We start from the raw sequence: 54,716 nt of genomic DNA on the forward strand, positions 1-54,716 counted from the left end.
CGGCGGCGCGCCGCTGCGCGCGGGGGGCTTCCCGCTCTGCGGGGCCCTCCGGCGGCCCCCCGCCCGCTCCCCCGGGGCGGCCCCCCCGGTGCGCGGGGGGCCACGGCCGTGGTGTCGTTGTGGGCTCCGACGCCGGTCGGTGCGGTCACGGCGGGGGCGCTCCTCGTTGTGTACGCCCGTACGCAACGCTGTGTACGCTCGTCCGCATGGCCTACCTGACGCTCGCCGGCGCGATCCTCTCCGAGATCCTCGCCACCACCTTGATGAAGTACAGCCACGGCTTCAGCAAGCTGTGGCCCTCGCTCGGCACCGCCCTCGGGTACGTGCTGGCCTTCACGCTGCTCGCCCAGACCCTGAAGACGATGAGCGTCGGGACCGCGTACGCGATCTGGGCCGGGGCCGGCACCGCGCTGATCGCCGCCATCGGCATGGTGTTCCTGGGCGAGAGCACCAGCGCGCTCAAGATCCTCGGGGTACTGCTGGTGATAGCCGGGGTCGTGGTGCTCAACCTCGACGGGGCGCACTGATGGCCCGCCGCTACGACCCGGACCGGCGACAGCGGATCATCGACGCGGCGATCGCGGTGGTCCGGGAGCGGGGCATCGCCGGGCTCAGCCACCGCGCGGTGGCCACCGCGGCGGACGTCCCGCTGGGTTCCACGACGTACCACTTCGCGACCCTCGACGACCTGCTGGTCGCCGCGCTGCGGCAGGCCAACGGCTGGTGGCTGGCGGACTTCGCGCGCTGGGTGGACGGGATCGACCCGTCCGTGCCGCTCGCCGACGAGGCGGCCCGCCTGGTCGCCGAGACCCTCGCCGGGGACCGGGCGCGGGTGGAGCTGGAGTACGAGCTGTACCTGGCGGCGCTGCGCCACGAGGCGGTCCGGCCGATCGCGGCCGAGTGCCTGGACGAGATGGTGACGCTGCTCGCCCGGCGGACCGGTGACCGGGCCGCCGCCCGGGCGGTGGTGGCCTTCACCGACGGGCTGATGCTCCAGCACCTGCTCACCGGGCAGCCCTTCCAGCCGGACGTGGTGCGCGAGGGGTTGGCGGGGGTGCTGGGGCCGTCCGGTGACCGGTCGGCGGGGTAGGCGCGGTCGCGCGCCCACCGCCGTGCGAGCTGGGCCCCGGGGGCGAGCGCACGGCCGGGGACCGATCGCTGAGACCGGTTCGCCACCACGGGCCGGCTCCGGTTAGGTTTCCAGCATGACCGATGCTGCAACTCCCCGTACCACCGGCGCCGTCGCCGCCGGGCTCGCCACCGTCGCCGCCGACGGCACCGTTCTCGACACCTGGTTCCCCGCGCCCGAGCTGGTCGACGCGCCCGGCCCGGCCGGCACCGAGCAGCTGGCGGACGACCGCGCCACCGAGCTGCTGGGCGCCGCCGCCCTGAAGGCCATCGGCCCGGACCCGGTCCGCGGCGTGGAGGTCGTGGCCGTCCGCACGGTCATCGCCTCCCTGGCGGACAAGCCGCTGGACGCGCACGACGCCTACCTGCGCCTGCACCTGCTCAGCCACCGCCTGGTCAAGCCGCACGGCCAGAGCCTGGAGGGCGTCTTCGGCCTGCTGGCCAACGTCGCCTGGACCTCGCTCGGCCCGGTGCCCGTCGACCAGCTGGAGACGGCCCGGTTGAACGCCCGCGCCGAGGGCCTGCACCTCCAGGTCACCAGCGTCGACAAGTTCCCGCGGATGACCGACTACGTGGCGCCCGCCGGCGTCCGGATCGCCGACGCCGACCGGGTGCGGCTGGGCGCCCACCTCGCGGCCGGCACCACCGTCATGCACGAGGGCTTCGTCAACTTCAACGCCGGCACGCTGGGCACCTCGATGATCGAGGGCCGGATCAGCGCCGGCGTGGTGATCGGCGACGGCAGCGACATCGGCGGCGGCGCCTCCACGATGGGCACCCTCTCCGGCGGCGGCAAGCAGATCATCGCGATCGGCGAGCGCTGCCTGCTCGGTGCCGAGTCCGGCATCGGCATCGCGCTGGGCGACGAGTGCGTGGTCGAGGCCGGTCTGTACGTGACCGCGGGCACCCGCGTCACGCTGCCCGACGGCCAGATCGTCAAGGCGCTGGAGCTCTCCGGCGCCGACAACATCCTCTTCCGCCGCAACTCCACCACCGGCGCCGTGGAGGCCCGTCCGAACAAGGCGGTCTGGGGCGGTCTGAACGAGATCCTGCACAGCCACAACTGACCGGGCACCGTCCCACGGTCATCGCCCCGGGCCCGGCGGCCACCCCGCCGGGCCCGGGGCGTGTTTTCGTCCGATCCCGTCGGGGCCCGCGGCCGGTCGGTTGTTGTCCCGGACCGGTCAACTGGCGCACCGCGCCGATAGGGTGACCCCATGCGTGATCTTGTAGCGGGGATGCGGTACCTGGGCCGGGGCGTGCGCTGGGTCGCGGGGCACGGCCGGTGGTGGGGGTTCGGATTGCTGCCCGCGCTGGTCGCGCTGGTGCTGTACGCGGGGCTGCTCACCGTGCTGGGGCTGTACTCCGGCGACCTCGCCGCCTGGGCGACGCCGTTCGCCGACGGCTGGGGCGCGCCGTGGCAGGGGCTGCTGCGCGGGCTGTTCGTGGCGCTGCTGTTCGCCGGCGGACTGACGCTGTCGGTGCTGACCTTCACCGCCGTCACGCTGCTGATCGGCGAACCCTTCTACGAGTCGCTCTCGGAGCGGGTCGAGGAGAGCGAGGGCGGCTGCCCGCCCGGGCCGGACCGCCCGTTGTGGCGGGAGATCGCCGTCGCGCTGCGGGACATGGTGCACGTGCTGCTGCGGGCCGCCGGTTTCGGGGTGCTGCTCTTCCTGCTGGGCTTCCTGCCGTTCGTCGGCCAGACCGTCGTCCCGGTCGTCGGCTTCGGGGTCTCCGGCTTCTTCCTCGCGGTGGAGCTGACCACGGTGGCCATGCAGCGCCGGGACGTGCCGGTGCGCGAACGGCTGCGGCTGCTGCGCGGCCGGCGCTGGTTGGCGGTCGGCTTCGGGACCCCGCTGGTGCTGCTGTTCCTGATCCCGTTCGCGGCGGTGGTGTTGATGCCGGGCGCGGTGGCCGGGGCGACCCTGTTGGTGCGGGAGTTGCTGCCCGTGGAGTCGGAGGCCGGGCCGGCGACGGTCGACGGGGACGAGTCCGACGGCCGGGCGGCGGTGCCCGCCGCCTGGTGACCGCGCGCCCTGCCGGCGCCCGCACGACGGGAAGCGGCCGCCGCACCCGTGAGGTGCGACGGCCGCTTCGGCGTACTGCCCTCTTCGCGTCAGTCAGCCTTGCGCGACCGCGGCTTCAGGTCCTGGGTGCGCTCTGCGGCGGACTCCTCCGCCTGCGGCCGGTGCTGCTCGGAGCGCCGCTCCGCGGCCCGGTCCTGCTTGCCCGACTTACGGTTCTGCGACTTCGGCATCATGACTCCTTTTGTCTCGCCGAAACGATGCTTACCCGCCCAGTACCGCACCCCCGGGCGCAGTTGGCCCCCGGAGGTGGGCTGGTGGAGTGAGGTGAAGGTCACCCCGGGTGAGGCGAGGGGGAGGAGTCGGGTGGTCAGGGCGTCAGGCGCAGCACCTGGGGGTCGTGGTCGCTGGTCTGGTCCGCGTACTCGGCGTTGATGTGCACCACGTCGTAGTCGGTGCGGGTCAGTGCCTTGCTGGTGAGCAGGTGGTCCAGCACCTGGGAGTTGCCCTGGTAGACGTAGCTGTAGCGCTCGGCGGCCGGCAGCTTGGTGACCTGGTCGGTGAGCACGCCGCCGCTGGTGAGCGTCTTCAACGCGGGGGAGAACTGGTAGTCGTTGAGGTCCCCGGCCACCACCACGTCGGCCTTGGGGTCCTTGGCCAGCAGGTCCTTGACGAAGGTGTTGACCAGCTTCGCCTGGGCGGTGCGCTGGGTCTCCGAGGTCCGGGCCGGCGGCTGGAAACGGCTGTCCAGGCCCTGGTCGCCGCCCTTGGAGTTGAAGTGGTTGGCGATCACGAAGACCCGGCGATCCGGCGCGCTGCGCAGCGCGAACTCGCCGACCAGCGGCTTGCGGCTGGCCTTCCACGCCGCGTCGGTCGGCGCGATCCGCCCCGGCGACGCGGACAGTCCGGCCCGGCCGTGGTCGTCGACCACCTTCACCGGCGTGGTCGCGTCGCCGCCCGGGACGTCCGTGAACGCCACCCGTTGCGGGTTGAACAGGAACGCCACGCGGATGTTGCCGCCGGGCTGGCCGCCGTCCTGGTCGTTCTGCGGGTCGATCGCCCGCCACTCGTAGGCCGGGCCGCCGGCCGCCTTGATGGCGTCGGTGAGCTTCTTCAGGGTGGCCCCCGCGGTCACCGTGCCGTCGTCGGTGGCGCCGCTGTCGTCCTGGACCTCCTCCAGGGCCACCACGTCGGGGGCGGCGAGGTTGTGCACCAGCCCCTTCGCCAGCCGGTCGAACTTGGTCTGCGGGTTGTCCGGGGCGAGGTTCTCGACGTTGTACGTCGCCACTGCCAACTCGCCGGCCTTCTGCTTGCGGGTGACCTCGGGCGCCGGGGTGTGCGCGGCGAGCGTGCCCAACTCGGTGGCCTGGACGGTGTAGCCGCCGAAGTTGTCGTAGTCCAGCGGGCCGGCGGTGGTGCCGTTCAGCTGGTCGCCGACGTTGGCGACCGGGAACGGCCGCTGGGAGAACGGAATGAGCGACTGCACCTTGATCCGGCCGCCGTTGGGGTCGGCGTACGACCCGTAGAGCGTGCCGCCGCGGGCGGTGCGGTGGTGCTGGGGGGTGGCGGTCACCCACAGCTCGTTGTGGGTGTTGGTGGGGCCGACCACCGGGGCGTCGGCGACCGCGACCCGCATGCCCTCCAGCGACTCCAGGCGGTCGAGCGCGTACTTCGTGGGCTGGAGGGTGCGCGCCTCGATGCTCTGGCCGCCGGCGTCCGGCGCGTACGCCGCGGGGATCGCGGACGCGTTGAGCTTGACCGGGGCCGGCAGCGGCTGGTTGCTCGCGGTGACCTTCCAGGTGGCGCCGGTGACCTCGGTGACGGACTGACCGCCGGCGTCCTTGCCGCCCGGGTAGTACTCGGTGACCGTGCCGCTGAAGGTCAGCGCGTCGCCGACCGCCACCGCGGGCGTCTCCTTTCCGGTGAAGACGAAGATCGCCTCGCTGGTGGCGGGGTCGTCGTCGGGGTGCGGGTCCTGCACCCAGAAACCGCGGGACGAGCCGAACGCCCGGATCGCGGTCACGGTGCCGGGAACGTCGCTGACCTGCTTGCCGGCCAGCGGGGATATCCGGGTCCTGCCTTGTATGTCGTGGATCCGGGTGCCGGCCGCCGAGGCGGACTGCACGCTGAGCAGGCCGCCGGTGAGGGCGGCGCAGGCGGCCACCGCACTGAGGACGACCGGTCTGCGGAGCGTACGACGGGATGGCATCAATGCCTCCGGGGAGAGGGGGGTAGGAGGGAGTGGCGGAGCGGGACCGGCGCTCGCTACGCGCGTCAATCTCCTTGGGGCGCAAGGGAGTTGTCAAGGTTCTCCCGGTGGACGGGAGCGTACGGGGAGGTGAACCGTCCGAGATGGGGAGAATTCCGTCTACGCTTGGGCGGCGCACCAGCCGCCGTCCGTCGAGGAGCTGAACCAGATGTCCGCAGACCGCCCCACCATGCCGCCGGTGCGGCTGCATTCCGAAGCGGAGCTGGCCCGTGCCGCGCTGAGCGCTCCGCTGCTGGCCAGGGCCGCCAAGCTGGCCCACTGGGCCGACTCCGGCGTCCCGGTCGGTGTCGGCGGCGAGCTGGTCGAGAAGGCGCTGGCCGCGGCCACCGAGCACCTGGGCCTGGCCGCCGACGAGGACGGCCCCGCCTACACCGCCGAGGCGTGGCAGCTGGCGGTGGACACCGGACTGGTGGAGATCACCGAGGACGAGGACGAGGACGAGGACGGTGACGCCGCCGACGCGGCGCACCTGCCCGACGACGCCGCGGTCGGCACCGCCACCCCCGGTGAGGAGCTGGGCCTGCTCACGGCCGGCGACCCGCAGGACGTCCTGGACATCTGGCTCGGCGGCATGGAGACCGTGCTCGCGGACGCGGTCGCGCCCGACCTCTCCGACATCGCCGACCAGCTCGCCGAGGGCGGCGAGCTGGACCTGGACGCGATCGACTGGAACCCCGAGGAGGAGGCCGAGCTGCTGGACGGCATCCTCGGCAACCTCTACCTCCTCAGCGCCCTGGGCGAGGACCCCGGCCAGGACGTCCCGCTGCCCGCACTGGCCGCCTCCATGATCGTTCCGGACGACATGGACGAGCCCACCGACGAGATCCTCGAAGAGGTCTCCGACGCGATGATGCGGCTCGACGACCAGTTCCGGGTGCTGGAGCCGATCGGCCTGGTCGCCTACCGGCCCGTCGACGAGGCGCTGATCGAGGAGCTGGACGAGGACGGCGAGACGGTGACCGCGGCCGAGCCGCTGGCGGACGAGGACGTCGCCCGCTACGGCCTGGTCCGGCTCACCCCGCTCGGCGTCTGGGCGGTCCGCGCCCGGATGCTCGACGCCGGCGTGGACGCCCCGGCCGTCGGCGACCTGGCCGACAAGAGCGCCGACGCCCTGCTGGCGGCGCTGCCCGACTACCCCGAGGTGCTGGCCCAGGCGGAGTCCGAGCAGTGGCTGACCGCCCGCGCCCCGCTGGACGCCGCCCGGGACCTGCTCGCGGCGGCCCGCGGCGACGACGCGCGGGGCCCGCTGCGCCGGCTCGCCGCCCAGCAGACCCTCTCGCTGGTCGCCCCCGAGGCCGAACCGGCGCTGCGCGAGGTCCTCGACGACCGGCACCTGGGCGGGCTGGCCCGGGTCTGGCTCGCCGAGCGCGGACTGCCCGACATCCCCGAGCCGTCCCAGGAGCTGGTCTTCTGGCTGACGGTGGACACCATCGCGGCCCAGCTCGGCGACGCCGACGACGAGGCGAACGCCGAACTCCGGGAGCTGGTCCAGGGGTTGAGCGACCAGCACAGTGGGTTCTTCGACGCGGTCTGGCGGGTGGACCACCCGGCTACCGCGGACGTGCTGGAGGCCATGGGCCGGCTCCACCCGGACAAGAAGGCCGCCAAGGAGGCGCGCAAGGCCGCCTTCAAGGCGCGCTCGCAGCAGGCCGGCTGAGCCGCGGCGGCCCGGCCGGCGCTCAGCCGGCCGGGGCCGCGGCCGTGATCAGGTAGTAGTCCAGCAGACCGGTCTGGTAGGCCGTCAGATACTGGCGGGGCCACTTGTCGCGCAGCTCCGGGCGTTCCGCCATGTAGCGGTCGTACGGTTCCCAGACGCCGTCGCCGATCGGCGTCACCGCGACGTCGACCAGCCCCGCCCCGTCGAGCGCCGCGGCCACGTCGTCCACCAGGTGCGTCACGTCCAGCCCGTTGGCGTACGGGGGCAGCAGTTCGGGCAGCACCCGGACCGCCTCCGGGACCCGGGCGAAGAAGGTGGCCAGCGCGAACTGGCCGCCCGGGCGCAGCACCCGCACCGCCTCCCGGGCGAAGCCGGCCAGGTCGCGGAAGTGCTGGGCGGCCTCCACGGAGTAGACGACGTCGGTGCAGGCGTCCGGCAGCGGCATCCGCTGGGCCGGGCCCAGCACGAACTCCAGCCGGCGGGGACCGGCGTCCGCCGCGAGCAGTCCGGCGTTGGCCTCCAGGGCGCGGGCGATCTGGTCCGGATGGGCGTCCAGGCCGATCACCGTGCCGAAGTCGAACTCCCGCAGGGCCAGCGCGCAGCCCAGGCCGCGCCCGCAGCCGACCTCCAGGGCGGTGCGGTCGCGCGGCCGGTCCACGGTGTCCAGCACCAACCGGTAGAGGTCCTGCTCGCTGCGGAGCCGGTCCTCCTCGGTCAGCGGCCGGCCCGCGAGCTCGGGCAGCCAGGCCCAGTAGCCGAAGTTGATGAACCCGCCGGTGAAGGCGGTGACGGCGCTGAGGTCCTCCGCGCCGTAGGTGGCGGCGACCCGCTCGGGAAGGTCCGGGCGGGCTGCGCCGTCCGGGTGGTCGGGGGGCCCGGACCGGCCGGATCCGCCGGTCGGGGGCGGCTGCTCGGTCATCGGACGCTCCTCGTGGTGAGCCGTGGGGGGAGGGGGCCGAGGGCGCGCGGGGACGGAATCCTGGGCGCGTGGCGGTGTTGAAGGGGAGGTGAGCTCGACGATGCGGACGACACAATTCTCAATCCTGGACCGCTCCCGCACCAGGGAAGGGCATCCGACCGACACGGCGTTGCGGGACACCGTGGAGCTGGCCCGGCACGCCGAGCGGCTCGGGTACCACCGGTTCTGGGTGGCCGAGCACCACGGCGTGCCCGGTGTCGCCGGCTCGGCGCCCACCGTGCTGGCCGCCGCGGTGGCCTCGGCCACCACCGCCATCCGGGTGGGCACCGGCGGGGTGATGCTGCCCAACCACCGGCCGCTGGTGGTCGCCGAGCAGTTCGGGGTCCTGGCGTCCCTCTTCCCGGGCCGGATCGACATGGGGCTGGGCCGCTCGGTCGGCTTCACCGGCGGGATCCGCCGGGCGCTGGGCACCGAGAAGGACGCCGCCGAGGGCTTCGAGGCGCAGCTGGCCGAACTGCTGGGCTACTTCACCGGCGCGCAGACCGCCCATCCCCAGGTGCACGCCCGGCCCGCCGAGGGGCTCACGGTGCCGGCGTTCGTGCTGGCCACCGGCGCGGGGGCGCAGGTGGCGGCGCGGGCCGGCCTGGCCCTGGTGATCGGCGACTTCCGGGCGCCGGAGAGGGTGCTGGCGGCGGTCGAGGAGTACCGAGCGGCGTTCCGCCCGTCCGCACTCTGGCCGCGGCCCTACGTGGTGATCTCTGGGACGGTGGCGGTGGCCGGGACGACGGCCGGGGCCCGGCGGCTGCTCGTGCCGGAGGCCCGGGCGATGGCGTTCGCGCGCACGCACGGGGTGTTCCCGCCGCTGCGGCCGGCGGCGGACGTGGAGCGGGAGGTGGCCGGGGACGGGATGTCCGCACGCGAGCGGGACGGCTACGCGGCCGCGCTGCGCGGGCACGTCCACGGCACGCCGGAGCAGGTCGCGGCGGAGCTCGGGGCGCTGGTCGAGCGGACCGCGGCGGACGAGGTGCTGGTGACGACCAGCACCTACGACCGGGCGGCGCTGCTGGAGTCCTTCGAGCGGCTGGCGGGGCTGGCGGGGCTGGCCGGTCGGGGGTGACCGGCCGTCCGGCCGGTGCGGGCCGGCGCCCGCACCGCCGGGGGAGCGCCCTACAGCGCGGCGGCCGCGGGCTTGACCATGCCGCGCACGGTGCGGGCGTCGACGAAGGAGCCGAGCGCGGTCATCTCCCACTCGCCGGAGTACTGGCGGATGAGCTTGGCCATCATCACGCCGGTCCGCGGTTCGGCGCCGGTCAGGTCGAAGCGGACCAACTCCTCGCCGGTCTGCGCGTCGGTCAGTCGGCAGTACGCCTTGGCGACGTCGGAGAACTTCTGGCCGGAGAAGGAGTTGACGGTGAAGACCAGGCCGGTGACCTCCGGGGGGATCCCGCCGAGGTGAACGGTGATCACCTCGTCGTCGCCGGCGCCGTCGCCGGTGAGGTTGTCGCCGGAGTGCTGGATCGCCGCGTCGAGGATCCGCAGCTTGCCGAAGTAGCAGCTGTCGACCTTGCCGCGGTCGGGACCGTAGGCGATCACCGAGGCGTCCAGGTCGATGCTGCGGCCGCGCCGGGCGGGCTCCCAGCCCAGGCCCATCCGGACCGTGGAGAGCAGCGGGCGGCCGTCCTTGACCAGGGAGACGGTCTGGTTCTTCTGGAGGCTGACCCGGCCCTTGTCGAGGTTGACCTTGCCGGTGGCGGGCGGGCCCGCGGGGGCCGGGGCCTGCGGCGGCGGGGCGAGCGGCGCCGGGGCACCGGCCGGGGGCGCCCATTGGTCCTGCGGGACGGGCGCCGGCGGTGCTTGCGGGGCCGGCGGGGCCGGGGGCGCCGGCGGGGCGGCCTGGGCGGCCTGGGCCTGGGGGGCGGGCGGGGCGGCCGGGGTCGCCGGTTCCTCCACGCTCACCCCGAAGTCGGTGGCGATGCCGGCGAGTCCGTCCGCGTACCCCTGGCCGACCGCACGGACCTTCCAGCCGCCGCCGCGCCGGTAGACCTCCACGACCACCAGTGCGGACTCGGCGCCCAGCTGCGGCGGGGTGAAGGTGGCCAGCACGGCGCCGCCGTCCGCGTCGCGGACCGTGCCGGTCGGCTCGGTGCCGGCGAAGGTCGCGCCGGGCGCGTCCAGGCTCGCGGTGATCACTACCTTGTCGATGTCCGCGGGCACCGCGGCGGTGTCCACCGTGATGGTGTCGCCGGCCGGCGTGGTGCCGTGGCTCACGCCCGGTCCCGCGGGCTGGTTGTAGAAGACGAAGTCGTCGTCGGAGCGCACCTTGCCGCCGGCGGTGAGCAGCAGGCCCGACACGTCCAGCCGCACGGGGGCGGTGACGGTCACCGCCACCCGCGCGGCGGTGAGCGGGAGGTTCGAGCCAGGAGTCATAGCGGTCATGCCAGCCCTAACGGTCCGGGAAGGTGCGCGGTTCCCTGCGGGTGCCGCCTCGACGGTCGGCCGGGGCGGGCGTCGGCGCCGGTCAGCGGCGGGCGCGGGAGTTGCCGAAGAGCAGCCGGTAGGCGATCAACAGGACCAGTGCACCGGCCACCGCGGAGACCCACATGGCCGGGTCGTAGAAGTCCTTGGGGATCGGGCGGTGCAGGAAGCGGGTCGAGAGCCAACCGCCGATGAAGGAGCCGGCGATGCCGATGAGGGTGGTGCCGACGAGGCCGCCCGGGTCCCGGCCCGGCAGCAGGACCTTGGCGATGACGCCCGCGATCAGGCCCAGGAGGAGCCAGCTGACGATGCCCATGGTGTGTTACCTCGTTCTCGCGTCGTGTGCTCGCGCCCGTCGGCACCTGGGTGCGGTGCCGGCGGACGTTGTGCCCTCAAGGACGCCGGGCGGTGGGAACGAGGTTCCGTACGAGGGGATATCGCCCGGGAATGGGGATGAATGGCTAGGACTGGCGCCGAAGGGGTGGGTTCGTGCAGAAGGTGCCGCCCAGGTGGGCGTGATCCGGGTCGTCGGGATCGAGTTCCCCTTGGGCGGCGAGGAGTCGTGCGGCGTAGGGCTCGGAGTCGTCCTGCGGGGCGTAGCCCAGGGCGCGGGCGCTGGACAGGTCCCACCACAGGCGGGTGTTGGCGGACGAGGCGTAGGCGACGGTGTGGCCGACGCCGTCGGCGGTGAGGGCGGCGTGCAGCAGTCGGGCGCAGTCGGCCGGGCTGAGCCACAGGGAGAGCATCCGCACCGTGGTCGGCTCCGGGAAGCAGGAGCCGATGCGCAGCGAGACGGTCTCGATCCCGTGCCGGTCCCAGTAGAGGGCGGCGAGGTCCTCGCCGAAGCCCTTGGAGAGGCCGTAGAAGGTGTCCGGGCGGTGCGGGGTGTCGACCGGGATGGCCGCGGAGCCGTCCGGCGGGCGCGGGGTGAAGCCGACGGCGTGGTTGGAGGAGGCGAAGACCACCCGCCGCACGCCCGCCTCGCGGGCCGCCTCGTAGAGCCGGTAGGTGCCCTCGATGTTGGCTCGCAGGATCTCCTCGAACGGTGCCTCCAGGGAGATGCCCGCCAGGTGGACGACGGCGTCGACCCCGTGGACCGCCGCACGCAGCGCCTCGGCGTCGGCCAACTCCGCGGTGATGGCGTCCGGTTCGCCGTCGATCGGGCGTCGGTCGAACAGCCGCAGCCGGTAGCCGTACGGCGGCAACAGGGCACGCATGAGGGTGCCGACGCCGCCGGCGGCGCCGGTGAGCAGGACGGTGCGGGGTGCGGTCACGGTGGTACTCCTCCGGCTGGGCGGCGGGTCGTCCGTACGGACCAGGATTCACGTGGGTGGACGGGGCGGACGGAGGGAAACGCTAGGGAGGGCGATCCTGACCGGTCAAGACCCTTGGCGGGACGGTCAAATCGGCTTGTACGGCGCGGCTTTGGGGCCCTTGACCGGCCCAGTTCGGCTGCAATACCGTGACGCCGTTCAGAAATATGGACGTCGATCATAAACATATACGAGAACGCGTCTGCGCACGTCAGGGAGAGCCCGTGACCGCACACCCTCGCCCGGCCGCCGCCGGGAGGTCCCCCCACCTCACCGACCGCCTCGACGGACTGCTGTTCTTCCCCGTGACCGCCTTCGCGCCCGACGGCGCACTGGACCTGGACGCCTTCCGCGCACACGTCCGCGGCGGCATCGACGCCGGCGCGGGTGCGGTGTTCGCCTGCTGCGGCACCGGCGAGTTCCACGCCCTGGCCCCCGAGGAGTACGCCGCCTGCGTCGCCGCGGCCGTCGCCGAGGCCGCCGGTCGGGTCCCGGTCCTGGCCGGCACCGGCTACGGCACCGCGCTCGCCACCCACTTCGCCCGCCTCGCGCAGACCGCCGGCGCCGACGGCCTGCTGGCCATGCCGCCGTACCTCGTCCGCGCCGACCAGCCCGGCCTGCTGCGCCACTACGCCGCCCTCGCCGCCGCCACCGCGCTGCCGGTCATCGTCTACCAGCGCGACAACGCCGTCTTCGCCCCCGACACCGTCGCCGCCCTCGCCCGCACCCCCGGCGTCATCGGCCTCAAGGACGGCCTGGGCGACCTGGACCTGCTCCAGCGCATCATCAGCGCGGTCCGCACCGACGCCGCCGGCCGGCCGTTCCGCTACTTCAACGGCCTGCCCACCGCCGAACTCACCGGCCCCGCCTACCGGGGCCTGGGCGTCCGCCTCTACTCCTCCGCCGTCTTCGCCTTCGCCCCCGAGATCGCGCTCGCCTTCCACCGGGCACTGGGCGAGGGCGACGACGCCACCACCACCCGACTGCTGGACGGCTTCTACCGGCCGCTGGTGGAACTGCGCAACGAGGGCCGCGGCTACGCCGTTTCGCTGGTCAAGGCGGGCGTGGGGCTGCGCGGCGGGCCGCCCGTCGGCGGGGTGCGCCCCCCGCTCAGCGACCCGCGGCCCGCCCACGTCGAGCGCCTGGCCCGCCTCCTGGACCACGGCCTCGAACTCGCCGCGGCCGCCCCCGGGAGCGGCGCCTGATGCGGGTCGGCGCCTTCGCCTACCCCTGGGACGTCGTCGGCGACCCGCAGGCCCCCGACCGGCTCGCCGCACTCGGCGTCCACCAGGTCACGCTGGCCGCCGCCTACCACTCCACCCGCGCCCTCACCCCGCGCCATCCCCGCCACCGCATCGTCACCGCCCGGCACTCCGCGGTCCTCTACCCGCCCGACCCGGGGCGCTGGGCGGGCCGCGCGCTGCGCCCGTACACCCAGGACTGGGTCGCCGACCCGGACCCCTTCGGCACCGCCGCGCGGGCGCTGACCGCGGCCGGCCTGGAGGTGCACGGCTGGGTGGTGCTGGCCCACAACTCCCGCCTCGGCGCCGACCACCCGTCCTCGGTCGTCCGCAACGCCTACGGCGACCGCTACCCGTGGGCGCCCTGCATCGCCCGCCCCGAGGTGCGCGACTACCTCGTCCGCCTCGCCGCGGAGGCCGCCGTCCGCCCCGGCGCCCGGGGCGTGGAGCTGGAGTCCTGCGGCTGGTACGGGCTGGCCCACCTGCACGGCCACGACAAACTCGCCGGGGTCGGGCTGGGCGGCGCCGCGGAGTACCTGATGTCGGTGTGCTGCTGCCCGGTGTGCCGCGCCGGGTACGCCGCCCTCGGCCTGCCCGGCGGCGAGGTGGCGGCCGCGGTGCGGCGGGCCCTGGAGCCGGTGTGGGCGGGGGCCGCGCGGCCGGACGGCGCCGGCCGGGCCGGGGAGTGGGCCGCCGTCGAGGACCTGCTCGGCACGGGGCCGGCCGGCGCGGTGCGCGCCTGGCGGGAGCGGGTGGCGGACGAGCTCCAGCGCGCGGTGGTGCACGCCGTGCGGGACGCCGCGGCGCACGCCTCGGTGGACGGCTTCCGGGTGCTGCTGCACGCGGACCCCGCGCCGCACCGGTGCGGGCCCAACGCCGGCGTCGACCCGGCGGGGGTCCTGGCGCACGCGGACGGGGTGGTGGTGCCCTGCACCGGGGGCGAGGGGGCCCGGGCCACGGCGCTGGGGCCGTTCGCCCGCCGCCCGGCGGGCACGACGCTGGCCGCCAACCTCACGATCATCGGCGGGATGGGCGGCAGCCCCGCCACGCTGGCCGCCGACGCCGCGCACGCCGCCGCCCTCGGCGCGGACGAACTGCGGCTCTACCACGCGGGATTGGCCGGCACGGCGGACCTGGAAGCGGTGCGGGGCGCGCTGCGGGCGCTGAACCGGTCGGCGGGCGGCCGGGCCCAGGGCAGCGGAGCGGCCTCCGCACCACTGAACTGACTTCCCGTCAGGTGCGCGAACACCACGACGTTGCCCAGGTACTCCTGCCGGGTCCGACTGAAGCCGCCGCCGCAGGTGATCAGGCGGAGCTCGGGGCGGGCGGCCTCGCCGTAGACCTTCTCGTCCGGGAAGTGCCGGCCGTCGTACACCTCCACCGCGTCGACGGTGAACACCGCGGTCCGCCCGTCCGCCCGCAGGATCCGCACGGTGTGCCCCCTCTTCAGGGCCCCCAGGCGGTAGAAGACGGCGGGGCCCGCGCGGGTGTCCACGTGCCCGGCGATCAGGGCGGTGCCGGTGACGCCGGGCGGGGTGCCCTCGGCGTACCAGCCCGCCAGGTTCCGGTTGTTCTCCGGCGGCGCGGCCAGGCTGCCGTCCCGGGCCAACCCCAGTCGGGTCAACGGCGCGTCGATGCGCAACGACGGCACGGCCACCCGCAGCGGTTCCGCGGCCGGCAGGGGCGCCACGGCCGCCCGCCCCGCGCGCGCTCCGGCGCTCGGGAAGCCCTGCGCGGCGGACGGCTGGGGCGGCGCGGTGTCCCGGGTGCCGCTGGCGATCAGCCAACCGCCGACCGCACACCCGGCGAGGGCGCCGGCGGCGGCCAGCACACCGGCCAGCCGCGCCCTGCCCGTCCGCGCCCTGCCCGTCCGCGCCCTGCCCGTCCGCGCCCCGCCCGTCTGCGCCCTGCCCGTCCGGGCCCGGCGCTCCCTGCGCCCGGCGCTCCCGCCGTCACCGGACGGTGGCGGCGGGAAACCGGGCCGTGGGGGGCCGTCGGGCGGCATGCCGACCGGGAACGGAGGGCCGGGTCAGTACCGGCCGCCGTGCCGGCGACGGCGGACCAGCCAGACCCCGGTGGCCGCGGCCACCAACACCACACCGGCGCCCGCGGCGACCTCCTTGGTGTCGATGCCGTCCTCGCTGGTGGAGCCCTCACCGGTCTTCATCTTGCCCTTGGGCGGCATGGAGGGACCGGTGCTGCCCGGTGCGGGCATCGCGGAGTGCTCCTTGGCGGGCATGCTCGGACCGGCGCTGCCGTGGCCCATGCCGGGGCTCATGCTCATGCTGGGACTGCCGCTCGCGCCGGGGCTCATGCTCGGGTCGGCGGACGCGTCCTGGGTGCCGATCCGGACCGTGCCGGTGAGCTCCTTGCCGTCGGCACACTTGCCGCCGATCCCGTAATTGCCTGGCTTCGTACCGGACTTGACCATCACCTTCCCCACCAGGGAGCCCTTGGCGGAGCCCGGGGCGAAGGTGACCGTGCCGCCGCCGAGGGCGGCGGCGTCCACACTCGCCGAGCGGCTGCTCCCGCACCCCATGGTGGAGAGGGAGACCGTGGAACCGGCCTTGGCCATGCCCGGTGAGACCTCGATGGTGCCGAAGTCGCCGGCGTGCGCCGCGGTGGCGGCCAGACCCAGGGTGGCGACGGACAGCGCGGCACCGGTGAGCAGTCGGGTGGAACGCATGGGAACAACCTCCGCGAAGCGCGGCCGTGACACAGGTGTGCCACTGGGGAAGTCGGTGGAGTTCCGCGCCTCCTCCCACGAGATAAGCCCGCGGCGGTCCGGCGGTCCTGCTGGCCTACGGAGAACGGGTGAGTGGGCCCGGTCCGCTGCTCCGTCCGGGGCCGTCGGCCCCGGTCCCCCGCCCGGCCGCCGGGGTCAGAGCCGGCGCGTCGCCAGCGTCAGCCGGTCCCGGGCGTCGAACAGCGCGTCCTTGATCGTCTGCTCGTGGGCGGGGGTCAGCCGGGCCACCGGCACCGAGCAGCTGATCGCGTCCCGGGCCGGGGTGCGGTAGGGGATCGCCACGCCGAAGCAGCGCAGGCCGACGGTGTTCTCCTCGCGGTCGACCGCGAAGCCCTGCTCGCGGACCGTGTGCAGCTCCCCGATCAGCCGCTCCCGGTCGGTGGTGGTGTGCTCGGTCAGCGCGGCCAGCGTCGGCGGCAGCATCGCCCGCACCTGGTCGTCGGTGTACGTGGCGAGCAGCGCCTTGCCCAGCGAGGTGGAGTGCGCGGGCAGCCGGCGGCCGACCCGGGTGAACGGGCGCAGGTAGTGCTGCGACTGGCGGGTGGCGAGGTAGACGACGTTGACGCCGTCGAGCCGGGCGAGGTGGATGGTCTCGGTGGTGTCGTCGGAGAGCCGGTCCAGGGTCGGCCGGGCGGCGGCCACCACCTCGTCGCCGTCGATGTACGAGGTGCCGACCAGCAGGGCGCGGACGCCGATGCCGTAGCGGGTGCCGGTGGCGTCGGTCTCCACCCAGCCGAGGTCGACCAGGGTGCGCAGCAGCATGTAGAGGCTGGACTTGGGATACCCGACGGCCTCTTGCACGGAGGCGAGGCTGTGCATGCCGGGGCGGCCCGCGAAGAATTCGAGCAACTCCACCGTGCGCACCGCGGACTTGACCTGCGCCCCACCGGCCTCGGCAGCTGACATCGCCCTTGACCCCTCTGTTCGGACAGCCATAGAGTCCCAGGTATTCATCATCTGGGACAGCGTTCAGCATATAGAACGCCATCCCGTGTGCGGCAAGGGTTCGCGCGGCCACGACATCGCCCGGGAGGAACGCACGATGACAGCAGCGGGAGCAGCGCCGGTGGCAGCACCAGTCTGGAGCGTCGACCCCCGAACCGGGAAGCGTCGGGAGCGGGTTGCGGTGGAGGCCACAGCCGACGCGGTGGACGCCGCGGTCCGCGCCGCGCACGCCACCCGCCACGCCCTCGCCGACCGCGACCGACGGGCCGCCCTGCTGCGCCGTGCCGCCGCCCTCCTCGAAGCCGACGACGCGCGGCTCGTCGCCACCGCGGACGCCGAGACCGCCCTCGGAGCGCCCCGCCTCACCGGCGAACTCGCCCGCACCGCCTACCAGTTGAGGTCCTTCGCGGACCTCGTCGACGAGGGCGGCTTCCTCGACGTCCGGATCGACCGCCCCGACCCCGGCCTCACCCCGCCCCGCCCCGACCTGCGCCGCTACAAGATCCCGCTGGGCGTGGTCGCGGTCTACGGCGCCAGCAACTTCCCGCTCGCGTTCTCCGTGCCCGGCGGCGACACCGCCAGCGCCCTCGCGGCCGGCTGCCCGGTCGTCGTCAAGGCCCACCCCGACCACCCGGCCACCGCCGAGCGATGCGCCACCCTGCTGCGCCGCGCCGCCACCGAGACCGGCCTGCCCGCGGACGTCGTGGTGCTGGTGCACGGCTTCCAGGCCGGGCTCGACCTGGTCCGCCACCCGCTGGTCGCCGCCGCCGGCTTCACCGGCTCCGTCCGCGGCGGCCGCGCCCTGCACGACGCCGCCGCGGCCCGCCCGCACCCGATCCCCTTCCACGGCGAACTGGGCAGCCTCAACCCGGTGGTGGTCACCGCGGCCGCGGCCGTCGAACGCGCCGACGCGATCGGCACGGGGCTGGCCGGCTCGATGACGCTGGGCACCGGACAGTTCTGCGTCAAGCCGGGACTGGTCCTGGTGCCCGAGGGCGCGGCCGGCGACCGCCTGCTGGCCGCCCTCACCGCGGCCGCCGGCGCCACCGGGCCGAGCGCCATGCTCGACCACCGGATGCGCGACGCCTTCCACGCCGGAGTGCACGACCGCAGCCGACTCGCCGACGTGCGGGCACCGTTGGCGCCCGTCGTCGAGGACGGCGGGCACACCGTCAGCGCCACCGTGCTCACCGTCCCCGCCGGCCGCCTCGCCACCAGCGGCCCGCACGACCTCCTCCTGGAGGAGTGCTTCGGCCCCCTCACCGTCCTCGCCCGGTACGCCGACGAGGACGAGGCCGCCGCCGTCCTCGCCCGCGTCCCCGGCACCCTCTCCGCGACCCTGCACCTGTCCACCGCAGAAAGCGCCGGCACCGACCCCGCGGGCCGCGGCGCCCGGCTGCTCGCCGCCCTCACCCCGCTCGCCGGCCGGGTCGTGGTCAACGGCTGGCCCACCGGCGTCGCGGTCGCCCCCGCCCAGCACCACGGCGGCCCCTACCCGGCCACCACCTCCACCGCCACCTCCGTCGGCGCCACCGCCGTCGAGCGCTGGCTCCGCCCGGTGGCCTACCAGGACACCCCGCCGGCCCTCCTGCCGCCCGAACTGCGCGACGACAACCCGCTGGGGCTGCCGCGCCGCGTCGACGACCGGCCCGAGCACCCGACCGCCGACCCGCCCGGCGGCCGTGCGGCAGGGGCGTAGGCCCACCGATGACCCCCACCGCCCCGCAGGTCCGCCCCGCCACCGCCGCCGACCTGGAGCCGATCGCCGCCCTGCACACCGCAGCCCGCGCCGCCTACCTCCGGGCCCGGGTGCCGGACGCGCCCTTCGACGCCCCCGCCGAACACGCCCGCTGCCGGGACACCTGGGACCGGGTGCTGCACCGCGAGGACGCCCCGACCCTGTGCGCCGTCCGGCACGACGCCGTCGTCGGCGCCGCCTCCTACCTCCCGCACGCCACCGACCCGGCCCGCCCCGCCGTCACGCTCCACCAACTGCACGTCGACCCGGCCCACTGGGGCACCGGCGTGGGCCGCGCCCTGCACGCCGCCTGCCTGCACGCCTGGCGCGCCGCCGGCCACTCCCGGGCCGTCCTCGACGTGCTCTGGCACAACCACCGCGCCCGCACCTTCTACGCCCGCCTCGGCTGGTGCCCCGACCCGGACCGCCGACCGGCCCCCGACGCCACCCACCTCGCGCTCACCCTGGCGCTGGCCCCGCCACCGCAGGCTCCCGCCGCGTCATGAGCTGGAGCCGCTCGGCGGTGCGGCCGTCCGGCGTCGGCACCACCGTGCGGCACTCCCGCAGCACCGCGAACCCGGCCGCCCGCAGCAGCCCCCGCAGCCACGGGGGCGGATGGTGCCGGAACACCCCGCCGTCCGGCATCTGGAACACCCCGTACGTCCCGAACCGCGCCGCGAACCGCTCGTAGCGCGCGCGGTTGAACGGGTCGTCCTGCAACGGCACGTCACTCACGTACAGCACCCCGCCCGGCCGCACCAGCCGCGCCAGCTCCCCGACGATCGCCCGCTGGTCGGCGTCGTCGGGGACGCAGGTGAGCACCGCGAACAGCAGCGCCGCGTCGAAGCCGCCGTCCGCGAACGGCAGCGGGAACCCCGACCACCGCAGCAGCGCCAGCCCCGGATGCGCCTGCCGCCCGCGGGCGATCAGCGCCGCCGACCGGTCCACCCCGCGCACCGCCCCGTATCCCAGCCCCACCAGCTCCGCGGTGAGCCGCCCGTACCCGCAGCCGTAGTCCAGCACCCGCGCGGTGCGCGGCACGAACTCCGCCAGCAGCGCGGGATCGATCGGGTGGGTGAAGGTCTTGGCGGCCCCGGTCGTCTCCCAGAACCCGTCGGTGCCGTGCGGTGCTGGCGTGCCCATACCGGGACGGTACCGCCGAGGGCACCGTGAACTCCCGCATGCCGCCCACCTCCGGAATAACCGCGCCCGCCGCCGCGTTGCACCGCTCCGTACCCCGACCGGTCGCCGACCGGTCCCCCCGAGGAAAGTCACCCCCATGCGCGTCGAAATCTGGTCGGACATCGCCTGCCCCTGGTGCTACATCGGCAAGGCCCGGTTCGAGGCCGGCCTGGCGGCCTTCGCCCACCGGGCGGACGTCGAGGTCGTCCACCGTTCCTTCGAGCTGGACCGGGACGCCCCGCCCGCCACCGACGTGCCGATCCTCGACATGCTGGCGTCGAAGTACGGCGTCAGCCGGGCCCAGGCCGAGGAGATGGAGGCCCGGGTCGCCGAGGCCGCCGCCGGTGAGGGGCTCGGCTACCGCTCGGACCGCATCCACGGCAACACCTTCGACCTGCACCGCCTGCTCCACCTGGCCAAGGCCCACGGGGTGCAGGACGCCCTGCTCACCGCCCTGTACCACGCCAACTTCGCCGAGGCCCGACAGCTCGGCGACCCGGCGGTGCTGACCGGGATCGCGGTCGAGGCCGGCCTGCCCGCCGACGAGGCCGCCCGGGTCCTCGCCGATCCGGACGCCTACGCCGCCGAGGTCCGCGCCGACGAGCGCACCGCCGCCGAGCTGGGCGCCACCGGCGTCCCCTTCTTCGTCATCGACCGCCGCTACGGCATCTCGGGCGCCCAGCCGGTGGACGTCTTCCACCAGGCGCTGCAGCGGGCGCACGCCGACTCCGCCGTCCAGGTGCTGGCCGCCGGCGACGCGGACGTCTGCGGGGACGGGGGCTGCGCCGTTCCGGGGGCGTGAGCCGGCCGGAACAGCTGCGGCGGGTCCGGCGCCCCGTGGACGCCGGACCCGTGACCGACCAGAGTGGGGGCCATGCAGCGACACACGGCACTGGGCGGGGACGAGTTCGCGCCCGAGACGGTCTACCTGAACTCGGCGTCGAGCGGGCTGCTGCCCGCGCGGACCGCCGCCGCGGTGCGGGACGCGCTGGCGGAGTCGGCGTCGCACGGGACGATGGGGCGCGACTACCTCGGGACGGCGGACCGGGCGCGCGGGGCGTTCGCGCGGCTGATGGGGGTGGAGGCGGAGCGGGTGGCGGTGGGCAGTTCGGTCGCGGTCCGCTCGGCGTTCGTCGCCGCGTCGCTGCCGGCCGGCAGCGAAGTGCTGGTCACCGAGGGGGACTTCAGCTCGTTGGTGAACCCGCTGATGGCGCACGGCGGCTGCACGGTGCGGGCGGTGCCGCGGGAGGCGCTCGCCGAGGCGGTGCGCCCCCGGACCGCACTGGTCGCGCTCAGCGCGGTGCACCCCCAGGACGGCCGGATCGCCGACCTGGCCGCCGTCCGGGACGCCGCCCGGGCGCACGGGGCGCTGACCTACGTCGACGTCACGCAGGCGGCGGGCTGGTTGCCGGTGCCGCTCGCCGACTTCGACTACGCGGTGTGCGGCGCCTACAAGTGGCTGCTGTGTCCGAAGGGGACGACGTTCACCGTCTTCGGCGGCGAGCGCGGCGAGTTGGGCGGCCCCGGATGGCCGGTGCCGGCGCACGCCGGATGGGTCGCGGGCGAGGACCCGGGGGAGTCGAACTACGGCCCCATCGACCGGCCGGCGCCGACCGCCCGCCGCTACGACGAACCGCACGCCCACTACGCCTACGTGGGCGCCGAGCACTCCCTCGGGCTGCTCGCGGAGATCGGGCTGGCGACCATCCACGCGCACGACGTGGCGCTCGCCGAGCAGTACCGGGCGGGGCTGGTGGCGGCCGGCTTCACCCCGCGGGCCGCGCCCGGCTCCGCGATCGTCTCCACCCCCGGGCTGGCGGACGCCGAACCGCGGCTGGCCGCGGCCGGGGTGCGGGTCGCGGTCCGCGGCGGGCTGCTCCGGGCGGCGTTCCACCTCTACAACTCCCGCGCGGACGTCGACCGGGCGCTCGAACTGTTGGTTTCGTAACGCCTCGATTGTCCCCGTTGCCGTGGTGTTTTTGCAGGCCAGGGGGGCGTGGCCGGGGATGCGGAGGCTGATCTAATGGCCAAGGCGGCAGCTCGAACAGGTGAGTTGGCGCCCCGTGTCCCCCCAGCTGAGAGGCCGCCAGTGACCACCGCGTTCGACCCCATAGAACTCGCCGGCATCCCGCTCGCCAACCGCATCGTGATGGCGCCGATGACCCGCAACCGCGCCACCGAGGCGGGCGTTCCCACCCCCTCGATGGTCACGTACTACACCCAGCGGGCGTCGGCCGGCCTGATCGTCACCGAGGCCACCCAGACCGAGGTGGTCGGGCGCGGCTACCCGCTCACGCCGGGTCTGCACACCGCCGAGCAGGTCGCGGGCTGGCGCCGGGTCACCGACTCCGTCCACGCGGCCGGCGGTCGGATCTTCGCCCAGTTGTGGCACGGCGGCCGGATCGGCCACCCGGTGCTGCTGCCCGACGGACTGGAGCCGGTCGGCCCGTCCGCGGTCCGGGCGGCCGGCCAGGGCTTCACCCAGAACGGTCCGACGGACTTCGTCACCCCGCGCGAGCTGACCGACGAGGAGATCCGCGCGACCGTCGACGGGTTCGCGGCCGCGGCCCGCAACGCCATCGAGGCCGGCTTCGACGGGGTGGAGATCCACGGCGCCAACGGCTACCTCGTCCACCAGTTCCTGGCCCCCAACGCCAACCTGCGCACCGACGCGTGGGGCGGCTCCGACGCGGCCCGCGCCCGGTTCGCCATCGAGGTGGTCAAGGCGGTCGCCGAGGCGGTCGGCGCGCACCGCACCGGTCTGCGGCTCTCGCCCGGCAACCCGTTCAACGACATCGCCGAGCCCGAGCCGGAGGCCACCTACACCGCGCTGCTGGACGCCGTCTCCCCGCTCGGCCTGGCCTACCTGCACACCTGCGACGTCCACGACCTTCAGCTGCTGGCCCGGCTGCGGAAGCGGTTCGACGGCCCGTTCCTGCTCAACCCGGCCACCGTCGGTCGCCCCACCGGCCCCGAGGAGCTGTCGCTCGTCGAGCAGGGCGACGCCGATCTGCTGGCGTACGGCGCGCTGTTCATCGCCAACCCCGACCTGCCCCGCCGCCTGGCGGCCGGCGGCCCGTTCAACGTCCCGGAGCGGTCCAGCTTCTACGGCGGCGACGACCACGGCTACCTGGACTACCCGGCTCTGGACGATAACTGACGTCACGTCAGTTCGAAGGTTCGCGTCGACCGGCTCAACGCGGACGGCCGCCGCACAGTGCCACGAGGGGACTGTGCGGCGGCCGTCCGCCGTCCGGGGGCCGCCTGCCGCCGGGGCGGGCGGGCCGACGGTTTCCTACTTGACCGGTGCGAACGGGGCCCGCGCCCCGATGTACTCCGGGCGCCTGACCGGCGCCGCGAACGGCTCCACGGCGGTGTTCTCCATGCTGTTGAAGACGATGAAGACGTTGCTGCGCGGGTAGGGCGTGATGTTGTCGCCGGAGCCGTGCATGGCGTTGCAGTCGAACCACGTCGCCGAGCCGGCCTTGCCGGTGAACAGCCGGATGCCGTGCCGGTCCGCCAGCGTCGTCAGCGTCCCGTCGGACGGCGTGCCCGCGTCCTGCATCTGCAGCGACTTCTTGTAGTTGTCCTTCGGGGTGGCGCCCTCGCACCCGACGAAGTGCCGGTGCGACCCCGGCATGATCATCAAGCCGCCGTTGGTGTCGTAGTTCTCGGTCAGCGCGATCGACACCGACACCGTGCGCATGTGCGGCAGGCCGTCCTCGGCGTGCCAGGTCTCGAAGTCCGAGTGCCAGTAGAAGCCGGAGGCACCGAACCCGGGCTTGACGTTGATCCGCGACTGGTGAACGTAGACGTCCGAGCCGAGGATCTGGCGGGCCCGGCCCACCACGCGCGGATCGGAGACCAGCCGTGCGAACACGTCGCTGATCCGGTGCACTTCGAAGACCGAGCGGACGTCCTGCGACTGCGGCTCGACGATCGAGCGCGGGTCCGCGCGCGTCGCCGGGTCGTGCACCAGCCGGTCCAGCTCGGCGCGGTACACCGCGACCTCGCCCGCGGTGAGCAGCTCCGGCATGGCGAAGAAGCCGTCACGGTCGAAGTCGCTCAGCTCGGACGCGGCGAAGGGGCCCGCCGCGCCGGGCTGCGACCACACCACCGGGTCCTGCCGCGGGGTGATGACCTCTGAGGTCCCACGGGTCGGGTACAGGTCGGCGGTGCGCTCGGGTGCGGTGGTCATGGTGGTGCCTTCCTCTCCTCTCGTACGGAATCTCACTGCGTCACGGTGACGCCGGACGGTGGACGGTCCGGTGTCCGCGCTCAGCTCGCCTCGGGTTCGGGCTCGGTGAGCAGCGGGTAGACGCCGTTCTCGTCGTGGTCCTCACGACCGGTGACCGGCGGGTTGAAGACGCACAGGCAGCGGAAGTCCTCCTTGATCCGCATGGTGTGCTTCTCGTGGCCGTTGAGCAGGTACATCACGCCGGGCGTGATGAGGTGCTTCTCGCCGGTCTCGTCATTGGTCAGCTCGGCCACGCCCTCCGTGCAGACCACGGCCTCGATGTGGTTGGCGTACCACATCGACGTCTCGGTGCCGGCGTAGAGGACGGTCTCGTGGAGCGAGAAGCCGACCCGCTCCTTGGCGAGCACGATGCGCTTGCTCTCCCACGTGCCGGACTTGGCCTTGACGTGGCGGTCGGTGCCTTCGATGTCCTTGAACGAGCGGACGATCATGGTGCGTTGGATGCCTTTCTGTGGAACGGTGAGGAGCGTCGGACGACGGGTGCGGTCAGGCGCAGTCGCGCACCGCGCGGGCGAGGATCCGCAGGCCCTCGTCCAGCTCCTCGGGGGTGGTCGTCAGTGCGGGCAGCAGTTTGACGACCTCGCTCTGCGGGCCGGAGGTCTCGATGAGGAGCCCCAGCTCGAAGGCGCGCTTGGCGATCTTGTTGGCGAGCTCCTTGTCGGTGCACTCCAGGCCCCAGACCAGACCGCGGCCGCGGTACTCGGCGAAGGCGCCCGGGTGCTCGGCGACGATGGCCTTCAGGTGCCCCTCGACGATCTCGCCGCGGCCCAGCGTCTGCTTCTCCATCTGGCCGTCGGCCCAGTACGTGTCCAGGGCGGCGGCCGCGGTGACGAAGGCCGGGTTGTTGCCGCGGAAGGTGCCGTTGTGCTCGCCGGGCTCCCAGATGTCCAGCTCCGGCTTGAACAGGGTCAGGGCCAGCGGGAGCCCGTAGCCGCTGATGGACTTGGAGACGGTGACGATGTCCGGCACGATGCCCGCCTCCTCGAACGAGAAGAAGGCGCCGGTGCGGCCGCAGCCCATCTGGATGTCGTCGACGATCAGCAGCATGTCCTGGCGTTCGCAGAGGGCGGCCAGGGCGCGCAGCCAATCGGCGCGGGCGACGTTGATGCCGCCCTCGCCCTGCACGGTCTCCACGATCACCGCGGCGGGCTTGTTCAGGCCCGAGCCCTGGTCCTCCAGCAGCCGCTCGAACCACAGGAAGTCCGGCGTCTGGCCGTCCAGGTAGTTGTCGAACGGCATCGGGGTGCCGTGCACCAGCGGGATGCCGGCGCCGGCCCGCTTCATGGAGTTGCCGGTGACCGCGAGCGCACCCAGCGACATGCCGTGGAAGGCGTTGGTGAAGGAGACGATCGACTCCCGCCCCTTGACCTTGCGGGCCAGTTTGAGTGCGGCCTCGACCGAGTTGGCGCCCGTCGGGCCCGGGAACATGACCTTGTACTGCAGGTCGCGCGGCCGCAGGATGATGTTCTGGAACGACTCCAGGAAGGCCCGTTTGGCCGTGGTGGACATGTCCAGCCCGTGGGTGATGCCGTCCCGCTCGATGTAGTCGATCAGGGCGCGTTTGAGGACCGGGTTGTTGTGCCCGTAGTTGAGCGAGCCGGCGCCGGCGAAGAAGTCCAGGTAGGTGTGGCCGTCCTCGTCGGTCAGGCGGCTGCCCTGCGCGCGGTCGAAGACGGTGGGCCAGCCACGGCAGTAGCTGCGCACCTCCGACTCGACGGTTTCGAAGACGCTCAGATCGGGCTGGGTGATGGTCACAGCATGCTCCTGGGAGATGAGTGCGGGAGGGAGAAGTCTGGGGGCGGCGCCGTGCGCGCGGCCCGGGTCAGCGGTTGCTGCCGGGCGGCGTCTCGAACGGGCCTATGAGGTGCAGGACTTCCGGCTCGTGGCCCTGTTCGGGGAAGAGCGCGGCGTCGAACAGCACCTCGCGCTTGACCGGCACTGAGTGCCGTGCGGCGAAGGAGGCGAACAGTCGGTTGGAGGCGTCGTTGTCGGGCGTGATGGTGGTCTCCACGCTGTGGACGCCCAGTTCGTCGATGGCGCGGGCGGTCAGCCCGTCCAGGAGTGCGGCGGCCAGGCCCCGTCCGCGGTGCGCCGCGTCGACGGCGATCTGCCAGACGACGAGGGTGTCCGGGCGGTCGGGACGCAGGTAGCCGGTGACGAACGCGGCTGGCTCGCCGGTCGCATCGCGGGCGACGGCGGAGGTGGCGGCGAAGTCGCGGCACCACAGGAGGTAGCTGTAGGAGGAGTTGAGGTCCAGCGCCTTCGAGTCGCGGGCGATGCGCCAGATTGCTGCCCCGTCCTCCACCCGGGGGGTGTCGAGCTTGAAGCCCTCCGGGATTTCCTTGATATCGCTTCGGGCACCGGCATGGTCTGCTTGTGCGGCGGTCATGCAATTGAATTTACCCAGCCGAAAACCAAATTGCATCGCGGGACTGGGTTACGTAGGAGGCGTCTGTGTGTTATCACGCGGGGGTGCGCGAGCGCGCGATCCGGTGGCAAGTTGTCACGATTCGTCACGGAAGTTCGGGACGAAACGGACACGTTGTGTAGTCGGTCACAGCTCGGTAACGCTCCCGTGAAGTGCCTGAATAATGAGACTCGACGCTAGCGAAATCTTGGCGTTTGAGGTTCGAGAAACCGGGCATACGAATACGGGAAGCTGGCTTCTGGGAAATTGGGAATTCGTCGCCGGAAGGTATCGCGGACGATTCACCAAAACGGACACGAGAAGTCACCGGAGTTCCACCCCGAAGAGACCCCGAAGAGATGCGGGAAGCGTCGCGGCGTGTTACGCGAAGCGGCGGGGCGCGCATACCGCGGATACCGGGGCGTGATTGTTGCGAAAACGCCCGCCGGGCGGGCCGCGGCGGGCGCCCGGCGCACCGTGGTCGCCCGCCGCGGCCCCCGCATACAGTGCCTGCATGACGTCCATGAGTGAAGGTGCGGCGCTGCACCTCAAGGGGAGGGTGCTCGTCGGGTCGGACGAGGTCCGCGACGAGCTGTGGGTCATCGACGGCCGGGTGACGTTCGAGCGACCTTCGGTGGCACGGGATGTCACGACGGTGTCGGGGTGGGTGCTCCCCGGGCTGGTCGACGCCCACTGCCACGTCGGACTCGACGCGCACGGACCGGTGGACGCGGCCACCAGTGAGAAGCAGGCGCTCACCGACCGTGACGCCGGCACCCTCCTGATCCGGGACGCCGGTTCGCCCTCGGACACCCGCTGGATCGACGACCGCCCCGACCTGCCGCGGATCATCCGCGCCGGCCGGCACATCGCCCGCACCCGGCGCTACATCCGCAACTACGCGCACGAGATCGAGCCGGCGGACCTGGTCGCCTACGTGGCCCAGGAGGCCCGGCGCGGCGACGGCTGGGTCAAGCTCGTCGGCGACTGGATCGACCGTTCGGTGGGCGATCTGGCCGCCTGCTGGCCGCCCGGCGAAGTGGCCGCGGCCATCGCCGAGGCGCACCGGCTCGGCGCCCGGGTCACCGCGCACTGCTTCGCCGAGGAGTCCCTCGCCCCGCTGGTCGAGGCCGGGATCGACTGCATCGAGCACGCCACCGGCCTGACCGAGGACACCATCCCGCTCTTCGCCGAGCGGCAGGTCGCCATCGTCCCCACCCTGGTCAACATCGCGACCTTCCCGCAGCTCGCCGACGGTGGCGAGGCGAAGTTCCCGCGCTGGTCCGCGCACATGCGCCGGCTGCACGAGCGGCGCTACGACACGGTGCGGGCCGCCTACGACGCGGGGGTGCCGATCTTCGCCGGCACCGACGCCGGCGGCTCGCTGCCGCACGGCCTGGTCGCCGACGAGGTGGCCGAGCTGATGAAGGCCGGGCTGCCCGTCGAGGCCGCCCTCTCGGCGACGACCTGGGGCGCCCGCACCTGGCTGGGCCGCCCCGGCCTGACCGAAGGCGCCCCGGCCGACCTGGTCGTCTTCGAGACCGATCCGCGGGCCGACGTCCGGGTGCTGGCGGCGCCCCGCCTGGTGGTGCTGCGCGGCCGGATCGTCGGCTGAGTCGCCGCGGGCCGCGCCGGGCGGCTCACGCGCCGGACGCCGCGGGCTCCGCCGGGGTGTCCCGCTCCGCCGCGTCGGCCCGCAGCAGCGCGTCCACCAGGCCGGGGAAGCGGGTTTCGAGGTCGGTGCGGCGCAGCGAGATGTACCGCTCGCGGCCGGCGCGGCGGGTGTGCGTCCAGCCCGCCGTCCGCAGGATCCGGAAGTGGTAGCTGCCGGTGGCCCGGGTCACCGGCAGTTCGATGTCCCCGCAGCCCGCCTCGCCCTGGGTGGCGAGCCGGCGCACGATCCGTCGCCGCAGCGGGTCGCTGAACGCCTGGAGCAGGTCCCCGAGCTGGATGCGCGCGGTCTCGGGCTGGTCGGGGTCGGCCGGCGCGGAGGTGGCGCTGGGGTCCGTGCCGGGGGCGCCGCCCGGGTCCGTACGAGGCATTGTTCGAGAACTCTCTAAACGAGTGATACGGTCGGTGATCGTCAATGTGTTGACGATCCTCTAATTATTCACCGACGGCGACGGCGCCCGACACCATCCACGGCCGGGCCCGCCCGTCGGCACCGACGCTCCCGCGAGGCTCCGCGATGACCACCGCCGACCCGGCACCCCCCTCCGCCCCCGCAGCCGCCCCCACCGGGGACCCGTCCTCCGCGGGCCCGCTGCGCACGCTGTTCTGCATCGGCGTGACCCAGGACTTCTTCGCCGCCGACGACGACCGGCGCGCCGCCGTGGCCGCCGCGATCCCGCCGGCCTTCGACCGGCTCGGCGCGCGCTTCGGCGTCACCGTGCTCGGCACCCTGGACGACGACCAGCTGATGGTCGGCGCCACCACCGCCTGGCCGTGGACCTCCTACGTCCTCGCCGACGTCCCCGACCTGGACACCGTCGCAGCGGTGTGCGGCATCGTCCGCGACACCCCGGTCGGCGACGGGCGGCTCTGGCGCTACCTGCGCATCGAGGCCCGCGTCGGCCGCCCGCTCTTCTTCGCCACGGCCTGAGGGGGACCACCGTGCTCGACACCGGACTCGACGGCCGGACCGTCCTGATCACCGGCAGCGCCCAGGGGCTCGGCGCCGCCCTGGTCCGCGCCTGCCATGCCGAGGGCGCCCACGTGGCCGCGCTGGACGTCGACGAGGAGGCCAACCGCGCCCTCGCCGAGCGGCTCGACCCCGCCGGGGAACGGATCCGGCCGGTCCGCGTCGACCTGCGTGACGTGGACGCCCTCACCGCCGCCTACGACGACGTCCGGGCCTGGCGCCCGGTCGACGTGCTGATCAACAACGCCGCCCGGCCGCTCGCCCGGACGCTGTGGGAGATCACCCCCGAGGAGTGGGACGAGGTCTTCGCGGTCAACCTCCGCGCGGTCTTCCTGCTGACCCGCGCGGTCGGTGCCGACATGCGCGAGCGCGGCTTCGGGCGGATCGTCAACATGGCCTCCGTCGCCGGCCAGACGCCCCGCCCCACCGGCGCCGCGTACGGCACCAGCAAGGCCGGGCTGATCGCCCTCACCCGGGTCTTCGCGGCCGAACTCGCTCCGTACGGCGTCACGGTGAACGCGGTCGCCCCGGCCATGATCGACACCCCGATGGTCCGCTCGATCGCCCCGGAGGCGCTCGCCGAACTCACCGCCCAGGTGCCGATGGGACGGATCGCCACCCCCGAGGAGGTCGCCCGGGTCGCCGTCTTCCTCGCCTCCCAGGAGACGTTCGTCACCGGCGCCACCTACGACGTCAACGGCGGCGCCCTGATGCGCTGATCGCGCTCACCGTGCGGCGTGCCGTCGGCCGTACCGGACCGTTCTGGCCTGGTGCGGCTGTGGCGTGGGGTGCTCGCCGAGACGGACGAGCCGGAAGCAATCGAATAAAGGCACGGAAACCACCCTTTGGGGTGAACTGACCTCGCGTGGCTGCCCGTTCACCCTCAGTGCGTACACGATGTGCGGGTCGAGGCCGTCGGTCCGCGTGATGTCCCCCATTGGCGCGGTCGGCGGCTCCATCTCTCCTGTGGGGGTTCCACACACGTGTCCACCAGTTCCGCCGGCGCCACCGGCACCAGAGGCCGGCTCGGTGCCGCCCTCGCCGCCGCCGTCCTGACCGCCGGTCCCGTCGTCGTCCTCGCCGCCGCACCCGCCGCGCACGCCAACGGCAACGACGGCCGCGGCCACGGCACTTCGGGGGCGGTGGTGCTGCGCACCGCCCTCGACGTCGGCCTGCTCGACAAGACCCTGAACGTCCCCGTCCGGGCCGTCCTCAACGAGGTCCACGCCCCGGCCTCGGCCGACAAGACCGCGCTCACCGTCCGCCTGGACGGCATCGACGGCGGGCGGCCGGTCAGCCTGCTGCGCGCCGACGTCGCCACCGCCCGCGCCACCGCCGACGGGCGGACCACCGAGGGCTACGCCAACCTCGTGGGCGCCACGGTCCAACTGCCCGGCCTCGTGTCGGTGCCGCTGGCCCGGGTCCACCAGGTCACCGCTCGCGCGCTCTGCCAGGCCGGGCAACGGCCGCGGGCCGAGGCCCAGGTGCTCGGCGACGTCGAGGTGCTGGGCAAGCGGGTCGGGCTCCGCGCCGGCGGGACCACCAAGGTCAAGGTCCCGGGGGTCGGCGACGTCCGGCTCGACCTCTCGCAGAAGAGCACCACCTCGGCGGGCGCCGCCGCCACCGCCCTCCGCCTGCGGGTCTCCGTCAACCCGCTGAAGCTCAACGTGGCGGAGGTGCACGGCGAGGTCACCCTGGCCCAGGCCAGCTGCACCACCCCGCCCGGCACCCCGCCCGCCGGCCACCCCGGCACCGGCAGCCACCCCGGCACCGGCACGCAGGTGAACTCCGGCAGCGGCGGCGTCCACCCGGCCACCGAGCAGCACCTCGCGGAGACCGGCGGCAGCTCCGCCACCCCGTACCTCGCCGGTGGTGCGGCCCTGTTGGTCGCCGGCGGCGCCGGGGCCCTGATTCACGCCCGCCGCCGCAACGCCGCGTCGCACGCCCGCGGCTGACGAAACCTCCCCTTGCCCGAACGGCAGGGGAGCGTGCCCGCCACCCGGCGCCGTGGGGACGCCGCAGGCGGGTGCGGACGGTGCGTCGCGCGGGCCCGCGCGACGCACCCGCCCTCCCCGCCGGGCCGGTGCACCGGCCCGGCGGGGCAGCGTCGCGGTACGGCGCGGCGCCAGGCCCTCCGCTACCGCGGCGCGTCGCCGAGCACGTCCGCCAGGGCGGCCGCGAACCGGTCGGTGGTCGCCCGGTCCCGGACGGCGAACCGCAGCCACTGCGGGCCCAGGCCCGGGAAGGTGTCGCCGCGGCGCACCGCGAAGCCGCGGGCGCGCAGCCCGGCCCGGACCGCCGCCGCCCCGGGCAACCGGACCAGCACGAACGGCCCCGCCGCCGGACCGGCCACCGTCACCTCGGGGAACGCGCCCAGCCGGGCCAGCAGATGGGCCCGGTCCGCGGCGATCTCCTCGGCCGCCGCGGCCGCCTCCGCCAGCGCCGCCGGCGCACAGCACGCCTCGGCGGCGGCCAACGCCGGCGAGGAGACCGGCCACAGCGGCTGGGCCCGCTCCAGCTCCGCCACCGTCCCCTCGTCCGCCAGCACGTAGCCGATCCGCAGCCCCGCCAGCCCCCAGGTCTTGGTCAGGCTGCGCAGCACCACCAGCCCCGGCAGTACACCGACCCGCCCGGCCAGCGACTCCCGCTCCCCGGGCACCGCGTCCATGAACGCCTCGTCCACCACCACGGTCCGGCCCGGCCGGGCCAACGACGCCACCGCGTCCGCCGGGTGCAGCACCGAGGTCGGGTTGGTGGGATTGCCCACCACCACCAGGTCCGCGTCGTCCGGCACCGCCGCCGGATCCAGCCGGAAGCCGTCCCGCTCCGCCAGCAGCACCCGCCCGACCGCGTACCCGGCGTCCCGCAGCGCCGCCTCCGGCTCGGTGAACTGCGGATGCACCACCACCGGCCGCCGCGCCCGGACCGCCCGCGCCAGCAGCACGAACGCCTCCGCGGCACCGGCCGTCAACAGCACCCGACGCTCCGGGAGACCGTGCCGGACGGCGACCGCCCGACGGGCCGCCCGGCCGTCCGGATACGCCGCCAGCCCGTCCAGCGACGCGGCGATCTCGGCCTTCAGCCAGGCCGGGGGAGTGCCCGCCCGGACGTTGACCGCCAGATCCGTCAGATCGGCGCCGCGCACCTCCGCATCGCCGTGGTGCCGCAGGTCGACCTCTTCCGTGCCGGGGCCGGTGCGGGGCGCGGACAGTGCCGGCCCGGTCATGCCGGGCCCCCGGCGGACGCGGCGCTCAGGGCGGTTCCGGGCAGCGCGTCGCCGGCCGGTCGGGCGTCCTCCGCGGCCCGGCCGGCGAACGCCGCCCCGTCCGCCACCGCCGCCCGGTAGCGGGCCACGACCACCTCGGCCAACTCCGCCGCCGCCCCGATCGGTTCGGCACCCAGCACCTCGGCGCCCGGGTGCGCCGCCGCCCAGCCCTCGGTCTGCATCCGCAGCCGCTCCAGCAGGTCACCGGCGAAGAAGAAGTACGGCAGCACCACGATCCGGTGCCCCTGCACCTGCCCCTGCCTCTGCCGCTGTCCCTGCTGCGGCGCCGCCGCGGCCAGCACCCGGCACCGGTCCAGTCCGGCCGGCACGTCCGGCGCCGCCAGCGTCACGAACGCGGTCTCCACGCCCGCGAAGCCCCGTCCCTCCCACAACAGCCGGGCGGCCCGGACCACTTCGGCGTTGGCGTGCGGATCGGCCGCGCCCCGCCCCACCAGCAGCACCGTGGTGCGGTCCCGGTCCTCGGGCCGCCGCGCACCGCCGCCCAGCGCCTCGTCGAGCCGTCGCTCCAGGGCCGCCAGCAGCCGCGGGTCCGGGCCCAGTTCGGGCTCGCAGACCGCGCGGACGCCGGGGTGCGCCGCGACCGCCCGCGCCACCGCCTCCGGCAGCGTCTCCCGTATGGGCCCGGTGGGCGCCATCAGCAGCGGCACCACGACCAGCCGGGTCGCGCCCTGTGCGACCAACGCGTCGACCGCGCCGGACAGCGGCAGCGGGGACGCCGGGGCGCCGAAGAAGCCACCGGCGACCGGCACCTCGGGATGCCGCTCGCCGAGCACCCGCACCAGCGTGCGCAGGGCGTCGGCCGCCCCTTCGTGACGGGTGCCGTGACCGGCGATGAGCAGTGCGGGACGGATGGTCACAACGTCTCCTTGGTGCCGGGAAGTTCCTGTTCGCGGTGGCCGCCGCGGACCTCCGCCGCCCGCCGGTCCGGTGCAGCCGGGTGCGTGCACCGACGGGACGGGGGAGGGGACGACGATAGCGGCAGCGCCTGGGGACCCCTCGGCCGCGCCCGCCGTACCACGGGTAATGGCCCAAGTGTCCCAAGTGTCCTGGGTGGTGGGGGCAGCCAGGGCACAGGTCGCCGTGCCCGGCCGCCCGGCCGGCGCCGACACCCGCTTGCCGAGCACCAGACGGGCACCCGGCCCCGCGGCCACCAGCGCGGCCGCCTCCGCGACGCTCGGGGTACCCACCGCGTCCCGGGCCGCCGCCGACGGCGCCGGCACCCGCACCACCGCCAACTCGGCAGCCGGGAACGCCCGCAGGGGAACCCCCAGCCGCCGCGCGGCGTCCCGCACCCCGGGCTCGGCCGCCTTGGCGTCGACGGTGGCCAGCGCCACCAGCGCGGCCGGCGCCCGGCCGGCCGCCGCCAGCGCGGCACCGACCAGCGCCACCACGTCCTCCGCGCGCACTCCTCGACGGGCCCCCACACCGGCGACCACGCCCCCGTCCGGCCGCTGCGGCGCGCCGGCCGGGCGTGCGCCGTTCACGGGGCGACGGCTCCCCGTCCGGACGGCACCGGGCCGCGATCCGGGGAGACCGCCACGGCGCGCACACCGGCGGCGCCGAGCCCGACGGTCACCGTGCGCCGCCCGCGGCCGGCACCGCGCCGCGCGCCGCCCCCGCCACCAGCCGCCCGGCCAGCGCCGGTTCCGCCGCCCAGTGCACGTGCAGGTACGAGGCGTGCACCCCGCCCGCGACGAAGCCCTCCACCGCGCGCCGGGGATGCGTGACCCCCCACGCCGGGGACGCCCCCGCGCCCGGCTCCAGCACCGTCCGGTGGAACTCGTGACCCCGCACCCGGGTCCCGGCCACGGCCAGCGCGTTGTCGCTCAGCGCCACCGCCTCCCGGTAGCCGAGCGTGAGCCGCTCCGTCATCCGGCCGTCGGCCGGCAACACCCCGCACATCGGCTTCCCGTCGAGCGACCGGGCGAGGTAGAGCAGCCCGGCGCACTCCGCGGAGACCGGCGCCCCGGACGCGGCCAGCTCCGCCACCGCCGCCCGCAGCGGCGCGTTCGCCGACAGTTCCGGCGCGTACACCTCCGGGAAGCCGCCGCCGATGACCAGCCCCCGGGTGCCGTCCGGCAGCCGCTCGTCCCGCAGCGGATCGAACGGCACCACCTCGGCGCCGGCCGCGGTCAGCAGCTCGACGTGTTCGGCGTACGAGAAGGTGAACGCCGGCCCGCCGGCCACCGCCACCACCGGACGCCCGGCCCCCGCGGCGGGCGCCGGCACCGCCGCGCCCGGATCCCACGGCCGGTCCGGCAGCTCCGGCACGTTGCGCGCCAACGCCAACAGCGCCTGGAGGTCGCAGCCCTCGCGCACCCGCGCGGCCAGCGCCCGCACCGACTCCAGGGCCTCCGCCCGGCGTTCGGCGACCGGCACCAGCCCCAGGTGCCGGGACGGCGTCCGGGCCTGCTCGGTACGGTGCAGCGCCCCGAGCACCGGCACCCCCGAGGAGTCCATGGCGTCCCGCAGGAGTTCCTCGTGCCGCGGCGAACCGACCTTGTTGAGGATCACCCCGGCCAGCCGCACCTCCGGGTCCCACGACGCGAAGCCGTGCACCAGCGCCGCCACCGACCGGGACTGCGACGAGGCGTCCACCACCAGCACCACCGGCGCCCGCAGCACCTTCGCCACCTGTGCGGTCGACGCCAGCTCGCCCCTTCCGGACGCACCGTCGAACAGCCCCATCACGCCCTCGACCAACGCCAGGTCCGCGCCCGCCGCCCCGTGCAGGAACAGCGGGGCGATCTGCTCCGGACCGCACAGGAAGGCGTCCAGATTGCGACCGGGGCGGCCGGTGGCCAACGCGTGGTAGCCGGGATCGATGTAGTCGGGCCCCACCTTGTGCGGCGACACCGCGAGACCGGCCTCGGCGAAGGCCGCCATCAGACCCGTCGCCACCGTCGTCTTGCCGGCGCCCGAGGACGGCGCGGCGATCACCAGCCGGGGAACGGCGCCGCCGCTCATGACCTGCTCACCATTCGATGCCCCGCTGGCCCTTCTGCCCCGCGTCCATCGGGTGCTTGACCTTCGTCATGTCCGTCACCAGGTCCGCGAAGTCCCGCAGCGCTTCCGGCGCGTCCCGCCCGGTGATGACGACGTGCTGCGTGCCGGGACGGTCCCGCAGCACCGCCACCACCTCCTCGACGTCCACCCACCCCCACTTGAGCGGGTAGGCGAACTCGTCCAGCACCAGCAGCTTGTAGGTCTCCGCGGCCAGGTCCCGCTTGACCTGCTCCCAGCCCTCCCGGGCCGCCTCCTCGTTGCTGAACTGGGAGTCGCGCTGCACCCAGGACCAGCCCTCGCCCATCTTGTGCCAGGCGACGGTGCCGCCCTCCCCGGTGGCGCCCAGCACCTTCAGCGCCCGCTCCTCGCCGACCTTCCACTTCGCCGACTTCACGAACTGGAACACCCCGACCGGCCAGCCCTGGTTCCAGGCGCGCAGCGCCAGTCCGAAGGCGGCGGTCGACTTGCCCTTGCCCTGGCCCGTGTGGACCAGGACCAGCGGGCGGTTGCGGCGCTGGCGGGTGGTGAGCCCGTCTTCCGGTACGACGGACGGCTGTCCCTGCGGCATTACGCGGCCTTCCTGTTGTGACGATCCCGATCCCCGCCCCGGCCGGCACCCTTGCCGGCCGCGGGCCTGCCCTGCACGGTCCTGACGAGCGCGGAGACGCTGTCCGCGCGCAGCTCGTCGAGGGTGACGGCGGGGCCGCCCAACTCCCGGGCCAGCTCCCCGGCCAGCCCCAGGCGCACCGGGCCCGCCTCGCAGTCCACCACCACCGACGCGGTGCCCCCGGCGGCCAGCAACCCCGCCGCCCGGTGCGCCCGGGCCAGCGGCTCCGGCCCGCCGGTGGCCCGGCCGTCGGTGACCACCACCACGAGCGGCCGCCGGGACGGGTCCCGTAGCCGCTCCACCCGCAGCACCTCGTGGGCCCGCAGCAGCCCCTCCGACAGCGGCGTCCGGCCGCCGGTCGGCAGCTGCGCCAGCCGCGCCGCGCCGGCCTCGACCGACGACGTCGGCGGCAGCGCCACCTCGGCGCCGGAACCCCGGAAGGTGACCATCCCGATCTTGTCCCGCCGCTGGTACGCGTCGAGCAGCAGCGACAGCACGGCCCCCTTGACGGCCCCCATCCGCTTCCGCGCCGCCATCGACCCGGACGCGTCCACCACGAACAGCACGAGGTTGCCCTCGCGCCCCTCGCGCACCGCCTCCCGCAGGTCGTCCCGGCGCACCACCAGGCCCGGGCCGCGCCGCCCGCGCGCCCACTGGTGCGGCGCCGCGGCCTGCACGGTCGCCGCCAGGTGCAGCTTGCCCAGGGCCCCGCGGGGCCGGCGCGCCCCGGTCGTCCGGCCGTGCGCGGTCCGCGCCCGGGACCGCCGGCCGTCCGCGCCCTCGCCCAGCCCCGGCACGTCCAGCCGCCGGGTCCGGAACGGCTCGGTGGCGCCCACCGCGGCCTGCTCCGGTGCCGGCCCGGACGCCGCGGGCTCGCCGGCCGGCTCCGGCCCGGACTCCTCGGACCGCGCCGGGCGCTCCGGCTCCTGCTGGCGCGGGAGCTCCGGGCCGGGCGCGTCGCCGGGCTGCTCCCGGGGCCCGCCGTCCTGCGGCGGCAACCCGCCGGGCCCGCCGCCGGGACCTCCGTCCGGTCCGTCCGGGCCGTCGTCCGGACCCTCCGGCTCCGGATCGTCCTCGCCCTCCGGGTCCTGCCCGCCGGACTCCTCCAGCACCTGGTCGAGCTTGTCCTCGTCGAGCCCGGGCGCGTCGAACGGGGCCCGCCGGCGCCGGTGCGGCAGCGCGAGCAGCGCCGCCTGACGGACATCCTCCGGGAGCACCTCGGTCCGCCCGTCCCAGGCCGCCAGCGCGGTCGCCGTGCGGGCCATCACGATGTCCGCCCGCATCCCGTCCACCTCGAACGCCGCGCAGGTCGCCGCGATCTGCCGCAGTGGCCCGTCGCCGAGCCGCACCCGCGGCAGCAACTCCCGGGCCAGTGCGATCCGTTCCCGCAGCTGACGCTCCTCGTCCGCCCAGCGCGCGGCGAAGCCGGCGGGGTCGTCGTCGTAGGCCAGCCGGCGCCGCACCACCTCGACCCGCTGCTCCGGTTCCCGGGACGCCGCGACCTCCACGGTCAGCCCGAACCGGTCCAGCAACTGCGGCCGCAGCTCGCCCTCTTCGGGGTTCATCGTCCCGACGAGCAGGAACCGCGCGGCGTGCCGCACGGAGACGCCCTCCCGCTCCACATAGGAGGCGCCCATGGCGGCGGCGTCCAGCAACAAGTCGACCAGGTGGTCGTGGAGGAGATTGACCTCGTCCACGTAGAGGACGCCCCGGTGCGCATCGGCCAGCAGGCCCGGCTCGAACGCCTTCACGCCCTCGGACAGGGCCCGTTCGATGTCCAGCGCGCCGACCAGCCGGTCCTCGGACGCGCCCACCGGCAGCTCGACCATCCGCGTCGGCCGCTGCTCGGCGTCGGCCGCGCCGTGCGGACCGTCCGGGCAGGCGGGGTCGGGCGCGGCCGGCGCGCACGCGAACCGGCAGCCGGCGACCACGTCCACGACCGGCATCAGCTCCGCCAGTCCGCGCACCATCGTCGACTTCGCGGTGCCCTTCTCACCCCGGACGAGCACCCCGCCGATCGCCGGCGAGATCGCGTTCAGCAGGAGTCCCAGGCGCATGTCGGCCATGCCGACGACCGCCGTGAACGGGTACTGCCGGGTCGTGTTCTCCGTCGTTGTCATGCCCTGTCGTCCTCCACGTCGCCGGCCGGCTCCTGTCGTGTCCCCTGCATCGTGCTCACGGCGCCCCCGGAGGGATGAACGGCACCCCCTCCGGCACCCCCTCCTCGATCAGCCGCAGCAACGCCTTGGTGTCCGCGTGCTCCTCGATCAGATCGCCCAACCGGTCCAACTGCTCCTCGCGCAGCGCCCCGAAGCAGGTGTCCGGCGCCGGTACGAACCGGCGCCCGGCCGCCCGGGCCACCCGGCGCAGGAACGCCCGCCGGAAGCCGTCGCTCTCCAGGGAGCCGTGCCAGTGCGTGCCCCACACGGACCCCACCCGGCACCCGTCCAAGAACTCCTCGTCGCCCCCGGCCACTTCGGCCACCCCGTGGTGGATCTCGTACCCCTCCACCGGCTCGCCCAGCGCCCGACCGACGGGCCGGGCGAGGGTCTTCTCCACCGCGAAGCGGACCCGGACCGGCAGCAGTCCCAGCCCGTCGACCGCCCCTGCGCGCGACTCGACCTCGTCCTCGATGTGTTCGCCGAGCATCTGGTAGCCGCCGCAGATGCCCAGCACCGGGCGGCCCTCGGCGGCCCTGCGGGCCACCGCGTCGGCCAGCCCACGCTCGCGCAGCCAGGCCAGCGCGCGGACCGTGCCGCGGGTCCCGGGCAGCACCACCAGGTCCGCGTCGACGAGTTCCTCCGGCCGGTCCACGAACCGCACCACCACGCCGGGTTCGGCGGCCAGCGCGTCCACGTCGGTGAAGTTGGACATCAGCGGCACCGCGCACACCGCGACCCGCAGCACGTCCTCGCCGGCCGGCGGCGCCACCACCGACTCGCGGACCGTGCCGCGCAGCGACACCCTCAGTCCGTCCTCCTCGTCGATGCCGAGCCCGTGCGCGTACGGCAGGACGCCGTAGGTCTGCCGTCCGGTGATCCGGCGCAGCATCTCAAGGCCCGGCTCCAGGAGCGTCACGTCGCCGCGGAACTTGTTGACGAGGTAGCCGGCGACCAGCGACTGGTCCTGCGCGGAAAGCAGCGCGGTGGTCCCGAAGAACGAGGCGAAGACGCCGCCGCGGTCGATGTCGCCGACCACCACGACGGGGATCCGTGCCGCCCGGGCGAGGCCCATGTTGACGATGTCGGTCCGCCGCAGGTTGATCTCGGCCGGGCTGCCGGCGCCCTCGCAGACGACCGCGTCGTGGGTGCGCCGCAGCTCCGCCAGGCAGTCGGTCACGGTGCCGAGCAACTGCTCCTGCCGGCCGGCGTGGTAGCCCCGGGCGCTCAGCTCGCCCACCGGCTTCCCCAGCAGCACCACCTGGCTGCTGCGGTCGCTGCCCGGCTTGAGCAGCACCGGGTTCATCAGCGCGGTCGGCTCGACCCGGGCCGCGGCCGCCTGCATCGCCTGCGCCCGGCCGATCTCCGCGCCCTCGCGGGTCACGAACGAGTTCAGCGACATGTTCTGCGCCTTGAACGGCGCCACCGAGACACCCTGTCGCGCCAACCAGCGGCAGATGCCGGCGGTCACCACGCTCTTGCCGGCGTCGGACGTCGTCCCGGCCACCAACAGCCCGCCGCCCACGGCCCCGTCGGCCGTCTTCCTCCGCCCGTTCACCGGGTCACCCTCCCGCTCACGTCCGCCGTCACGCCCTTCCCGCCGCGTCGTACCGCGCCGACCGCCAGCCGGCCCGCCACCGTGACACCCAGCGCCAACAGGCCGACCCGCCGGGACAGTCGGGCCGCCCGCTCGATGTCGGGCACCGCGGGGGGCCGGCCACCACCGTTGAGCACCGGCCGGTGCTCCACCCGTCCGCCGTACGCGAGGGTGCCGCCCAGCCGGACGCCCAACGCGCCGGCGAACGACGCCTCCACGGGGCCGGCGTTGGGGCTCGGGTGCGCGCCGCCGTCGGCCCGCCAGGCCCGCAGCGCACCGCGCCGGTCGGGGCCCGCCACCACGGTCAGCGCGGCCGTCAGCCGGGAGCCGGGCCAGCCGGCGACGTCGTCGAGGCGGGCCGCCGCCCAGCCGAACCGCCGGTAGCGCGGCGACTTGTGCCCCACCATCGCGTCCAGGGTGTTCACCGCCCGGAACGCCACCAGCCCGGGCACGCCCGCGACCGCACCCCACACCAGGGCGCCGACCACCGCGTCGGAGGTGTTCTCGGCGACCGACTCCACCACCGCGCGGGCCATCTGCGGCCCGTCCAGCGCCTGCGGATCGCGCCCGCACAGGTGCGGCAACCGCTCCCGTGCCACGTCGAGGTCCCCGACGGCCAGCGCGCCGCCCACGGCACGCGCCTCCCGGCCGAGCGAGGTACCGCCCAGCACCGCCCACGCGGCCGCCGCGGTCAGCGCGGTCCGGGCGCCCGGACGCTCCCGCAGGGCGCGCTGGAGCAGCGCGGCGCCGACGGCCGCGCCGCCCGCGCACAACAGGGTGTGGGCCGCTCCGTGGCCGCGGTGGTCGCGCCACAGCCGGCGTTCGAGGGCGCCGGCCGCCCGGCCGAAGGCGGCCACCGGATGACCGCGCCGCGGGTCCGCGACGATCAGGTCACCGAGGAAGCCGAGGGCCGCGCCGCACGCGTACCCCGCGTGTTCGCCGCGCATCGGATCAGGCCGCCGTCCGGCCTCGAAGGGGCCCTGGGACAGCGGGCAGTGGAGCTCTCGACGGGCAGCCGGGCATGGCGGTATGTCCTCACTCAGGGTCCGCGCCCTGGCTCGACGTGACGGCGACCAGAGTCTCCTGGCTCCCGGATCGGCGCCGCCCCCGGCCTTCCCGCCCGTACGGCGTGCGTACGGGCCGTGGCCCTCGTCGGAGGAGCGCTCCCCGGTGACAGTGGCGGGACCGCGCCGGATTCGCACCGGACTTCCTCTGCTGTCGCCGATTGGCCCCGGAAGTCCACCACGCCCGCCCAGGTCCGTCAACTCACCCTTGACCTGCGACGCAGCGCCGACGGCCGCCCTGTGGCCAAGGCCACGCGCGGGGCCGGCGGGGTGCCGCACGCGGACGGGGCGCCCGGGGCCGCGGCTGTTGCCGCGTCCACCGGACGCCCCGTCCGTTGCCGGCAGTGCCGGCGCCGCCGTCAGGCGGCGACGATCAGGTAGATCCCGTAGGCCACCGCGGCCGCGCAGAGCCCGTAGGCGGCCAGTGCCCCGGCGCGCGCCCCCGTGCCGGGGGCGGTCGTGGCCGTCGCGTCGCCGTCCGCGGCGGGCTTGCGGGAGGTGCCCACGATCCCGACGGTGAACAGGCCCACGAGCCCCACCGTCACCACGAGGCTGACGCCGAAGACCTGGCCGAGAGCTGCCCAGTCGATGTGCATTGCGTAGTCCTTAGGTCGGGGTAAGCGGCGTCAGGACGAGGCCGTCGCCGGCTGGGCGGGGGCCTTCGCCGACTGGTGAGCAGGGGCGGGGCGGGGAGCGGCGTCCGTTGCGGCGTGCGCTTCCGTGGGTGCTGTGGGTGCTTCGGCGTGCGCCGGGACGGGGCCGGCCGGCGGCGGCGCGACCGTCTGCAGCGCCGCGGTGACGACGCCCGCCGGCTCCACCGCCAGTCCCTCGTTGACGTTGGTGTGGTCCACCGGCTTGCGCCGGGAGGCCGCCCAGATGCCGCCGCAGATCGCCAGGGCCAGGACGGCGACCGTGGCCACGCCCCAGGAGCCCTGGTCGGCGAGGTAGGCGGCGCCGGCGGAGACCAGTCCGGCGGCCGGCAGGGTCAGGCCCCAGGCCACGACCATCCGCCCGGCCGTGGACCAGCGCACCACGCCGCCCTTGCGGCCCAGCCCGGAGCCCATCACGGACCCGGAGCAGACCTGGGTGGTGGAGAGCGCGAAGCCGAGGTGGGAGGAGGCCAGGATGGTGGCCGCGGCGCCGGTCTGGGCGGCGAAGCCCTGCGGCGGCTGGATGTCGGTGATGCCCTTGCCCATGGTGCGGATGATCCGCCAGCCGCCCAGGTAGGTGCCGAGCGCGATGGCCAGGCCGGCGGAGACGATCACCCACATCGGCGGGTCGGCGTGCGGGGCGACGACCCCGCCGGTGATCAGCGCGAGGGTGATCACGCCCATCGTCTTCTGCGCGTCGTTGGTGCCGTGGGCCAGCGAGACCAGGGCGGCCGAGGCGATCTGCCCGGCGCGGTAGCCCTTGGCGGTGTCGGCCTCGTCGCGGCCGCGGGCCAGTCGGTAGGTGAGCCGGGTCGCGGCCATCGCGGCGAGCCCCGCCACGAACGGCGCGGCGACCGCGGGGATCAGGACCTTCATGACGACGGCCTCGCCGTGCACGCCGCCGGTGCCCACGGACACCAGCGTCGCGCCGATCAGTCCGCCGAAGAGGGCGTGGGACGAACTGGACGGCAGGCCCGCCAGCCACGTGAGGAGGTTCCAGACGATGGCGCCCACCAGACCCGCGAAGATCACTTCAGGTCTGATGCCGGCGCTCTCGTCGATGATGCCGCCGGAGATGGTCTTCGCCACCTCCACGGAGAGGAAAGCCCCGACGAGGTTGAGCCCCGCCGACATCGCCACCGCGGTCTTGGGTCGCAAGGCCCCGGTGGAGATGGTGGTGGCCATTGCGTTGGCCGTGTCGTGGAAGCCGTTCGTAAAGTCGAACACCAAGGCCGTGACGATCACGATCCCGATGAGAAGCGTGATGTGTTCCATTCACCCAGGCAATCCGTGTGGAAGGTCAGTGTCCTCGGGACCGTACGGACGATGGGTGAACGGAAAGTGAACTCGGCCGGGCGCCGCGGTGACACCCCCGCAGTGTTCACGCGGAGGCGCCCCTGCCGTCACTTCCGTCTCATCCGTCGGCAAATCTCCTGAGCTGGGCCAGGGTCCCGTTCCAGCGGTCCTGATCGCCCGGCAGCGGCCCCCGTGGGGCGTACTGCCGGATGGTCAGGTGTGACCAGCCGGCGGGCAACTGGGCCACGCCGGAGTAGTCCGCCAGCCACAGCGGGTGGGTCGCGCCGAAGGCCCGGCTGCCGCCCGTGCAGCGGTCCCACCAGCGGGCGGTGGTGTAGATCACGGGCCGCCGGCCGGTGCTGCGCCGCACCTCGTCGCTGAACGCCCGTATCCAGTGGACCATCGCCGTCCGCCCCAGCCCGAAACAGGACTGCCGGGCGTCGTACGGGTTGTGCTCGATGTCGAGGGCGGGCGGCAGCGTCCAGCCGTCCGCCTTCCAGTGGCCGCCGTGCTGGAGGAAGTACTTCGCCTGCCGGGCGCCGGAGGAGGCGCTGGGCACGGCGAAGTGGTAAGCGCCGTGCAGCAGCCCGGCCGCCCGGGAGCCGCTGTACTGCGACGAGAAGTGCGGGTTGCGGTAGCTGTCCGACTCGGTGGCCTTGACGTAGACGAACCGCGCGCCCTTCGCGCGGGCCGCCCGCCAGTCGATCTGCTTCTGGTACGAGGAGACGTCGTGTCCGAGCGGGCGGCCGTCCGCTGCGGCCGGCGAGGGGTGTTCGGCGAGTGCGGTGCCCCCGGCCAGCGAGGCCACCGCTATCGCGGTCGCCAGCCTGGTCCGGGGGGCGGAACGGTCACAAGTCATGGGTCCCCCTGGGTGATGACATGTGAAGGGGTGTAGTTCACTCGACGTTAATGGATGAGCGACGCTAAGTGGTCTATCCCCGGCCAATCGCCACCAGATGGTCAGGTACCCCCATATGGCGGATACCGGACAGTTGACGGGATGGCGTACAGTGCCCCGGCCCGCTCGTACGGTGTCCCACAGCGCCCTCGTGCGTTCCGCACGTCCCGCAGCGTCGCACCGGAGGACAGCATGAAGGACCACCCCGATCACCTCGCCGACGCCTGGAGCGAGCTGGTCGCCACCGCCCGCCGCACCGCCGCCGACGGCCTCGTCGTCGGCACGTCGGGCAACGTCTCGGTCCGCGTCAAGGACCTGATTCTCGTCACGCCCAGCGGCGTCCCCTACGACCGGCTCGGCCCGTCCCACCTGACCGGCGTCGACCTCGACGGCCGCCCGATCATCGGCAGGCTCCGCCCCACCAGCGAACTTCCGCTCCACCTCACCGTCTACCGCCACACCGACGCCACCGCCGTCGTGCACACCCACGCCCCGAACGCCACCGCGGTCTCCACCCTCGTCACCGAACTCCCGCCCATCCACTACATGGCCGCCGCGCTCGGCGGCCCCGTCCGCGTCGCCCCCTACGCCCTCTACGGCAGCGACGAACTCGCCGCCCACATGCTCGACGCGCTCCGCGACCGCACCGCCGCGCTCCTCCAGAACCACGGCACCATCGCCTACGGCACCGGCCTCGCCCAGGCCCTGGACCGCACCACCCAGCTGGAGTGGATGTGCCGGGTCTGGCTCACCGCCACCACCGTGCCGGGCCACACCCCGCACCTGCTGTCGCCCGCCCAGCTCGACGCCGCGGGCGAGCGGTTGCGCGGCTACGGCCAGCCCGCCGACGACCCCGCGTAGCACCCGAACGCCCCCGTGCCGCGGTGCCCGGCGGCCCCCGGTCACCGCACAACACCGCTGGTCCGGCCGCCGCTCCCGGCGCCCGGTGGCCGGGTCCGGCGGCGCTGCGCACACTGGAGGAATGCGACTGGGGACCGTGGCGGCGGTGACCGCCACCCTCGCGATCGGTGCCACGGCGGCCGCCGTGGCGGCCGGGCGGTACGCCGGGAACGTTGCCCTGAAACCGTCGCCCGACCACCCCTTCCCGGGCGACTCCCGGCTCACCGTCCACTCCGCCGCCGACGGCCACATCGTCCTCACCCGGAGCCTGGCCTCCCTGCGGCCCGGCACCTACGGGCTCACCGGCGCCGGCTGCCACGCGGTGGTCGGCCCCGTCGTCCACGGCACCCCGCACCCCGCCGACGCCGTCGTGCGCCGGCTGGAGCGGGTCACCCACGGCACCCTGCGGCCCGGCGCCCGGATGCGACTGACCCCGCAGGTGCACCTGGGGAACCCGTACGACACCCTCGGCCTCTCCTGTGCCGACGTCGACGTCCCCGGCGAACTGGGCGCGCTGCCGGCCTGGTTCGTGCCCGGCGCCCGCGACACCTGGGTCATCACCGTCCACGGCCTCGGCACCACCCGCGAGCACCCCATGGTGGTCCTGCCGTTCCTGCACCGCCACCACTTCCCGGTGCTCGACCTCGCCTACCGCAACGACCCCGGCGCCCCGCGCACCGCCGACGGCGTCCACCACCTCGGCGACAGCGAATGGCGCGACCTGGACGCCGCCATCCGCTACGCCGTCCGCTACGGCGCCCGCGCGGTCGTCCTCTACGGCTGGTCCACCGGCGCCACCATGGCGCTGCGCGCCGCCCTCAACTCCGGGCTGGGCCACCGCGTCTCGGGCCTCATCCTGGACTCCCCGGTCCTCGACCGGCACGCCACCGTCCGCGCCCTCGCCACCGCCCGCCACGTCCCGCGCTTCCTGCTGCCGCTGGCCGTCCGCGCCGCCGAGGGGCACACCGGACTCCCCGTCGACCGCCCCGCGGACGCCGTCGACCCCGACGAACTCGACGCGCCGGTCCTCGTCTTCCACGGTCCGGAGGACACCCTCGCCCCCTGGGACGCCTCCCGCCGCTTCGCCGCCCGCCGTCCGGAGCTGATCACCCTTCAGCCCGTTCCGCACGCCCCGCACGCCGCGATGTGGAACGCCGACCCGGACCGCTACGAGGAGACCCTGCGCCGCTTCCTCACCCCTCTCATGTGACCGGACCGACCGACCGCCGCCCCGGGCCCCGGGGCGGCGGTCGGTCGGTCGCCGGAGGTGTACGGGGAGACAACTCCCCCCGTCCGGCGCGGGACGGCCCGGTGGCGCGGGCCCGGAGGCCCACGAACCGGGTTCCGATTGGGCTTTCGGGCCGTCAGCGGCAAGACTGCTCCTGTGACGTCCCGTACACCGCGCGACTCCCGGCTCCGACTCGTCCCCCGACAACCGATGGCGGCCGCCCGCCGGGCGGTGAGCACCCGGGCCACCCGCCCGGCGCCCAGGCCCCCCGAGGGCACCCCGCCGCCCGCGGAACTGGCCCGCCAGGCCCGCGCCGCACTGGCCGGCGCGGCCCGGCTCGCGCGCTGGGCCGACCGCACCGGCAGCCTGCGCGCCGATCCCGACGGATCGCTCCCGGACGCCGCCGTCGCGGACGCCGCCGACGCGCTGGGCCTGACGCCCCGCCACGTCCGCGCCGACTGGGACCGGGCCCGGCTCGCCGGCCTGGTCGAGCTCCACGACGGCCTCGCCCGCCCTGGGTGGCGGCTGCGCGCCTGGGACCGCGACGACGTCGCCGCGCTGCGCGGCTGGGTCGCGCTCTTCGACGCCTGGTCACTGGCCGTGCCGCCCCCGGCCGCGGCCGGCCCCGCCGCCGTCGCCGAGGTCGTCGAAGCCGTCCCGCAGCTGCTGTCCCTGCTGCACCTGTCCGCCGGGCCGGTGCGCCTGCCGGTGCTGCTCGACATGCTCGACCAGCGGGTCGCCGAACTGCGCACCGAACGCTGCGAGGTGCCCTACGGGGCGGACCCGGCAGCGGACGACGCCGACGCCGGGGGAACGGTGAGCGACGCCGCGGGGGCGTCGCTCACCGACCTCCTGCGCTGGGCACTGGACGCCCTGCTCGCGGTCGGCGCGCTGATGCCGCCGGACGGCGCTCCCGAACCCGCCGAACAGGGCGCCGACGAGGGCCGCCACTACGGCCAGGAGGCGCAGCTGACGCCGCTCGGCAACTGGTCGGTGTGGGTCAAGCTGGAGCAGATCTGCGTCGCCGCGCAGAGTCCGGCCGGCCACATCGAGCAGTCCGCGGAGGCGATGCTGCGCGGCTGCGCCCGGCTGACCCCGGGCCCGGCCCGCGCCGAGTACCGCGCCTGGCTCGCCGCCCGCTCCGTGGGCGGCGCCGTCGAGGAGCTCCTGACCGTCGCCCGCGGCGAGGACGCGCTGCTGCGCGGGCTGGCCTTCGAGGCGCTGCGTGCGGTCGGCGCCCCCGCCGAACCCGCCGTGCGCGCCGTCGCCGACGAGCCGGTCCTGCGGCCCTACGCCCTGCTGTGGCTCTTCGAGCACGACGGCGGCGACCCGGAGACCGCGACCGACGTCCTCACCCGCGAGGAGTCGACCTGGCTGTGGGTGGACACCGCGGCGGCCGTCGCCGACCACGGCGAGACCCAACTGCTGGTCCGCCACCTGGACTCGGCCGTCCAGGGCTCGGTGCCGCGGCTGCTGGCGGAGGTCCGCGCGATCGGCCACCCGCGCACCGTCCAGGTGCTCGTGGCGCTCGCCGCCGCCCACCCCGACCCGGCGCTCGCCAAGGCCGTCCGCCGGGCGGCCTTCCAGGTGCACACCGGCGGCGCGTAACCGCCCGGGCGCCCCGGCCGGGCCGGGCGGACCACGCCCCGCCCGGCCGGTGGCTGCCCCAGCTCCGGACGGAGCGCGTCACCGCCCCGTTCCCGCGGCGGAGTTGGGCGTGCGGCGCCGCGCCGCCGGGGCCGTCGCGCCGCGCGACGACGGCGAGTCCGAACGCCCCGGTCGGCCACCGGAGGGCACCCCCGCGGCGTCCCGCGGCGGCGACCGGCGGGCCGCCGCCCGCACCCCTGTGTCCTGGCTCACAGTCACGCAGCGAGCTCCGGCAGCGCCGGAAACGACTTGCGCCGGCCCGTTAGACTGCCTCCATGGCAGTTCTCCTTTGGGTTCATTAGACGGCGTAGACCGCTCTCGGACCGTCCGTCCAACCCGCCGTCTTCCTGCCCTGGAGTTTTCCCGTGATCACCGCTTCCGGCCTTGAGCTGCGCGCCGGCGCCCGCATCCTCATCGAGTCCGCCTCCTTCCGCATCGCCAAGGGCGACCGCATCGGCCTGGTCGGCCGCAACGGAGCCGGCAAGACCACCCTCACCAAGGTCCTGGCCGGCCAGGGCATCCCGGCCAGCGGCACAGTCACCCGCTCCGGCGAGGTCGGCTACCTCCCGCAGGACCCGCGCACCGGCGACCTCGACGTGCTGGCCCGCGACCGCATCCTCTCCGCCCGCGGCCTGGACACCGTCCTGCGCAAGATGCGGGAGAACGAGGACCGGATGGCGAACGGCAAGGGCGCCACCCGCGACAAGGCCATGAAGAAGTACGAGCGGCTGGAGACCGAGTTCCTCACCAAGGGCGGGTACGCCGCCGAGGCCGAGGCCGCGACCATCGCCGCCAGCCTGGGCCTGCCCGACCGGATCCTCGGACAGCCCCTGCACACCCTCTCCGGCGGTCAGCGGCGCCGCGTCGAGCTGGCCCGGATCCTCTTCTCGGACTCCGACATCCTGCTCCTCGACGAGCCCACCAACCACCTCGACGCCGACTCCATCGCGTGGCTGCGCGACTACCTCAAGACCTACCGCGGCGGCTTCATCGTCATCTCGCACGACGCCGACCTCGTCGAGACCGTCGTGAACAAGGTGTTCTACCTCGACGCCAACCGCGCGCAGATCGACGTCTACAACATGAGCTGGAAGCTCTACCAGCAGCAGCGCGAGGCCGACGAGAAGCGCCGCAAGCGCGAGCGCGCCAACGCCGAGAAGAAGGCCGCGGCGCTCAACTCCCAGGCCGACAAGATGCGGGCCAAGGCCACCAAGACCGTCGCCGCCCAGAACATGGCCAAGCGCGCCGACAAGCTGCTCGCCGGCCTGGAGGCGGTGCGCGCCTCCGACAAGGTCGCCAAGCTGCGCTTCCCGGACCCGGCGCCGTGCGGCAAGACCCCGCTGACCGCCGAGGGCCTGTCCAAGTCGTACGGCTCCCTGGAGATCTTCACCGACGTCGACCTGGCCATCGACAAGGGCTCCCGGGTCGTCATCCTGGGCCTCAACGGCGCAGGCAAGACCACCCTGCTGCGGATGCTGGCGGGCGTGGAGACGCCCGACACCGGTGAGGTCCGCCCCGGCCACGGCCTCAAGCTCGGCTATTACGCCCAGGAGCACGAGACCCTGGACCCGGACCGCACGGTCCTGGAGAACATGCGCTCCGCCGCGCCCGACATGGACCTCGTCGAGGTCCGCAAGGTGCTCGGCTCCTTCCTGTTCTCCGGCGACGACGTCGACAAGCCGGCCGGCGTCCTCTCCGGCGGTGAGAAGACCCGGCTCGCCCTGGCGACCCTGGTCGTCTCCTCCGCCAACGTCCTCCTCCTCGACGAGCCCACCAACAACCTCGACCTGGCCAGCCGCGAGGAGATCCTCGGCGCGCTGCGCACCTTCAGCGGCGCGGTCGTCCTGGTGACGCACGACGAGGGCGCGGTGGACGCGCTGGCGCCGGAGCGGATCATCCTGCTGCCCGACGGTGTCGAGGACCTGTGGGGCCAGGGCTACGCGGACCTGGTCGCCCTGGCCTGATCACCGCCGTACCGGTGCCGCCGGATGGATCACGCCTGCTGGATCATTCGGCCCATGGGTGATCCATCATCTGAGTGAGAACGGCTCGTACACCGGCGAGCCTGCGGCGACCGGCCGGGCCCTCGCGGCCCGGCCGGTCGCCTTTTCCGGGACACACCACCTGACCTGGCACTTTTCGAATGTCGGGGCGTGCGCGGGGGCCGCGGGGCGCACGGAAGAGGCAATTCCGACCACGCCGGGCGCGCGCGGGACGGCAAAGGATGTCCCACAGACCTGGCGGAATGGGTGGCCAGGAAGCCGGGGAGGGGTGATCATGAGAGTCCAGAGCGCACTTCCCACGAGGAGGCACGGGTGGCCGAGACTCTGAAGAAGGGCAGCCGGGTGACCGGCGCCGCGCGCGAGAAGCTCGCGGCAGACCTGAAGAAGAAGTACGACTCCGGAGCGAGCATCCGGGCGCTGGCCGAGGAAACCGGCCGCTCCTATGGATTCGTGCACCGGATGCTCAGCGAATCCGGTGTGGTCCTGCGAGGCCGCGGCGGAGCCACGAGGGGCAAGAAGGCCGCCTCGGTCTGACGGCCGCGGCTCCGAGTGCAGGCGGTCGCCCCCCGGCCGTCCCATGGTTCGGCCGGGAGGTTACCGTTCAGTCACTTACGCACGCAGGTGCGGTGGCTGATTCGGAGGCGCCCTCATGACTCTGCTCGACAAGCACGGTGTGCGGCTCACCGTGGACGACGCGATCGCCACGGTGACCCTCGCCAACGCGGCCAAGCGCAATGCCCAGAGCCCCGCGATGTGGCGGGCGCTGGCCGAGGCGGGCACGCTGCTGCCGGGAAACGTACGGATCGTGGTGCTGCGCGGTGAGGGCAGGTCCTTCTCCGCGGGGCTCGACCGGCAGGCGTTCACGCCCGAAGGGTTCGACGGCGAGCCGTCGTTCCTCGATCTGGCGCGCGGTGCGGACGAGGCGCTGGACGCGACGATCGCCGAGTACCAGGAGGCGTTCACCTGGTGGCGGCGGACCGACCTGGTGTCCATCGCCGCCGTCCAGGGGCACGCCATCGGTGCGGGCTTCCAGCTGGCCCTCGCCTGTGACCTGCGGGTCGCCGCAGAGGACGCGCAGTTCGCCATGCGCGAGACCAGCCTGGGCCTGGTCCCGGACCTGACCGGCACCCACCCGCTGGTCGGTCTGGTCGGTTACGCCCGGGCCCTGGAGATCTGCGCCACCGGGCGCTTCGTGCACGCCGACGAGGCCGCGCGGATCGGCCTCGCCAACCTCGTCGTGCCCGGTGACGAACTCGACGCCGCGGTGGCCGATCTGGCCGCGGCGCTGACCGCCGCGCCGCGGGACGCCGTCATCGAGACCAAGGCCCTGCTGGCCGGCGCCGCGGGGCGCACCTACGAGGAGCAGCGTCGCGCCGAGCGGGCCGCCCAGGCGCGGCGGCTGCGCGACCTGGCCGGCATCGGCGACTGACCACCCGTCCGGCACCGGACGTCAGGCGGCGGCCACCTCCGTGACCAGCACCGCGGCGGTGGCCGGGGCCGGCGGCGGGCCGGTGACCGCCCGGCGGACGGCGCGGGCCACGTCCAACGCCCGGTGGCCGGCGGCGGTCGCCACCTGGACCAGTACGTGGTCGCCGCTGTCGCCGCTGTCGCCGCTGTCGCCGCCGTCGCTGCGGGACACCCCGGCGGAGTGACTGCCGAGCGCCGGGGCGAGCCCGGCCACCCCGGGGACGGCGCGCACCCGGGCGGCGAGGTCGTCCGGGTCCTTCGCGCCGCCCGGTCCCGGGGCGGCGCCGCGGTCCTCCTCCGTCGTGGCGGTCCCCGACGCCTGCGCGGTCGGTGCGACGGCCTCGTCCAACAGCGCGTCGACGTGGAGGTCCACGGCGCTCACCCGGAGGCCGAGGCCGGCCTCCGCGGTGGCCAGCAGGGCCGTCCGGAGTTGCTCGGCGAGGGTCGGCAGAGGAAGGCCGGGAGGTGCGGCGACGTGCGCCGCGATGCGCAGGGGGCCCGGCGGCAGGGCGCCGGGCGGCGCCGGCACGGTCGGCGGCGGGGCCTCGTCGGGGGCGGCGAGGGCGAGGCGCAGGGCGTCCAGGCGGGCGCCGGGCGGGATGCCGGGGGCCCGTAGGAGCGCCGCGCGGGCCGCGCGTTCGGTGATCCACGCCCCGTCCTTCGGGTCGCCGAGCGGCAGCACCCGGCCGATGCCCAGCTGTTCCCGCACGGCACGTGCCCACGCGTTCGCGGCCATGACGTCACCCCTTTCCCGGGCCCCCTCCCAGCCTGCCGCAGCGCGCCCGCCGTGGCCGGCTGCGGCACTCCGCTGCCGCGTCCCCGGAGCGCACCCCCTCGTCCGCCCCTAGTGTGGAGAGCGGAACGATTGGCATGAAAACAGGCGAAAAAAGGGCATGTTGCTAGAGGGCTGCTCACCAGGTGCGGCACGGTGCCGGGTCCGCGAGGGCGGACCGCCGGTACCGCGTGATGCGGCAGGTCGGTGCGGCGGCGCAGAAGGGACGCACGGCGATGACCGAGAGCCAGCAGGGCGCGGACACCACGAAGCCCCCGGTCAAACGGGGCGGCGGCGACCCCGCCACCCGCGGCCGGACCACCATCGCCGACGGCGTCGTGGAGAAGATCGCCGGGCTCGCCGCCCGCGATGTGCTGGGCGTCCACACGATGGGCAGCGGTTTCGCCCGCACGCTGGGCGCGGTGCGCGACCGGGTGCCCGGCGGCGGACGGTCGGCGACCGCGACGCGCGGGGTGAAGGCCGAGGTCGGTGAGGTGCAGACCGCGCTGGACCTGGAGATCGTCGTCGACTACGGGGTCGCCATCGCGGAGGTCGCACGGGCCGTCCGGGAGAACGTGATCTCCGCCGTGGAGCGGATGACCGGCCTGGAGGTCGTCGAGGTCAACATCGCGGTCAGCGACGTGAAGCTGCCCGACGAGGAGGACGAGGGCATCGGGGCCGAGGGAGCGGAGCCGCGGCTCCAGTGACCCGGCCCGGCCGGAGCGGTAGCGAAGGAGCGCACGATGAGCATGGCCGTGATCGGCCTCGTGGCCGGTATGGCGCTGGGCTTCGCCGGGTACTTCGGCGGGTTCGGGGCGTTCGTCCTGGTGGCGGCGCTGGGCGCCGTCGGGTTCGTGGCCGGCAGGTTCCTGGAGGGCGACCTGGAGGCCGGGGAGTTCTTCCGCACCCGGACCGGCGACCGCGACGACCGGCGGCGGTGAGTCCGGATGGCGACGGTGTCCGCATCGGCCGCTGCCGCCGACGTCCCGGCCGGTGAGCGCGGCGCGACCAGGGTCGCCGACCGGGTGGTCGCCAAGATCGCCGCACGGGCGGCTCGGGAGGCGCTGCACGCGGCGTCCCCCGGCGACCCCACGGACGCCCACGCGACGGTGACGGTGACCCGTCGCGAGGCCCACCCGCCGTTCGGGGAGGCCCGGCTGCAGGTCGCCGTGGAACTGCCCTACCCCGCCCCCATCGGCCCGCGGTGCCAAGTGGTGCGCCGTCAGGTGGCGGAGCGGGTGCGGACGTTGGCGGGCATGACGGTCACCGAGGTGGCGGTGCAGGTCGAGCGGTTGGTCTCGCCGTTGTCGCCCGGTCGGGAGCGCCTGCGGTGAGCGCGCCGGGCGACGGACGGGGAGCGCAGGCCCCGGACGGGGCGGCGCCGCGGACCGGTGCGCGTCCGGACACTGCGGGCGGTGCGCCGACCGCGGCACCGGACGCCGTGGATCCCGCACCGCGCGCCGGTGGGTCCGCCGGGCGGTTCTGGGCGGCCCGCAGGGTGCCGGCGGCACTGGTCGCGCTGGTGCTGCTGGCCGTCGCGGGCCTGGCGCTGTACGACGTGGCCGCGGTGCGGGCCGGCCGCACCGCGATGGCCTGGCGCCGGTGGCTGGCGCACGAACTGGCCGTCCGGCCCCTCGACGACCCCTGGGTCCTGGGCGCCGCGGCGGCGGCCGTGGCGCTCGGGATCTGGCTGCTGGTCCTGGCCGCCACCCCGGGGCTGCGCGCGGTGCTGCCGATGCGGCGCACCGCCCCCGGTGTCCGGGCCGGGCTGGACCGGCCGGCCGCCGCGCTGGTGCTGCGCGACCGGGCCATGGAGGTCTCCGGTGTGCAGGCGGTGCGGGTGACCGTGGGCCGACGCCGGGCCCGGGCCCGGGCCGTGGCGCACTTCCGGCCGCTGGACGAGGTCCGCGGCGACCTCGTCACCGTCCTGGAGGACGGCCTGCGGCAACTGGGCCTGACGCGTGCCCTGCGACTGGGCGTCGACGTCCGGCGTCCCAAGGGGAGGTGAGCGGGCGATGCGCACCGTCCGCGCGACCGTCAACCGGGTGCTGCTCGGGCTGGTCGGCCTGCTGCTGCTCGGCACCGGCGGGCTGGTCCTGCTGGGCGGCCTGGACCTGCCCGCCCGGTGGCACCTCGCCCTGCCCGCCGGCTGGCCCTGGGCCAGTCCGGACGACGTTCCGCTCCCCGCGCGGCAACGCACCCGGTTCACCGACCGCGGCTGGTGGTGGCCGGTGGTCATCGGCGGGCTGGCGGTGCTGGTCCTGTTGCTGCTGTGGTGGCTGCTCGCCCAGGTGCGGCGGCGCCGGCTCGGCGCGGTGCTGGTCGACAGCGGCGACGGGGAGGGGGCGTTGGTGAACGGGCGGGCGTTGGAGGCCGTGCTCGTGGCGGAGACGGTGGCGGTGGACGGCGTCGACCGGGCGGCGGTCGCCCTCACCGGCCGCCGCACCGAGCCCCAGGTGCGCGCCTTGGTGGTGCTCGCCCCGCACGCCGACCCCGGGACCGTGGTACTCCGACTGGCCGACGGGGCGGTGGCCCACGCCCGCACCTCGGCGGGCCTGGACCGGCTGCCGACGGAGATCCGACTACGGGCGGTGCGCCACCGGGCGGAACGGGTCAGCTAGGTGGGCGGGTGCGGAGCGGAGGTTCCGTTCCGCTCGGGGCCCGGTCCCCGACGCCCGTGTGACGCGTGTTCAGAAGCCCCGTCGGGCCCCGCCGTCCACGGGGATCATCACGCCGGTCAGGTAGGAGGCGGCGGGGGACAGGAGGAAGGCGGCGGTGCGGCCGAACTCGTCGGGGTCGCCGTAGCGGCGCAGTGGGATGGTGGCGCAGTTGCGGTCCCGGGAGCCTTCGGGGTCGCCGGAGAGCGCGTCGAGCTGGGTCATCCGGTCGGTGGCGATCCGGCCGGGGAGGACGCCGACGACGCGGATGCCGCGCGGGCCCACCTCGTCCGCGAGGGACTTGGCGAAGCCGGCGAGGCCCGGGCGGAGGCCGTTGGAGATGGTCAGCCCGGCGATCGGCTCGTACACGGAACCGGAGAGCACGAAGCCGATGGCGCCGCCCTCGCCCAGTTCGGCGGCGGCGGTGCGGGCGAACCGCACCGCCCCCAGGAACACCGTCTCGAAGGCGGTCTCCCACTGGTCGTCGGTGTTGTCGGCTGCGGTGCCCGGCGCCGGGCCGCCCACGCTGATGAGGA

At 74.9% G+C, this 54,716-nt stretch carries 54 protein-coding genes, 2 pseudogenes and 1 riboswitch (1 of these 57 running past the window's edge); of the genes and pseudogenes, 28 read left to right on the forward strand and 28 right to left on the reverse strand.

The window, feature by feature from the left end:
- Positions 1–206: 206 nt before the first annotated feature.
- From ACLJT4_RS35640 to ACLJT4_RS35655, 4 genes are all read left to right on the forward strand, one after another.
- Positions 207–527: a DMT family transporter gene (locus ACLJT4_RS35640; RefSeq protein WP_275465192.1), complete on the forward strand. Its 321-nt coding sequence runs from the start codon at positions 207–209 to the stop codon at positions 525–527.
- Positions 527–1,090: a TetR/AcrR family transcriptional regulator gene (locus tag ACLJT4_RS35645; RefSeq protein WP_411128883.1), complete on the forward strand. Its 564-nt coding sequence runs from the start codon at positions 527–529 to the stop codon at positions 1,088–1,090. The genes ACLJT4_RS35640 and ACLJT4_RS35645 overlap by 1 nt, the downstream gene beginning before the upstream one ends.
- A 115-nt stretch (positions 1,091–1,205) precedes the next feature.
- Complete coding sequence (gene dapD, locus ACLJT4_RS35650; protein ID WP_411128885.1) at positions 1,206–2,195, forward strand: 2,3,4,5-tetrahydropyridine-2,6-dicarboxylate N-succinyltransferase; 990 nt, start codon at positions 1,206–1,208, stop codon at positions 2,193–2,195.
- A gap of 150 nt (positions 2,196–2,345) precedes the next feature.
- Positions 2,346–3,155 carry an EI24 domain-containing protein gene (locus ACLJT4_RS35655; protein ID WP_411128887.1) on the forward strand — a complete coding sequence of 270 codons (810 nt, stop codon included), beginning with the start codon at positions 2,346–2,348 and terminating at the stop codon, positions 3,153–3,155.
- Positions 3,156–3,244: 89 nt separating this feature from the next.
- Here ACLJT4_RS35655 and ACLJT4_RS35660 read toward each other — a convergent pair whose 3' ends face one another.
- The gene (locus ACLJT4_RS35660; RefSeq protein ID WP_020929965.1) at positions 3,245–3,388 is read right to left on the reverse strand and encodes a hypothetical protein; all 144 of its coding nucleotides are present in this window, start codon (positions 3,386–3,388) and stop codon (positions 3,245–3,247) included.
- Between the two features lie 134 nt (positions 3,389–3,522).
- Positions 3,523–5,361, reverse strand: a complete 1,839-nt coding sequence (locus ACLJT4_RS35665) for an endonuclease/exonuclease/phosphatase family protein (protein WP_411128889.1) — start codon at positions 5,359–5,361, stop codon at positions 3,523–3,525.
- Positions 5,362–5,569: 208 nt separating this feature from the next.
- Here ACLJT4_RS35665 and ACLJT4_RS35670 point away from each other — a divergent pair, with 208 nt between their 5' ends.
- Positions 5,570–7,078: a hypothetical protein gene (locus ACLJT4_RS35670; protein ID WP_411128891.1), complete on the forward strand. Its 1,509-nt coding sequence runs from the start codon at positions 5,570–5,572 to the stop codon at positions 7,076–7,078.
- 22 nt (positions 7,079–7,100) lie between these two features.
- On the opposite strand, the gene ACLJT4_RS35675 is transcribed toward ACLJT4_RS35670, so the two are convergent.
- Complete coding sequence (locus tag ACLJT4_RS35675; protein WP_411128893.1) at positions 7,101–7,997, reverse strand: class I SAM-dependent methyltransferase; 897 nt, start codon at positions 7,995–7,997, stop codon at positions 7,101–7,103.
- A gap of 100 nt (positions 7,998–8,097) precedes the next feature.
- Between ACLJT4_RS35675 and ACLJT4_RS35680 the strand changes: the two genes are divergently transcribed.
- On the forward strand, positions 8,098–9,114 hold the full coding sequence (locus tag ACLJT4_RS35680) for an LLM class flavin-dependent oxidoreductase (protein WP_411128895.1): 1,017 nt from the start codon (positions 8,098–8,100) through the stop codon (positions 9,112–9,114).
- A gap of 50 nt (positions 9,115–9,164) precedes the next feature.
- On the opposite strand, the gene ACLJT4_RS35685 is transcribed toward ACLJT4_RS35680, so the two are convergent.
- The 3 genes from ACLJT4_RS35685 to ACLJT4_RS35695 form a co-directional block, all read right to left on the reverse strand.
- The gene (locus ACLJT4_RS35685; RefSeq protein ID WP_411128897.1) at positions 9,165–10,424 is read right to left on the reverse strand and encodes a TerD family protein; all 1,260 of its coding nucleotides are present in this window, start codon (positions 10,422–10,424) and stop codon (positions 9,165–9,167) included.
- Between the two features lie 91 nt (positions 10,425–10,515).
- Positions 10,516–10,788: a GlsB/YeaQ/YmgE family stress response membrane protein gene (locus ACLJT4_RS35690; protein WP_275465201.1), complete on the reverse strand. Its 273-nt coding sequence runs from the start codon at positions 10,786–10,788 to the stop codon at positions 10,516–10,518.
- A gap of 145 nt (positions 10,789–10,933) precedes the next feature.
- Positions 10,934–11,746 (reverse strand): NAD-dependent epimerase/dehydratase family protein, encoded by an 813-nt coding sequence (locus ACLJT4_RS35695; protein WP_411128899.1) that lies wholly within the window; start codon positions 11,744–11,746, stop codon positions 10,934–10,936.
- Between the two features lie 263 nt (positions 11,747–12,009).
- Between ACLJT4_RS35695 and ACLJT4_RS35700 the strand changes: the two genes are divergently transcribed.
- Positions 12,010–12,990, forward strand: a complete 981-nt coding sequence (locus ACLJT4_RS35700) for a 5-dehydro-4-deoxyglucarate dehydratase (RefSeq protein WP_411128901.1) — start codon at positions 12,010–12,012, stop codon at positions 12,988–12,990.
- Positions 12,990–14,252 (forward strand): hypothetical protein, encoded by a 1,263-nt coding sequence (locus tag ACLJT4_RS35705; protein ID WP_411128903.1) that lies wholly within the window; start codon positions 12,990–12,992, stop codon positions 14,250–14,252. Before ACLJT4_RS35700 ends, ACLJT4_RS35705 begins: the two co-directional genes overlap by 1 nt.
- 17 nt (positions 14,253–14,269) lie before the next feature.
- Here ACLJT4_RS35705 and ACLJT4_RS35710 read toward each other — a convergent pair.
- From ACLJT4_RS35710 to ACLJT4_RS35720, 3 genes and pseudogenes are all read right to left on the reverse strand, one after another.
- Positions 14,270–15,031 (reverse strand): annotated as a pseudogene (locus tag ACLJT4_RS35710) (class F sortase); the annotation flags it as partial.
- 24 nt (positions 15,032–15,055) lie between these two features.
- Positions 15,056–15,712 carry a hypothetical protein gene (locus ACLJT4_RS35715; protein ID WP_411128905.1) on the reverse strand — a complete coding sequence of 219 codons (657 nt, stop codon included), beginning with the start codon at positions 15,710–15,712 and terminating at the stop codon, positions 15,056–15,058.
- A 195-nt stretch (positions 15,713–15,907) separates the two neighbouring features.
- On the reverse strand, positions 15,908–16,678 hold the full coding sequence (locus tag ACLJT4_RS35720; RefSeq protein ID WP_411128907.1) for an IclR family transcriptional regulator: 771 nt from the start codon (positions 16,676–16,678) through the stop codon (positions 15,908–15,910).
- 136 nt (positions 16,679–16,814) lie between these two features.
- On the opposite strand from ACLJT4_RS35720, the gene ACLJT4_RS35725 reads away from it, so the two are divergent.
- Positions 16,815–18,416: an aldehyde dehydrogenase family protein gene (locus tag ACLJT4_RS35725; RefSeq protein ID WP_411128909.1), complete on the forward strand. Its 1,602-nt coding sequence runs from the start codon at positions 16,815–16,817 to the stop codon at positions 18,414–18,416.
- Between the two features lie 8 nt (positions 18,417–18,424).
- On the forward strand, positions 18,425–18,961 hold the full coding sequence (locus ACLJT4_RS35730; protein WP_411128911.1) for a GNAT family N-acetyltransferase: 537 nt from the start codon (positions 18,425–18,427) through the stop codon (positions 18,959–18,961).
- Here the strand turns inward: ACLJT4_RS35730 and ACLJT4_RS35735 are convergent.
- On the reverse strand, positions 18,915–19,598 hold the full coding sequence (locus ACLJT4_RS35735) for a class I SAM-dependent methyltransferase (RefSeq protein ID WP_411128913.1): 684 nt from the start codon (positions 19,596–19,598) through the stop codon (positions 18,915–18,917). The genes ACLJT4_RS35730 and ACLJT4_RS35735 overlap by 47 nt on opposite strands.
- A gap of 136 nt (positions 19,599–19,734) precedes the next feature.
- Between ACLJT4_RS35735 and ACLJT4_RS35740 the strand changes: the two genes are divergently transcribed.
- The 3 genes from ACLJT4_RS35740 (at position 19,735) to ACLJT4_RS35750 (ending at position 22,797) form a co-directional block, all read left to right on the forward strand.
- Complete coding sequence (locus ACLJT4_RS35740; RefSeq protein WP_411128915.1) at positions 19,735–20,439, forward strand: DsbA family oxidoreductase; 705 nt, start codon at positions 19,735–19,737, stop codon at positions 20,437–20,439.
- A gap of 72 nt (positions 20,440–20,511) precedes the next feature.
- The gene (locus ACLJT4_RS35745; RefSeq protein ID WP_411128917.1) at positions 20,512–21,585 is read left to right on the forward strand and encodes an aminotransferase class V-fold PLP-dependent enzyme; all 1,074 of its coding nucleotides are present in this window, start codon (positions 20,512–20,514) and stop codon (positions 21,583–21,585) included.
- A gap of 141 nt (positions 21,586–21,726) precedes the next feature.
- The gene (locus ACLJT4_RS35750; RefSeq protein WP_411128919.1) at positions 21,727–22,797 is read left to right on the forward strand and encodes an alkene reductase; all 1,071 of its coding nucleotides are present in this window, start codon (positions 21,727–21,729) and stop codon (positions 22,795–22,797) included.
- A 135-nt stretch (positions 22,798–22,932) separates the two neighbouring features.
- On the opposite strand, the gene thpD is transcribed toward ACLJT4_RS35750, so the two are convergent.
- The 4 genes from thpD to ectA all read right to left on the reverse strand — a co-directional run bounded on the left by thpD (position 22,933) and on the right by ectA (position 26,284).
- Positions 22,933–23,835 carry an ectoine hydroxylase gene (gene thpD, locus ACLJT4_RS35755; RefSeq protein ID WP_411128921.1) on the reverse strand — a complete coding sequence of 301 codons (903 nt, stop codon included), beginning with the start codon at positions 23,833–23,835 and terminating at the stop codon, positions 22,933–22,935.
- 80 nt (positions 23,836–23,915) lie between these two features.
- Positions 23,916–24,326, reverse strand: coding sequence for an ectoine synthase (locus ACLJT4_RS35760; RefSeq protein WP_016577186.1), 411 nt, complete (start codon positions 24,324–24,326; stop codon positions 23,916–23,918).
- Positions 24,327–24,381: 55 nt separating this feature from the next.
- Positions 24,382–25,650, reverse strand: a complete 1,269-nt coding sequence (ectB, locus tag ACLJT4_RS35765; RefSeq protein ID WP_411128923.1) for a diaminobutyrate--2-oxoglutarate transaminase — start codon at positions 25,648–25,650, stop codon at positions 24,382–24,384.
- Positions 25,651–25,717: 67 nt separating this feature from the next.
- Positions 25,718–26,284: a diaminobutyrate acetyltransferase gene (gene ectA, locus ACLJT4_RS35770; RefSeq protein ID WP_411128925.1), complete on the reverse strand. Its 567-nt coding sequence runs from the start codon at positions 26,282–26,284 to the stop codon at positions 25,718–25,720.
- A gap of 541 nt (positions 26,285–26,825) precedes the next feature.
- Here ectA and ACLJT4_RS35775 point away from each other — a divergent pair.
- Positions 26,826–27,917, forward strand: a complete 1,092-nt coding sequence (locus ACLJT4_RS35775; RefSeq protein ID WP_411129032.1) for an amidohydrolase family protein — start codon at positions 26,826–26,828, stop codon at positions 27,915–27,917.
- A gap of 25 nt (positions 27,918–27,942) precedes the next feature.
- Here the strand turns inward: ACLJT4_RS35775 and ACLJT4_RS35780 are convergent, their stop codons facing one another.
- Positions 27,943–28,344: an ArsR/SmtB family transcription factor gene (locus ACLJT4_RS35780; protein ID WP_411128927.1), complete on the reverse strand. Its 402-nt coding sequence runs from the start codon at positions 28,342–28,344 to the stop codon at positions 27,943–27,945.
- 146 nt (positions 28,345–28,490) lie between these two features.
- Between ACLJT4_RS35780 and ACLJT4_RS35785 the strand changes: the two genes are divergently transcribed.
- From ACLJT4_RS35785 to ACLJT4_RS35795, 3 genes are all read left to right on the forward strand, one after another.
- The gene (locus ACLJT4_RS35785; protein ID WP_233658265.1) at positions 28,491–28,904 is read left to right on the forward strand and encodes a hypothetical protein; all 414 of its coding nucleotides are present in this window, start codon (positions 28,491–28,493) and stop codon (positions 28,902–28,904) included.
- Between the two features lie 11 nt (positions 28,905–28,915).
- Positions 28,916–29,662 carry an SDR family NAD(P)-dependent oxidoreductase gene (locus ACLJT4_RS35790; protein ID WP_411128929.1) on the forward strand — a complete coding sequence of 249 codons (747 nt, stop codon included), beginning with the start codon at positions 28,916–28,918 and terminating at the stop codon, positions 29,660–29,662.
- A gap of 264 nt (positions 29,663–29,926) precedes the next feature.
- Positions 29,927–30,898: an SCO1860 family LAETG-anchored protein gene (locus tag ACLJT4_RS35795; protein ID WP_411128931.1), complete on the forward strand. Its 972-nt coding sequence runs from the start codon at positions 29,927–29,929 to the stop codon at positions 30,896–30,898.
- Positions 30,899–31,080: 182 nt separating this feature from the next.
- Here ACLJT4_RS35795 and cobC read toward each other — a convergent pair whose 3' ends face one another.
- From cobC to ACLJT4_RS35850, 11 genes and pseudogenes are all read right to left on the reverse strand, one after another.
- Positions 31,081–32,169, reverse strand: a complete 1,089-nt coding sequence (cobC, locus tag ACLJT4_RS35800; protein ID WP_411128933.1) for an Rv2231c family pyridoxal phosphate-dependent protein CobC — start codon at positions 32,167–32,169, stop codon at positions 31,081–31,083.
- The gene (locus ACLJT4_RS35805) at positions 32,166–33,086 is read right to left on the reverse strand and encodes a sirohydrochlorin chelatase (protein ID WP_411129034.1); all 921 of its coding nucleotides are present in this window, start codon (positions 33,084–33,086) and stop codon (positions 32,166–32,168) included. The genes cobC and ACLJT4_RS35805 overlap by 4 nt, the downstream gene beginning before the upstream one ends.
- 216 nt (positions 33,087–33,302) lie before the next feature.
- A pseudogene (locus ACLJT4_RS35810) lies at positions 33,303–33,713 on the reverse strand (cobalamin biosynthesis protein); the annotation flags it as partial.
- Between the two features lie 88 nt (positions 33,714–33,801).
- Entirely contained in the window at positions 33,802–35,196 is a 1,395-nt protein-coding gene (locus ACLJT4_RS35815) for a cobyrinate a,c-diamide synthase (protein ID WP_411128935.1), read from the reverse strand.
- 7 nt (positions 35,197–35,203) lie between these two features.
- On the reverse strand, positions 35,204–35,803 hold the full coding sequence (gene cobO, locus ACLJT4_RS35820; RefSeq protein WP_016576448.1) for a cob(I)yrinic acid a,c-diamide adenosyltransferase: 600 nt from the start codon (positions 35,801–35,803) through the stop codon (positions 35,204–35,206).
- Positions 35,803–37,962, reverse strand: a complete 2,160-nt coding sequence (locus ACLJT4_RS35825) for a putative cobaltochelatase (protein WP_411128936.1) — start codon at positions 37,960–37,962, stop codon at positions 35,803–35,805. The genes cobO and ACLJT4_RS35825 overlap by 1 nt, the downstream gene beginning before the upstream one ends.
- Positions 37,963–38,017: 55 nt before the next feature.
- The gene (locus ACLJT4_RS35830; protein WP_411128937.1) at positions 38,018–39,559 is read right to left on the reverse strand and encodes a cobyric acid synthase; all 1,542 of its coding nucleotides are present in this window, start codon (positions 39,557–39,559) and stop codon (positions 38,018–38,020) included.
- Positions 39,556–40,545, reverse strand: a complete 990-nt coding sequence (locus tag ACLJT4_RS35835) for a cobalamin biosynthesis protein (RefSeq protein WP_411128939.1) — start codon at positions 40,543–40,545, stop codon at positions 39,556–39,558. The genes ACLJT4_RS35830 and ACLJT4_RS35835 overlap by 4 nt, the downstream gene beginning before the upstream one ends.
- A gap of 129 nt (positions 40,546–40,674) precedes the next feature.
- A riboswitch (cobalamin riboswitch) is annotated at positions 40,675–40,812 on the reverse strand.
- A 209-nt stretch (positions 40,813–41,021) separates the two neighbouring features.
- The gene (locus ACLJT4_RS35840) at positions 41,022–41,258 is read right to left on the reverse strand and encodes a hypothetical protein (RefSeq protein ID WP_411128941.1); all 237 of its coding nucleotides are present in this window, start codon (positions 41,256–41,258) and stop codon (positions 41,022–41,024) included.
- Between the two features lie 30 nt (positions 41,259–41,288).
- Complete coding sequence (locus ACLJT4_RS35845; protein ID WP_411128943.1) at positions 41,289–42,587, reverse strand: anion permease; 1,299 nt, start codon at positions 42,585–42,587, stop codon at positions 41,289–41,291.
- 139 nt (positions 42,588–42,726) lie between these two features.
- Positions 42,727–43,467 (reverse strand): lysozyme, encoded by a 741-nt coding sequence (locus tag ACLJT4_RS35850; protein ID WP_411128945.1) that lies wholly within the window; start codon positions 43,465–43,467, stop codon positions 42,727–42,729.
- A gap of 231 nt (positions 43,468–43,698) precedes the next feature.
- On the opposite strand from ACLJT4_RS35850, the gene ACLJT4_RS35855 reads away from it, so the two are divergent.
- From ACLJT4_RS35855 to ACLJT4_RS35880, 6 genes are all read left to right on the forward strand, one after another.
- Complete coding sequence (locus ACLJT4_RS35855) at positions 43,699–44,367, forward strand: class II aldolase/adducin family protein (RefSeq protein WP_411128947.1); 669 nt, start codon at positions 43,699–43,701, stop codon at positions 44,365–44,367.
- Between the two features lie 121 nt (positions 44,368–44,488).
- A complete protein-coding gene (locus ACLJT4_RS35860) occupies positions 44,489–45,616 on the forward strand; it encodes an alpha/beta hydrolase (protein ID WP_411128949.1) in 1,128 nt (375 codons plus the stop codon).
- A 174-nt stretch (positions 45,617–45,790) separates the two neighbouring features.
- Positions 45,791–47,242 carry a hypothetical protein gene (locus ACLJT4_RS35865; RefSeq protein ID WP_411128951.1) on the forward strand — a complete coding sequence of 484 codons (1,452 nt, stop codon included), beginning with the start codon at positions 45,791–45,793 and terminating at the stop codon, positions 47,240–47,242.
- A 404-nt stretch (positions 47,243–47,646) separates the two neighbouring features.
- The gene (locus tag ACLJT4_RS35870) at positions 47,647–49,245 is read left to right on the forward strand and encodes an ABC-F family ATP-binding cassette domain-containing protein (RefSeq protein WP_411128953.1); all 1,599 of its coding nucleotides are present in this window, start codon (positions 47,647–47,649) and stop codon (positions 49,243–49,245) included.
- A 351-nt stretch (positions 49,246–49,596) separates the two neighbouring features.
- Complete coding sequence (locus tag ACLJT4_RS35875) at positions 49,597–49,818, forward strand: helix-turn-helix domain-containing protein (protein ID WP_016573902.1); 222 nt, start codon at positions 49,597–49,599, stop codon at positions 49,816–49,818.
- A gap of 115 nt (positions 49,819–49,933) precedes the next feature.
- A complete protein-coding gene (locus ACLJT4_RS35880; RefSeq protein WP_411128955.1) occupies positions 49,934–50,713 on the forward strand; it encodes an enoyl-CoA hydratase/isomerase family protein in 780 nt (259 codons plus the stop codon).
- Between the two features lie 21 nt (positions 50,714–50,734).
- Here ACLJT4_RS35880 and ACLJT4_RS35885 read toward each other — a convergent pair whose 3' ends face one another.
- Positions 50,735–51,487: a hypothetical protein gene (locus ACLJT4_RS35885; protein ID WP_411128957.1), complete on the reverse strand. Its 753-nt coding sequence runs from the start codon at positions 51,485–51,487 to the stop codon at positions 50,735–50,737.
- Positions 51,488–51,759: 272 nt separating this feature from the next.
- Between ACLJT4_RS35885 and ACLJT4_RS35890 the strand changes: the two genes are divergently transcribed.
- From ACLJT4_RS35890 to amaP, 5 genes are read left to right on the forward strand one after another with little or no spacing between them, the layout of a single operon-like run.
- Entirely contained in the window at positions 51,760–52,230 is a 471-nt protein-coding gene (locus ACLJT4_RS35890) for an Asp23/Gls24 family envelope stress response protein (protein ID WP_411128959.1), read from the forward strand.
- A gap of 36 nt (positions 52,231–52,266) precedes the next feature.
- Entirely contained in the window at positions 52,267–52,464 is a 198-nt protein-coding gene (locus ACLJT4_RS35895) for a hypothetical protein (RefSeq protein WP_016573898.1), read from the forward strand.
- 6 nt (positions 52,465–52,470) lie between these two features.
- On the forward strand, positions 52,471–52,857 hold the full coding sequence (locus ACLJT4_RS35900) for a hypothetical protein (protein ID WP_411128961.1): 387 nt from the start codon (positions 52,471–52,473) through the stop codon (positions 52,855–52,857).
- The gene (locus ACLJT4_RS35905) at positions 52,854–53,531 is read left to right on the forward strand and encodes a DUF6286 domain-containing protein (RefSeq protein WP_411128963.1); all 678 of its coding nucleotides are present in this window, start codon (positions 52,854–52,856) and stop codon (positions 53,529–53,531) included. Before ACLJT4_RS35900 ends, ACLJT4_RS35905 begins: the two co-directional genes overlap by 4 nt.
- A 7-nt stretch (positions 53,532–53,538) precedes the next feature.
- Positions 53,539–54,144 (forward strand): alkaline shock response membrane anchor protein AmaP, encoded by a 606-nt coding sequence (gene amaP / locus ACLJT4_RS35910; RefSeq protein WP_411128965.1) that lies wholly within the window; start codon positions 53,539–53,541, stop codon positions 54,142–54,144.
- 69 nt (positions 54,145–54,213) lie between these two features.
- Here amaP and ACLJT4_RS35915 read toward each other — a convergent pair whose 3' ends face one another.
- Positions 54,214–54,716, reverse strand: partial view of an SDR family oxidoreductase gene (locus ACLJT4_RS35915; RefSeq protein ID WP_038518667.1) — the 3' portion only. The gene runs 253 nt beyond the window's last position; the window shows 503 of its 756 coding nt (coding positions 254–756); its start codon lies beyond the right edge, outside the window; it ends in the stop codon at positions 54,214–54,216.

Source organism: Streptomyces sp. x-19, assembly GCF_046549115.1.
Taxonomy (GTDB): Bacteria; Actinomycetota; Actinomycetes; order Streptomycetales; family Streptomycetaceae; genus Streptomyces; species Streptomyces albulus_C.

Coding starts and splice junctions, on each gene's coding strand:
- ACLJT4_RS35640 (WP_275465192.1), top strand. CDS start 207: ATGGCCTACCTGACGCTCGCCGGCGCGATCCTCTCCGAGATCCTCGCC.
- ACLJT4_RS35645 (WP_411128883.1), top strand. CDS start 527: ATGGCCCGCCGCTACGACCCGGACCGGCGACAGCGGATCATCGACGCG.
- dapD (WP_411128885.1), top strand. CDS start 1,206: ATGACCGATGCTGCAACTCCCCGTACCACCGGCGCCGTCGCCGCCGGG.
- ACLJT4_RS35655 (WP_411128887.1), top strand. CDS start 2,346: ATGCGTGATCTTGTAGCGGGGATGCGGTACCTGGGCCGGGGCGTGCGC.
- ACLJT4_RS35660 (WP_020929965.1), bottom strand. CDS start 3,388: ATGATGCCGAAGTCGCAGAACCGTAAGTCGGGCAAGCAGGACCGGGCC.
- ACLJT4_RS35665 (WP_411128889.1), bottom strand. CDS start 5,361: ATGCCATCCCGTCGTACGCTCCGCAGACCGGTCGTCCTCAGTGCGGTG.
- ACLJT4_RS35670 (WP_411128891.1), top strand. CDS start 5,570: ATGTCCGCAGACCGCCCCACCATGCCGCCGGTGCGGCTGCATTCCGAA.
- ACLJT4_RS35675 (WP_411128893.1), bottom strand. CDS start 7,997: ATGACCGAGCAGCCGCCCCCGACCGGCGGATCCGGCCGGTCCGGGCCC.
- ACLJT4_RS35680 (WP_411128895.1), top strand. CDS start 8,098: ATGCGGACGACACAATTCTCAATCCTGGACCGCTCCCGCACCAGGGAA.
- ACLJT4_RS35685 (WP_411128897.1), bottom strand. CDS start 10,424: ATGACTCCTGGCTCGAACCTCCCGCTCACCGCCGCGCGGGTGGCGGTG.
- ACLJT4_RS35690 (WP_275465201.1), bottom strand. CDS start 10,788: ATGGGCATCGTCAGCTGGCTCCTCCTGGGCCTGATCGCGGGCGTCATC.
- ACLJT4_RS35705 (WP_411128903.1), top strand. CDS start 12,990: ATGCGGGTCGGCGCCTTCGCCTACCCCTGGGACGTCGTCGGCGACCCG.
- ACLJT4_RS35715 (WP_411128905.1), bottom strand. CDS start 15,712: ATGCGTTCCACCCGACTGCTCACCGGTGCCGCGCTGTCCGTCGCCACC.
- ACLJT4_RS35720 (WP_411128907.1), bottom strand. CDS start 16,678: ATGTCAGCTGCCGAGGCCGGTGGGGCGCAGGTCAAGTCCGCGGTGCGC.
- ACLJT4_RS35725 (WP_411128909.1), top strand. CDS start 16,815: ATGACAGCAGCGGGAGCAGCGCCGGTGGCAGCACCAGTCTGGAGCGTC.
- ACLJT4_RS35730 (WP_411128911.1), top strand. CDS start 18,425: ATGACCCCCACCGCCCCGCAGGTCCGCCCCGCCACCGCCGCCGACCTG.
- ACLJT4_RS35735 (WP_411128913.1), bottom strand. CDS start 19,598: ATGGGCACGCCAGCACCGCACGGCACCGACGGGTTCTGGGAGACGACC.
- ACLJT4_RS35740 (WP_411128915.1), top strand. CDS start 19,735: ATGCGCGTCGAAATCTGGTCGGACATCGCCTGCCCCTGGTGCTACATC.
- ACLJT4_RS35745 (WP_411128917.1), top strand. CDS start 20,512: ATGCAGCGACACACGGCACTGGGCGGGGACGAGTTCGCGCCCGAGACG.
- thpD (WP_411128921.1), bottom strand. CDS start 23,835: ATGACCACCGCACCCGAGCGCACCGCCGACCTGTACCCGACCCGTGGG.
- ACLJT4_RS35760 (WP_016577186.1), bottom strand. CDS start 24,326: ATGATCGTCCGCTCGTTCAAGGACATCGAAGGCACCGACCGCCACGTC.
- ectA (WP_411128925.1), bottom strand. CDS start 26,284: ATGACCGCCGCACAAGCAGACCATGCCGGTGCCCGAAGCGATATCAAG.
- ACLJT4_RS35775 (WP_411129032.1), top strand. CDS start 26,826: ATGAGTGAAGGTGCGGCGCTGCACCTCAAGGGGAGGGTGCTCGTCGGG.
- ACLJT4_RS35780 (WP_411128927.1), bottom strand. CDS start 28,344: ATGCCTCGTACGGACCCGGGCGGCGCCCCCGGCACGGACCCCAGCGCC.
- ACLJT4_RS35785 (WP_233658265.1), top strand. CDS start 28,491: ATGACCACCGCCGACCCGGCACCCCCCTCCGCCCCCGCAGCCGCCCCC.
- cobC (WP_411128933.1), bottom strand. CDS start 32,169: ATGACCGGGCCGGCACTGTCCGCGCCCCGCACCGGCCCCGGCACGGAA.
- ACLJT4_RS35815 (WP_411128935.1), bottom strand. CDS start 35,196: ATGAGCGGCGGCGCCGTTCCCCGGCTGGTGATCGCCGCGCCGTCCTCG.
- cobO (WP_016576448.1), bottom strand. CDS start 35,803: ATGCCGCAGGGACAGCCGTCCGTCGTACCGGAAGACGGGCTCACCACC.
- ACLJT4_RS35825 (WP_411128936.1), bottom strand. CDS start 37,962: ATGACAACGACGGAGAACACGACCCGGCAGTACCCGTTCACGGCGGTC.
- ACLJT4_RS35835 (WP_411128939.1), bottom strand. CDS start 40,545: ATGCGCGGCGAACACGCGGGGTACGCGTGCGGCGCGGCCCTCGGCTTC.
- ACLJT4_RS35840 (WP_411128941.1), bottom strand. CDS start 41,258: ATGCACATCGACTGGGCAGCTCTCGGCCAGGTCTTCGGCGTCAGCCTC.
- ACLJT4_RS35845 (WP_411128943.1), bottom strand. CDS start 42,587: ATGGAACACATCACGCTTCTCATCGGGATCGTGATCGTCACGGCCTTG.
- ACLJT4_RS35850 (WP_411128945.1), bottom strand. CDS start 43,467: ATGACTTGTGACCGTTCCGCCCCCCGGACCAGGCTGGCGACCGCGATA.
- ACLJT4_RS35855 (WP_411128947.1), top strand. CDS start 43,699: ATGAAGGACCACCCCGATCACCTCGCCGACGCCTGGAGCGAGCTGGTC.
- ACLJT4_RS35860 (WP_411128949.1), top strand. CDS start 44,489: ATGCGACTGGGGACCGTGGCGGCGGTGACCGCCACCCTCGCGATCGGT.
- ACLJT4_RS35880 (WP_411128955.1), top strand. CDS start 49,934: ATGACTCTGCTCGACAAGCACGGTGTGCGGCTCACCGTGGACGACGCG.
- ACLJT4_RS35885 (WP_411128957.1), bottom strand. CDS start 51,487: ATGGCCGCGAACGCGTGGGCACGTGCCGTGCGGGAACAGCTGGGCATC.
- ACLJT4_RS35890 (WP_411128959.1), top strand. CDS start 51,760: ATGACCGAGAGCCAGCAGGGCGCGGACACCACGAAGCCCCCGGTCAAA.
- ACLJT4_RS35895 (WP_016573898.1), top strand. CDS start 52,267: ATGAGCATGGCCGTGATCGGCCTCGTGGCCGGTATGGCGCTGGGCTTC.
- ACLJT4_RS35900 (WP_411128961.1), top strand. CDS start 52,471: ATGGCGACGGTGTCCGCATCGGCCGCTGCCGCCGACGTCCCGGCCGGT.
- amaP (WP_411128965.1), top strand. CDS start 53,539: ATGCGCACCGTCCGCGCGACCGTCAACCGGGTGCTGCTCGGGCTGGTC.